At 41.1% G+C, this 57,671-nt stretch carries 53 protein-coding genes and 1 tRNA gene; 49 read left to right on the top strand and 5 right to left on the bottom strand.

All coding sequences use genetic code 11. The annotated features are described in order from the left end of the window. Positions 1-438 precede the first annotated feature (438 nt). Complete coding sequence (locus CSV64_RS12110; RefSeq protein WP_099634795.1) at positions 439-669, bottom strand: hypothetical protein; 231 nt, start codon at positions 667-669, stop codon at positions 439-441. 232 nt (positions 670-901) lie between these two features. Next, positions 902-1,285, bottom strand: coding sequence for a helix-turn-helix domain-containing protein (locus CSV64_RS12115; RefSeq protein ID WP_099634796.1), 384 nt, complete (start codon positions 1,283-1,285; stop codon positions 902-904). 821 nt (positions 1,286-2,106) lie between these two features. Between CSV64_RS12115 and CSV64_RS12120 the strand changes: the two genes are divergently transcribed. The 17 genes from CSV64_RS12120 to rsmI all read left to right on the top strand — a co-directional run bounded on the left by CSV64_RS12120 (position 2,107) and on the right by rsmI (position 22,155). Beyond that, positions 2,107-3,579 carry a polysaccharide deacetylase family protein gene (locus tag CSV64_RS12120; protein ID WP_099634797.1) on the top strand — a complete coding sequence of 491 codons (1,473 nt, stop codon included), beginning with the start codon at positions 2,107-2,109 and terminating at the stop codon, positions 3,577-3,579. An 18-nt stretch (positions 3,580-3,597) separates the two neighbouring features. Next, the gene (locus CSV64_RS12125) at positions 3,598-4,917 is read left to right on the top strand and encodes a nucleotide sugar dehydrogenase (RefSeq protein ID WP_099634798.1); all 1,320 of its coding nucleotides are present in this window, start codon (positions 3,598-3,600) and stop codon (positions 4,915-4,917) included. 15 nt (positions 4,918-4,932) lie between these two features. Beyond that, a complete protein-coding gene (locus CSV64_RS12130; protein ID WP_099634799.1) occupies positions 4,933-6,729 on the top strand; it encodes a glycosyltransferase family 2 protein in 1,797 nt (598 codons plus the stop codon). Positions 6,730-6,761: 32 nt separating this feature from the next. Further along, a complete protein-coding gene (locus tag CSV64_RS12135) occupies positions 6,762-8,483 on the top strand; it encodes a polysaccharide deacetylase family protein (RefSeq protein WP_099634800.1) in 1,722 nt (573 codons plus the stop codon). A gap of 114 nt (positions 8,484-8,597) precedes the next feature. After that, positions 8,598-9,791: a helix-turn-helix domain-containing protein gene (locus CSV64_RS12140; RefSeq protein ID WP_143565206.1), complete on the top strand. Its 1,194-nt coding sequence runs from the start codon at positions 8,598-8,600 to the stop codon at positions 9,789-9,791. 72 nt (positions 9,792-9,863) lie between these two features. Next, positions 9,864-12,425, top strand: a complete 2,562-nt coding sequence (locus CSV64_RS12145) for a winged helix-turn-helix domain-containing protein (protein WP_099634802.1) — start codon at positions 9,864-9,866, stop codon at positions 12,423-12,425. A gap of 37 nt (positions 12,426-12,462) precedes the next feature. Continuing rightward, the gene (locus CSV64_RS12150) at positions 12,463-14,928 is read left to right on the top strand and encodes a winged helix-turn-helix domain-containing protein (protein ID WP_099634803.1); all 2,466 of its coding nucleotides are present in this window, start codon (positions 12,463-12,465) and stop codon (positions 14,926-14,928) included. Between the two features lie 108 nt (positions 14,929-15,036). Next, on the top strand, positions 15,037-16,461 hold the full coding sequence (locus tag CSV64_RS12155; protein WP_099634804.1) for an aminotransferase class I/II-fold pyridoxal phosphate-dependent enzyme: 1,425 nt from the start codon (positions 15,037-15,039) through the stop codon (positions 16,459-16,461). Positions 16,462-16,476: 15 nt separating this feature from the next. Then, the gene (gene tmk, locus CSV64_RS12160; protein ID WP_099634805.1) at positions 16,477-17,118 is read left to right on the top strand and encodes a dTMP kinase; all 642 of its coding nucleotides are present in this window, start codon (positions 16,477-16,479) and stop codon (positions 17,116-17,118) included. Between the two features lie 53 nt (positions 17,119-17,171). Beyond that, a complete protein-coding gene (locus tag CSV64_RS12165; RefSeq protein WP_009499399.1) occupies positions 17,172-17,501 on the top strand; it encodes a cyclic-di-AMP receptor in 330 nt (109 codons plus the stop codon). Positions 17,502-17,518: 17 nt separating this feature from the next. Then, the gene (locus tag CSV64_RS12170) at positions 17,519-17,959 is read left to right on the top strand and encodes a YaaR family protein (RefSeq protein WP_099634806.1); all 441 of its coding nucleotides are present in this window, start codon (positions 17,519-17,521) and stop codon (positions 17,957-17,959) included. Between the two features lie 68 nt (positions 17,960-18,027). Further along, positions 18,028-19,038 carry a DNA polymerase III subunit delta' gene (gene holB, locus CSV64_RS12175; protein WP_099634807.1) on the top strand — a complete coding sequence of 337 codons (1,011 nt, stop codon included), beginning with the start codon at positions 18,028-18,030 and terminating at the stop codon, positions 19,036-19,038. Next, complete coding sequence (locus CSV64_RS12180; protein ID WP_099634808.1) at positions 19,031-19,858, top strand: PSP1 domain-containing protein; 828 nt, start codon at positions 19,031-19,033, stop codon at positions 19,856-19,858. The genes holB and CSV64_RS12180 overlap by 8 nt, the downstream gene beginning before the upstream one ends. Positions 19,859-19,871: 13 nt before the next feature. Further along, positions 19,872-20,231, top strand: a complete 360-nt coding sequence (gene yabA, locus CSV64_RS12185; protein ID WP_099632507.1) for a DNA replication initiation control protein YabA — start codon at positions 19,872-19,874, stop codon at positions 20,229-20,231. 55 nt (positions 20,232-20,286) lie between these two features. Then, a complete protein-coding gene (locus tag CSV64_RS12190; protein WP_099634809.1) occupies positions 20,287-21,030 on the top strand; it encodes a tRNA1(Val) (adenine(37)-N6)-methyltransferase in 744 nt (247 codons plus the stop codon). Further along, complete coding sequence (locus CSV64_RS12195; RefSeq protein WP_085132302.1) at positions 21,017-21,280, top strand: GIY-YIG nuclease family protein; 264 nt, start codon at positions 21,017-21,019, stop codon at positions 21,278-21,280. The genes CSV64_RS12190 and CSV64_RS12195 overlap by 14 nt, the downstream gene beginning before the upstream one ends. Further along, positions 21,280-22,155, top strand: a complete 876-nt coding sequence (rsmI, locus tag CSV64_RS12200; protein WP_099634849.1) for a 16S rRNA (cytidine(1402)-2'-O)-methyltransferase — start codon at positions 21,280-21,282, stop codon at positions 22,153-22,155. Before CSV64_RS12195 ends, rsmI begins: the two co-directional genes overlap by 1 nt. A gap of 45 nt (positions 22,156-22,200) precedes the next feature. On the opposite strand, the gene CSV64_RS12205 is transcribed toward rsmI, so the two are convergent. Then, the gene (locus CSV64_RS12205) at positions 22,201-22,476 is read right to left on the bottom strand and encodes a transition state genes transcriptional regulator AbrB (protein ID WP_029054857.1); all 276 of its coding nucleotides are present in this window, start codon (positions 22,474-22,476) and stop codon (positions 22,201-22,203) included. A gap of 267 nt (positions 22,477-22,743) precedes the next feature. Between CSV64_RS12205 and metG the strand changes: the two genes are divergently transcribed. The 7 genes from metG to CSV64_RS12240 all read left to right on the top strand — a co-directional run bounded on the left by metG (position 22,744) and on the right by CSV64_RS12240 (position 29,676). Then, positions 22,744-24,738 (top strand): methionine--tRNA ligase, encoded by a 1,995-nt coding sequence (gene metG, locus CSV64_RS12210; RefSeq protein WP_099634810.1) that lies wholly within the window; start codon positions 22,744-22,746, stop codon positions 24,736-24,738. Positions 24,739-25,181: 443 nt separating this feature from the next. Continuing rightward, a complete protein-coding gene (locus CSV64_RS12215) occupies positions 25,182-25,949 on the top strand; it encodes a TatD family hydrolase (protein ID WP_099634811.1) in 768 nt (255 codons plus the stop codon). Between the two features lie 132 nt (positions 25,950-26,081). Then, entirely contained in the window at positions 26,082-27,365 is a 1,284-nt protein-coding gene (locus CSV64_RS12220; RefSeq protein WP_233190460.1) for a G5 and 3D domain-containing protein, read from the top strand. A 134-nt stretch (positions 27,366-27,499) separates the two neighbouring features. Beyond that, positions 27,500-28,066, top strand: coding sequence for a ribonuclease M5 (gene rnmV, locus CSV64_RS12225; protein WP_099634813.1), 567 nt, complete (start codon positions 27,500-27,502; stop codon positions 28,064-28,066). Continuing rightward, entirely contained in the window at positions 28,059-28,952 is an 894-nt protein-coding gene (gene rsmA / locus CSV64_RS12230; RefSeq protein WP_099634814.1) for a 16S rRNA (adenine(1518)-N(6)/adenine(1519)-N(6))-dimethyltransferase RsmA, read from the top strand. Before rnmV ends, rsmA begins: the two co-directional genes overlap by 8 nt. Positions 28,953-29,095: 143 nt before the next feature. Beyond that, a complete protein-coding gene (gene veg / locus CSV64_RS12235) occupies positions 29,096-29,362 on the top strand; it encodes a biofilm formation stimulator Veg (protein ID WP_029054863.1) in 267 nt (88 codons plus the stop codon). 140 nt (positions 29,363-29,502) lie between these two features. Then, on the top strand, positions 29,503-29,676 hold the full coding sequence (locus CSV64_RS12240; RefSeq protein ID WP_085427746.1) for a small, acid-soluble spore protein, alpha/beta type: 174 nt from the start codon (positions 29,503-29,505) through the stop codon (positions 29,674-29,676). 102 nt (positions 29,677-29,778) lie between these two features. Here the strand turns inward: CSV64_RS12240 and CSV64_RS16885 are convergent, their stop codons facing one another. Next, on the bottom strand, positions 29,779-31,077 hold the full coding sequence (locus CSV64_RS16885; protein WP_233190461.1) for a lytic polysaccharide monooxygenase: 1,299 nt from the start codon (positions 31,075-31,077) through the stop codon (positions 29,779-29,781). A 509-nt stretch (positions 31,078-31,586) separates the two neighbouring features. Here CSV64_RS16885 and CSV64_RS12265 point away from each other — a divergent pair. The 24 genes from CSV64_RS12265 (at position 31,587) to CSV64_RS12380 (ending at position 54,298) form a co-directional block, all read left to right on the top strand. Next, a complete protein-coding gene (locus CSV64_RS12265; RefSeq protein WP_099634815.1) occupies positions 31,587-32,633 on the top strand; it encodes an S-layer homology domain-containing protein in 1,047 nt (348 codons plus the stop codon). A gap of 177 nt (positions 32,634-32,810) precedes the next feature. Continuing rightward, complete coding sequence (locus CSV64_RS12270; protein WP_099634816.1) at positions 32,811-33,014, top strand: hypothetical protein; 204 nt, start codon at positions 32,811-32,813, stop codon at positions 33,012-33,014. Between the two features lie 33 nt (positions 33,015-33,047). After that, positions 33,048-34,115 (top strand): NAD(P)H-dependent flavin oxidoreductase, encoded by a 1,068-nt coding sequence (locus CSV64_RS12275; protein ID WP_099634817.1) that lies wholly within the window; start codon positions 33,048-33,050, stop codon positions 34,113-34,115. 14 nt (positions 34,116-34,129) lie between these two features. Next, positions 34,130-34,480 carry a DUF2200 domain-containing protein gene (locus CSV64_RS12280; RefSeq protein ID WP_099634818.1) on the top strand — a complete coding sequence of 117 codons (351 nt, stop codon included), beginning with the start codon at positions 34,130-34,132 and terminating at the stop codon, positions 34,478-34,480. Between the two features lie 191 nt (positions 34,481-34,671). Beyond that, a complete protein-coding gene (gene ispE, locus CSV64_RS12285) occupies positions 34,672-35,538 on the top strand; it encodes a 4-(cytidine 5'-diphospho)-2-C-methyl-D-erythritol kinase (protein WP_099634819.1) in 867 nt (288 codons plus the stop codon). Positions 35,539-35,596: 58 nt separating this feature from the next. Then, positions 35,597-36,439 carry a pur operon repressor gene (purR, locus tag CSV64_RS12290; protein WP_099634820.1) on the top strand — a complete coding sequence of 281 codons (843 nt, stop codon included), beginning with the start codon at positions 35,597-35,599 and terminating at the stop codon, positions 36,437-36,439. Beyond that, the gene (locus CSV64_RS12295; RefSeq protein WP_099634821.1) at positions 36,427-36,801 is read left to right on the top strand and encodes a RidA family protein; all 375 of its coding nucleotides are present in this window, start codon (positions 36,427-36,429) and stop codon (positions 36,799-36,801) included. The genes purR and CSV64_RS12295 overlap by 13 nt, the downstream gene beginning before the upstream one ends. Positions 36,802-37,058: 257 nt before the next feature. Then, positions 37,059-37,346, top strand: a complete 288-nt coding sequence (gene spoVG / locus CSV64_RS12300; RefSeq protein WP_099632522.1) for a septation regulator SpoVG — start codon at positions 37,059-37,061, stop codon at positions 37,344-37,346. A 462-nt stretch (positions 37,347-37,808) separates the two neighbouring features. After that, the gene (gene glmU, locus CSV64_RS12305) at positions 37,809-39,167 is read left to right on the top strand and encodes a bifunctional UDP-N-acetylglucosamine diphosphorylase/glucosamine-1-phosphate N-acetyltransferase GlmU (RefSeq protein ID WP_099634822.1); all 1,359 of its coding nucleotides are present in this window, start codon (positions 37,809-37,811) and stop codon (positions 39,165-39,167) included. A 27-nt stretch (positions 39,168-39,194) separates the two neighbouring features. Next, positions 39,195-40,154, top strand: coding sequence for a ribose-phosphate diphosphokinase (locus CSV64_RS12310; protein WP_099634823.1), 960 nt, complete (start codon positions 39,195-39,197; stop codon positions 40,152-40,154). Between the two features lie 81 nt (positions 40,155-40,235). After that, positions 40,236-40,865 (top strand): 50S ribosomal protein L25/general stress protein Ctc, encoded by a 630-nt coding sequence (locus CSV64_RS12315; RefSeq protein ID WP_099634824.1) that lies wholly within the window; start codon positions 40,236-40,238, stop codon positions 40,863-40,865. An 80-nt stretch (positions 40,866-40,945) separates the two neighbouring features. Further along, complete coding sequence (gene pth, locus CSV64_RS12320) at positions 40,946-41,512, top strand: aminoacyl-tRNA hydrolase (protein ID WP_099634825.1); 567 nt, start codon at positions 40,946-40,948, stop codon at positions 41,510-41,512. A gap of 53 nt (positions 41,513-41,565) precedes the next feature. After that, positions 41,566-41,784 carry an anti-sigma-F factor Fin gene (locus tag CSV64_RS12325; RefSeq protein ID WP_099634826.1) on the top strand — a complete coding sequence of 73 codons (219 nt, stop codon included), beginning with the start codon at positions 41,566-41,568 and terminating at the stop codon, positions 41,782-41,784. 103 nt (positions 41,785-41,887) lie between these two features. Beyond that, positions 41,888-45,421: a transcription-repair coupling factor gene (gene mfd, locus CSV64_RS12330; protein ID WP_099634827.1), complete on the top strand. Its 3,534-nt coding sequence runs from the start codon at positions 41,888-41,890 to the stop codon at positions 45,419-45,421. A gap of 83 nt (positions 45,422-45,504) precedes the next feature. Beyond that, on the top strand, positions 45,505-46,041 hold the full coding sequence (gene spoVT, locus CSV64_RS12335; RefSeq protein WP_099634828.1) for a stage V sporulation protein T: 537 nt from the start codon (positions 45,505-45,507) through the stop codon (positions 46,039-46,041). A gap of 574 nt (positions 46,042-46,615) precedes the next feature. Further along, positions 46,616-47,821: an NAD(P)-dependent malic enzyme gene (locus CSV64_RS12340; protein ID WP_099634829.1), complete on the top strand. Its 1,206-nt coding sequence runs from the start codon at positions 46,616-46,618 to the stop codon at positions 47,819-47,821. Between the two features lie 472 nt (positions 47,822-48,293). Further along, a complete protein-coding gene (ytaF, locus tag CSV64_RS12345; RefSeq protein ID WP_099634830.1) occupies positions 48,294-48,887 on the top strand; it encodes a sporulation membrane protein YtaF in 594 nt (197 codons plus the stop codon). A 51-nt stretch (positions 48,888-48,938) separates the two neighbouring features. After that, positions 48,939-50,531 (top strand): putative polysaccharide biosynthesis protein, encoded by a 1,593-nt coding sequence (locus tag CSV64_RS12350; protein ID WP_099634831.1) that lies wholly within the window; start codon positions 48,939-48,941, stop codon positions 50,529-50,531. Positions 50,532-50,536: 5 nt separating this feature from the next. Beyond that, on the top strand, positions 50,537-51,997 hold the full coding sequence (gene yabN, locus CSV64_RS12355; protein ID WP_099634832.1) for a bifunctional methyltransferase/pyrophosphohydrolase YabN: 1,461 nt from the start codon (positions 50,537-50,539) through the stop codon (positions 51,995-51,997). Further along, positions 51,994-52,284 (top strand): RNA-binding S4 domain-containing protein, encoded by a 291-nt coding sequence (locus tag CSV64_RS12360; protein ID WP_099634833.1) that lies wholly within the window; start codon positions 51,994-51,996, stop codon positions 52,282-52,284. The genes yabN and CSV64_RS12360 overlap by 4 nt, the downstream gene beginning before the upstream one ends. Before the next feature lie 245 nt (positions 52,285-52,529). Continuing rightward, on the top strand, positions 52,530-52,826 hold the full coding sequence (gene yabP, locus CSV64_RS12365; protein WP_029054884.1) for a sporulation protein YabP: 297 nt from the start codon (positions 52,530-52,532) through the stop codon (positions 52,824-52,826). Next, positions 52,823-53,308 (top strand): spore cortex biosynthesis protein YabQ, encoded by a 486-nt coding sequence (gene yabQ / locus CSV64_RS12370; RefSeq protein WP_099634834.1) that lies wholly within the window; start codon positions 52,823-52,825, stop codon positions 53,306-53,308. Before yabP ends, yabQ begins: the two co-directional genes overlap by 4 nt. A gap of 29 nt (positions 53,309-53,337) precedes the next feature. Continuing rightward, complete coding sequence (locus CSV64_RS12375) at positions 53,338-53,751, top strand: FtsB family cell division protein (protein WP_099634835.1); 414 nt, start codon at positions 53,338-53,340, stop codon at positions 53,749-53,751. A gap of 121 nt (positions 53,752-53,872) precedes the next feature. Then, complete coding sequence (locus CSV64_RS12380; protein ID WP_029054887.1) at positions 53,873-54,298, top strand: S1 domain-containing RNA-binding protein; 426 nt, start codon at positions 53,873-53,875, stop codon at positions 54,296-54,298. Between the two features lie 682 nt (positions 54,299-54,980). Here CSV64_RS12380 and CSV64_RS12390 read toward each other — a convergent pair. Next, positions 54,981-55,054: transfer RNA gene (locus CSV64_RS12390), tRNA-Met, on the bottom strand. Between the two features lie 208 nt (positions 55,055-55,262). Between CSV64_RS12390 and CSV64_RS12395 the strand changes: the two genes are divergently transcribed. After that, positions 55,263-57,662: a SpoIIE family protein phosphatase gene (locus tag CSV64_RS12395; RefSeq protein ID WP_099634837.1), complete on the top strand. Its 2,400-nt coding sequence runs from the start codon at positions 55,263-55,265 to the stop codon at positions 57,660-57,662. The last annotated feature ends 9 nt before the right edge of the window (positions 57,663-57,671 follow it).

The following is a 57,671-nucleotide window of genomic DNA, read 5'->3' on the forward strand; positions in this document are numbered from 1 at the left end:
ATTTTATTAAACATACAGTATAAAGAAATTGGCGTTCATTTAGGTTGAGGGATGGATTTAAATTCACTCCACCCCAACATTTGATTTAGAACCATCATTGGTATTGATTTATTGGCTCAATAAGTAAGCTGATCACTTCTTTGGCTATGCATATCCGCTCAATGAAAACCGATAAGTGCTCTATCAGCCCACGTACCCGCTCAATAAACCACAGGATACGCTTCTATCACCTCGCGTCGCAACCCGCTCTCTTATTATATTACGCCAACCAATCTACCCCACAGGCAGCAGCCAATCATCTACTTTCACCATCTACTTCCTATAAAAAGCTAGAACATACTAAATCACCGCGACAATACACAAAAGAATCCATGTCGGAAAGCCCATGGATTAGATAGCAAATATTTCTATTCAATTTAATTGAAGCGGGCTAACTAATCATACGGAGTAGTAAATATCGTCTTCGCTTTCGTAGCGTACAGTAATGCAATGCCCATTGTCCGATTGGAACTTAAGTGCGGTAGTGTCTAGATCACCAGTAAGTATTGAAAACGAATGTCGGTCTTGTTGTGTGGGTAGACGAGAGTAGTGGATGATATCATGAATAAGAGAAGACATCTCTTCGTACGACGTAAAAACATAATACTCATTAACCATATAAGCCGGCATACTGCTCAACTCCTAAATAAATAGAATGAAGACTCGAGCGACAGGAGGGGTAGCAAACATCTATCTATTCAGCAAGTATTAAAATACTGTCTTCAAAAGATAAAGCGTGAAGTATACTATATGCATCAACAAGCATACTCGTGAATAGAAAAATCATTCTACAGTTATTATATAGTAGAATGACGTAAAATACTATTGAGTATTGTAAGAAAATTGAAATTGGGTGAAAAGATTATTTTTTCAAACTATACATTGTTTGCATGAAAGCTAACAATGCATTTTTATCTGCGTCCGATAGCTTTATGCCATTAAAGAATATTTGTTCTTGCAATAAATTCTCTAGTTCAAGTACTTTAGACGACATATTATTTTTTGATGAAGAGATAGCTTGATCTATTGTCTCATTAGGCAGGTAACCAGCCAATATTAGTAACTCATTTTTGTCTGCCTCTAATGCCGCTGCTAGTGCGCAAATCGTTTCACGAGAAGGGTTGTATCTACCTTTTTCCAATGAGGCGATGAAGGAGTAGCTTAGGTTAGCCAGGTCTGCTAAATAACGTAAAGTCATTTGTCTTTGTTCACGTAATTTCCGTAGGCGTATTCCAAATTCATTCAAATATATCCCCTCCTTAGCTATTGGTAAATTATTATTAAAGAGTATGTACTACTATCATAACCTATATATTGATAAATAACAGAAATATTACTGTTATTTTTTTTAGGTAAAAAGACTATTCCTAAAAAAATATAAAATAACACTATAAATAACTTTGAAAGGCTATATTCCTAGTGAATTGAAGTTAAAAGGACGGTTATATAATCTACTACTAACAATCCATGTTTTATGCTATATAGTCATTTTACACGTTTTTTATATTTACTACTATACTCCATATCCCTAAGTTTAATAATTGATTGTGTAGTGTCAAACATATTTAAAATAACTAAAGAATATAAAAATTTGCTTTGTATTTCATACTAAAACAGTTGGCGGAATTAATAAATAAATGTGTTGACAAAAAGAACAAAACATCATAATATGTGTTGTAAGGCTAAACAAAAAGTTTTTTTGCTCTATTTGTTTAGAAAAACAACACAAGCGTAAGTAATAGAAAGGAGATAGTAAATAACTTGGTTGTAATTGAAAACTACTTTGGAATATGTAAATGGCAGTTTTACAGTCGTCTGTATTTACTAGGTTCATATTCTGGTTCCAATGGAGTGCTAATCATGTTAGGCATGAATGATAAGCAGTGCATTGAAAAGATAGTTATAAGTTTTGTAACGTAAATCTAATGTACTTATAAATGAATATAAAAGCATTTCCTATTAGCGTGAGTCGATTAGAATGCTTCATACAAACTCTGCACCATGTAATTATTTATTATGTCCAACGGTATAAAAATTAGCATGATACGGAAAGTGTAGGTGTTGAGAATGCGTTATGAATATCAAGAATCTTATAGTCTTAGAAAATTTAAATCTACTTCACTTTTGTTACTTCTTAGTTCTTTATTGGTGATAGGTGGATGTTCACCATTATTTGGTGGAAAAAAGAGTAGCAATTCAGCCGCTGTTGCCTTAGCCAGTGAAAAGGTAGATCCATACATGGGGGAGAAAAGTGAAGTTCTTTCCTATGTGTGGACTACTAGAAAGGAAGTATCACTCACTTTTAACGGTATGGCGGATAAAAAAACGATGATTTTACTTTTGGATGCACTAGAAGAAAATAATATGCCAGCTACATTCTTTTTGCCGGGCATACGGGTAGCAGAAGAGCCGGAAATCGCCAAAATGATTTTGGAACATGGTCATGAAATTGAAAATAATACACTAAACCAAAAGGATCTTCGCAATATAAGTTATGAGCAACTGTATAAAGAAGTCAAACTCAGTAATGAAGTAATTCGAAATGAAACGGGTGTATCGCCTCGGTATGTCAGAACAAGATCAGGTGAATACAATGAGGATCTTCAAGCCATAACTGCACAGCTGGGTATGGATGCGGTTATTAATTACACGATCAACCCGCGTGAAGGGGATATGCAGGAAGCGAAATCAATCGGAGAATATATTGAAAGATATATAACACGCGGGTCAATAATTTCTATGCATACGGATATTAATCCTGAGATTGTTGGTGCTATTCCGTATATCGCAAAAGCCGTTGAAAAAACAGGTTATAAATTAATTCCACTAAAAGAACTAGTTGATAGAGGTACCAAGCGTAAACCACTAGAGCAAATTGCAGGTTATGATCGAATTAAAATCAATCCAAACTATAAAGGTATTAAACCAAATATCTTCTACGATGCCCCTACAGAAGATAAAGTGATTGCACTGACATTCGACGACTGGGCAAGCGATTACACAGTATCAAAGATTCTCGACATCTTGAAAGAGGAGAAAGTACCTTCCACTTTCTTTTTGATTGGTAAAGGTGTAGAGAAGAATCCAAACTTAGCACGCGCTATTTATGAGCAAGGCCATGAAGTTGCAAGCCACTCATACAGTCATCAAGTAGTAACTGGAATGACACCGGAAGAACTGCAAGAAGATTTAGTTAAAGCGCATCAAGTCATTACTGAAGCGATACAAGCCAAACCGACTATGCTGTTTCGACCTGCAACTGGTGAAATAGATGAAAACACAGCGAAAATTGCCATGGCTACAGGTTATAAAAGTATTGCATTGTACGATGTCACACCATTTGACTGGGATACAGCAAATGATGCAGATGAGATCGTTAAACGTATTCTCAATAAACGCGGAGAAGGAAGTGTCATAGTACTTCATATCTTGGATGGTACGCAGACGATTGAAGCACTTCCTAAAGTTATCCATACATTACGCGAACAAGGCTACACATTTAAACATATGACAGAATTGATGCGAATGAATAATAACTAAAAGATGGAGATGGTATGAATGACGAATTCATTATACGAGCGAATCATGTATAAACAAGAAAAGATTGCAGTGGTTGGTTTAGGTTACGTCGGACTACCGGTAGCTATCGCGTTTTCTGAAGTGGCTGATGTCATTGGTTTTGATGTTAGCGAAAAGAAGATTGATCAGTTATTTGCTGGAATTGACGTGACAGGTGATGTTGGAGATGAACGAGTCCGCGATACGAGCATGCTATTTACCTCTAATGAAAAGGACTTGCAAGACGCCAAGTTTTTCGTCGTGGCAGTTCCAACGCCAATTCAGTCTGGAAACCTTCCCGACTTAAAAGCTCTCCAGTTAGCCAGCCAAGTGGTAGGACGAAATATGAAGAAGGGTTCAGTCGTGGTTTATGAATCAACTGTATATCCCGGAGTTACAGAGGAAGTGTGCATTCTTGAACTCGAAGCCGCATCCAACTTGAAATTTGGCACGGATTTTACAGTAGGCTATTCGCCGGAGCGCATTAATCCAGGCGATCAAATCCATAGACTGGAAAACATTATTAAAATTGTTTCTGGCAGTGATGAGGAAACTCTAAATACTGTCGCAAGTGTCTATGAAATGATTATCGATGCTGGCGTATACCGGGCGGAATGTATCAAAGTAGCGGAAGCAGCAAAAGTTATCGAAAATGCACAGCGGGATATTAATATTGCTTTCATGAATGAACTCTCTATGTTGTTTAATCAAATGAAGATCGATACACAGGCGGTATTGCGTGCAGCAAAAACGAAGTGGAACTTCCTACCATTCTCTCCGGGATTAGTAGGCGGTCACTGTATAGGAATCGATCCCTATTATTTAACGTATAAAGCAGAGGACTGCGGATACCGATCTAAAATATTACTTGCAGGGCGTCATATTAATGATTCGATGGCAGCATATATTTCCCAGCAAATCCTCAAGATTCTTGTGCAGCAGAAGGTGAATATGAATACTATCAAAGTAGGTGTATTAGGTCTAACTTTTAAAGAAGATTGCCCTGACTTTCGGAACACAAAAGTACTCGATATCATCAATGAATTAAAAGAGTATGGAATTGAACCAATTGTCGCAGATCCACTGGCAGACCCTCATGCGGTAAAGGAACAATGCAATATTACACTTGCTTCCATAGATGAGTTCAAAGACTTGCACGCAGTGATTGTAGCTGTACCACATGAAGCATATAGAGGACTCACATTGGAAGACTTCCAAAGAATGTTTGAAACGGAAACTACTCAATTACTGGTAGATGTTAAGGGGATTTATAATAAAAAAGAATTTCAAGATCAGAATATACGGTATTGGAGTTTATAAGAAAGGTGTGGAATTATGGTGAAAGAAAAATCAAATGCCAAAACAATAACTAGACACACTAATGAATCGACCCTTCTTCCGAATATCCCAATAATGCAAAGAAATGAAGAAGGTCAAATGGTCGAGACCATTCGTCTGTTGAAAGATTCCTACTCATGTAATTTCAATGTAACAATGAGAAACAAAAAAAGCAGTAGCAAAATGAAAACGAAAGCTATCGAAATATCTAAAACAGAGCTAATTGTAGACTTCGATCCGTCCATGAATTCACTGAAGGCAGGAGATGTCGTCAACTTACGTTTCAAAATTCCTGAAGGGACGATGGAGGAAGGTTACGAGTCCACGGTGAGGATTCGAGGAACAGTTACTTGGCAAGAAGTGAAGACGTCGAATAACGAAATCACTTGGAAAATGGTCTTCGAATTCGTCGAATCGCTGGATTCTTACTTTCAACGAACGAAGTGGAGATTTATCACGACCTTCACACTTGCCAGTCTCTTACTTGTGGCATTTTTTATCGTATTAATGCGCTTTGAAAGTCTAGTTTATTTTAAATTTAATAAGTTCATTTATTTCTACAGTCTGATTGCAGCTACGTTTTTACTAACTCGGTATATATTTGGTGCATTCTATAGGAATGTACCAATCAATTCAAATTACCGCCCAGGTGTTTCCATTATTATTCCAGTATTTAATGAAGAAGAATGGATTCATAAAACGATATTCGGTTGTCTAAATCAAAACTATCCAATCGATCAGCTAGAGGTAATTGTCGTAGATGACCAGTCTACCGATCTCACGGTTGAAAATATCTGGAAAGCAGTCGAAAGGCTAGAACAAGAAGATGAGGTATACAAAATTAAAGAACGTTTACAAGTATACGTAATGCCGAAAAACGGCGGGAAACGGAAAGCTTTAGTGGATGGTGTAGCAATGGCCAAACACGATCTCGTCGTTTTTGTAGATTCGGACAGCTTCTTGGAGCCAAATGCTATTTTGAATTTAGTTCAGCCATTCCAAGATCCTAAAATGGGTGGCGTCTCAGGACGGACGGATGTTGAAAATAAATATACAAACAATATTACTAAATTACAAGTCGTGCGCTACTACATCGCATTCCGCGTCATGAAAGCCGCCGAATCATACTTTGACTGTGTCACTTGTTTATCGGGTCCACTGTCTTGCTATAGAAAGTCTTTGATTCTTAAGAATCAAGAGGATTGGCTTAATCAAACGTTCTTAGGGCAGCCAGCAACATTTGGAGATGATCGCAGTATGACCAATTATATTCTACAAACACACCGCACGGCATACCAAGATAAGGCAATCTGTTCGACAGTTGTACCAGACAAATTTGGTGTCTTTTTGAAACAGCAAATGCGCTGGAAACGCTCTTGGTTACGTGAATCACTACGAGCGGGAACATTTATTTGGAGGAAAGAGGTATTCATGGCTCTATTCTTTTACGTGGGACTGATTGTACCAATCGCAGCACCGGTTGTCGTACTGTACAACTTAGTCTATGTGCCGCTGTTTCACGGTATAATCCCAACAACCTTCTTGATGGGATTATTCCTTATGGCCTTTATGATGAGTGTCGCGTACTTGTTCTTTAGGAAAAGCAGTCTGTGGATTTTCGGATTTGTCTTCGTTTTGATGTATGAGGCTGTTCTTTTATGGCAGATGCCTGTTGCGTGGGTAACGTTCTGGAAATCTACTTGGGGAACGCGCGATACACCACAAGATATTGAAGCGCGTGAGAAGAAGTTGGGGAAGAAGCTGAAAAAAGATCCTCTAACTATCAAATCATAACTATATGAGTTTGTAGACAAGGAGAATGACATATGAAACGAAAAAGTAATGAAATATTAGATTATGAAAAGAAGAATCGACGGAAAGTCAGACGATCAATTTTTCAATTGGGTATTTTATTGGTTATTGTTTTCCTTGTGTTCCAAACGTTTGTCGAAATAAATCATTACGATGCATCGAATACTAAAGATTGGAAGAATAAGAGAGGATTTATTGCTCTTTCATATCCAGGTGTATCAAGGGATGGATCAGACTCACTGTTTGCAAAAAAACAATTGCAACGACAGCTAGAAGCGTTGACAAACCAAGGATACGAAACCATTTCTCAACAAGATATTCTCGATTTCTACAATGACAAGAAACCGTTACCTGAGAAAGCATTGTTCCTTGCCTTCGAAGATGGACGTACAGACACGAGCGTATTCGTCAATCCATTGTTGAAGAAGTATAACTACAAAGCGACATTACTTTCTTTTGCCAACAAATTAGACGAGAACGATAAGCGGTTTCTTCAACCTTCACATCTAAAACAGATGAAAAAGAGTGGCTTTTGGGAATTGGGTAGTAATGGTAACCGTTTAACGTACATCAACATCTTCAATAAAGAAGGTACATTCTTAAATATTCGTGATGATGAAGAAGTACTGAGTAAAGACGAAATTGATTCGTACAATCACTTTTCAATGGACTTCATCCGTGATCAGTACTTGATTCCAAGTGAGAACCGGGTAGAGATGGAAAAACGCATTACAAATGACTATCAAGAGATGCGCGATGTGTATCAACGGAAATTGGGTGCAATGCCTGGTGTCTACATGATTATGCATGCCAACGGTCTGTACAATTCAGCGAATAAATTGGTTACTGAAGTCAACGATAAAGAGATTAGAAAAACATTTAATATGCACTTCAATCAAGAAGGGGATGCATATAACACAAAAGAAAAAGAGTTATATAACCTCACCCGCGTCCAGCCAAAGACATCTTGGTCAACGAATCATTTACTCATGAAGATTCTAAGTGATACAAATCAAGAGGTGGCTTTTGTAAGAGGTAATGAAAACCAAGCTAAGCAGTGGAAGGAAATTGAGAGCGCGGCGGAGTTTCGTGATAATACGATTACTCTAACGTCGAAAGCAAGAAAGCATGGAAAGCTGGTACTGACAGAGAGTACTAACAAGGATATTCAGTTCACAGGAAAAGTGGGAGGTACTGCTGAAGGCCAACAATCCATATACTTACGACGAAGTAATAATGGCGATTCTTATATCAAAGTTTCATTTGAAAACGATCATCTTGTGATTGAAGAAAAGGTAGCGGGACAGTTGAAAGAGTTACTTGAAACAAAACCGATACCGAAAGCCACAATGGAGCAAACAACAGATCAAACAGCTTCACAAAAAGAAGACAAAGTGCAGCATGAAAAATTACTTAATGAAAAAAATATAAAAATTGTACTTCAGGATCATAAATTAAACATCAAGCTGAATGACAAAAATATTGTTAACAATCTGGTCGTCAATCAAGGGATCGGGGCTGGAAAGCTAGCACTAGGTTCTACATGGGTGCCAGGAGATTTCAATGATCCAATTCATGATGCGCAGTTTAGTGATGTTACAATCGCTTCCTTGCCGGACAGTGATGTTGTGCAGACGACATTGTTTACAAATGAAATACAAAAGCCACAGCAACTCATGTATACGTTTGTTGGATCAATCAAGTCGGCAATGAATTGGGTAGTTGATAATTTCTAATAACTGGCACGAACTGAAAAGGCGGAGATTTCATTGCTTACTAATAAAAGAATATTACTCATTGTAATTTCCTGCTTCCTTTTTAGTGGATGCCAGGAAAGGAAACAGCAAACTATGGATTTATCAGTTCTAGACGAATTAGAATTTTCAGCTTGGGTGACGGAATGGCAGTGGCAAAGTGGTGTGGATGACCTCCGACAAGTTAAAGGTCTGGATAGGGCGCAGGTTTTTGCAGCCTATTTTGATGAAGAGGATCACGTATATTTACGGAACAAAATGGACGATGCCATTGATGCTATGAAGAAACTATCAAAGGAACGTAATATACCTCTCGATTTAACGATTGTAAATGATCAGTTTCTACCTGATGGAACGGTCGTTCACAAAGATTCCGAGTTAATTAGCCGCTTGGTAGAAACGTCAGAAAGTCGCAAAAAGCATATTAATGATATTTTGGAGTACATCGGTGCCTATCAGTTTGAAGGCTTAGAAATAGACTATGAAAATATAGATGAAGAAGATCTGCCAAACTTGCTTCAATTTTATAAAGAACTATATGACGTTCTTCTAGCACAAGGCAAGTCATTGCGTATTATATTGGAACCTAATTTACCCGTCGAACAATACAATTTTCCAATAGGACCTGTCTATGTCATGATGGCCTATAACTTATTTGGTGGACATTCAGAGCCCGGCCCAAAGGCAGATGATGATTTCATCCGTAAAGTAGTGAATAAAATGGATTCTCTTCCTGGGCAACCGGTTATCGCACTATCGGCTGGCGGTTTTAGTTGGCAACACGGAAAAGGTGAGACAAAAACCCTTACTGAGACAGAGGCAGAAGATCTTTCCAGGAAAAGTAAAGATTTACCGAGACGAGATCCATCCAGTGGCGGTATGTACTTTGATTATCAAGATGAACACGGCGATGCGTTCACTGTTTGGTATGGAGACCAGCAGACTTTGTATCAATGGATGAAAGTTGCAGCTGAAGAGGGACAAATGAGGGTTTCCCTATGGCGTATGGGTGGAATGAAAACATCCACATTAGAATTTCTAAATAAGGCAGTCAACTATAAAGCGAGAGTGAGAGGAGAAAACGAGATGTTTGCCAATCATATAAAAGAACTTAGGAAACAAATGAACCTGACGCAGGCTGAACTGGCTGAGCGGGTGGGCATCGGACGTACAGCTTTATCCAAAATAGAGAATGGAGCTTACTATCCAAGCGCCAAGACAATGAAGAAAATCTCCGACGTACTCAATAAACCAATTGGTGAAATATTTTTCAACACAGATATTTCATAAAGGTGCGCAAGTCCAGTATATATATTTGAGCCTAGGTGTGAGTCATAAAGCAATCGAAGGGAGAGAAGATTTGTGAAAGTACATGGAGCGGATGTGAAAATCAAAATGCCTATTGCAAACGAAGGAATAATAATGAGAGAAGATATAGAAATTCCTATTCATGCGAAACGGGTGCGACTTACTATTGTTTGTGCGCCAAAGGGGTATGGAAAGACCATGTTGCTGTGTAAATCATTCTCTAAAACAACAAATTCGACGGCTTGGCTCACATTAGACGAACTAGATCATGATCCAGTTCGATTTTGGACTTACGTGATTATCTCAATAGAGAAAAGCGGGAGTGGGATCAATGTAGAAAGGCTATTATCTTTCATCGAAACAAGCCCACCTTATTCTACGTTCATCGATATGCTGTTAAATGAACTCAGTAACCAACCAAGAAGAACTACACTTATTCTAGATGATTATCATATGGTAACGAATCCTGTCGTTCATAAAATGATGAACCGATTCATTGAGTATTTACCACAACACGTAAAGATTTTCATGACAAGCCAAAGTGAGGTACCACTAGACGTTTCCAAGTGGCGGACAAAGGGCTGGATTTACGAAATCGGTATCGAACAACTACAGTTTCAATTGCACGAAGTCCGGGATTTTTATGGTAAGCGTTCACCACAATCGATACATTCAAGGTTTTTCTATCAGCAAGTATTGCGTATTACAGATGGTTGGCCTTTAGGTCTTCAATTAATAAGTCTAACTGGATCAGAAGAGATCCTTCAATGGGAAGCAAATGATTCCTCCATCTTATCGCCTGTAGTGGCAAATTACTTACTGTATGAGGTCGTATCCAGTCTCACCCCCTCTATGCAAGATTTTCTCATGCGTACATCGGTACTGAAACAAGTAACACCTGAAATTTGTAATCAAGTATTAAACCGTAATGATAGTGAAGACATGTTGAGAGAAGTTGAAAAGAGCGGTCTGTTTATTAATCGGTTGACGAACAGTCCACTGGCATACAGATACCATGGTCTTTGGTCAATTGCCTTACAAAATGAAATGCATCGGTACTTTTCAAAAAACAGTATAACAGAAATCTATGCTAAAGCAGCACATGCTCAATATGGACAGGGAGACTATGCAACAGGAATTGAGTTGGCAATTAAAGGAGAATTATTTGATGTAGCTGATCGTTGGATTGAAGAGAATTTGGTAAATATCATTTTATCTAAACAGACCGATATGTTTGCACGATGGGTCATAGTGCTACGTAGAAGCTCTTTCGATCTCCATGTGGAAACACTTGCAGTATATGCATTCAATCTAGCTTTACAGTCCGAAATAGAAAAAGCGGGATCGATTATCCGAGAGCTCGATCGTAGGCATGAAAAAACGTGTTGGAAGGAGGAAGCCTTATTAGAAGACGCCTCGTTGATTTTAGATATTGCAAAAGTGCTTATGTTGTTTACACAGTATAGACCAATAGAAAAAGAAGTCTTCTATTTAAAGAAAAGCATTCATAATCAATCATTTCCTGCTGATTCCAGATGGAATAACATTTCGATGACCTATAACCACTTTAAACCGCAATTGATAAGAACTTGTTTAGGTAACAGAGGTAAGCTGAACTCCATCAAACAACTGTCTACATTTAATGATGTTTTGCAAAGCAATAAATTCCATGCTCATAATCTTGCAGGATACAGTTATGGTCTACAAGCAGAAGTGTTCTACGAAATGAATCTATTATCCGAATCCGAGCAATATGCTAAAAAAGCCATGGAATATAGTTATCGTCAAAGTGATCCAGGTTTGTCTGTACCAATGTATATTTTGCAAGCTAAAATTTATTTGGCCAATAAGCAGTTTATTAAAGCTCAGGCCATATTGAACAAAGCAATAGAGTCAACAGTTACCACTAACTGGCAATGTATATTAATTACAATGAAAGCTTTAAGTTATATTCGAGAAGAATCCTTCGATCAAGCAGAGTTTGAGTTGAACAAATCATCTAATTTAATCAATTGGCAAACAGCATCTGGTTTGGTGTTTGGGATGCTTGTACAAGCAAGATTGCATATTGCAAAAGGTAATATACGAAAAGCACTTTATTATATTGATCGAGTTACGCAAGTAGCTGAGGAAGAATCTCATATGACAACTACTATTGAGGTAAAGATACTGCGTTCAATCTGTATGTGGAAAAACAACAAAAAAAGGCTAGCAATCGATGTACTTCATGAAGCGTTAGAATTGGCAGTGGAATCAGGCCATAAACGCGTGTTTTTGGATGAACAGGCTTTGAATCCATTGCTTATGAGGTATATAAAAGATCGAATGAAGTTTGAACAACCACAATGGAAAACAGTTCCGCTTGTCTTTGCCCAGTCGTTACGGACGGATCATATCGCCCGCCCATTAGCTACTCATCACAGTAGTAAACCGAATTTGACTCCACGCGAGGAAGAGTTGATTAAGGCACTTGCAACTGGCTTATCCAACAGAGAGATTGCGAAACAGCTATTTCTTTCAGAGGGAACCGTAAGAGTATACTTATCGAAAGTCTATAAGAAACTCAATGTTAGCTCGCGGATACAAGCAGTACTGCAGGCCAAAGATTGGCAGTAGAACAAAGTAAACTACTATCAATAAGGATGTGATGGTCATGGTTGTATTATTAGCCTCAAAAATAAAAAAACCCGTACTGCATGAAGAGTGGATTAACGGAGAGAATATGATCTCTGTTCAAAAGGAAGCGTTGCAATCAAAGGTACTGTTCATTACTGCTCCAACAGGTTATGGAAAGACGATGTTTTTAACTCATTGGTCGAATAAATTGGATGAAAACGTTGCATGGTTGACGGTCGATAAGACCGATAATGAGGCAGTTCACTTTTTTCGGTATATCGTCTACACAGTCTACTCGGCGTGTAATTTGCTACCACAGGAGAAACTACAGCAGAAACTGGCCAATGCAGACCGTAATGAACTGGACGTAATGTGGGATTTCTACAAAGCACTAGGCAGTGTAATGACCAAGCCGGTTCGATTAATTATCGATGATTTCCATCATATTACTGCTCCAGAACTCTTGGGAATGATCCAGTATTTTGTAATGGATCTTCCAGAATCATTGAAGATTTGCTTCGCAAGTCGCCATCTCCCTCCCTTTACACTAGCACTTTGGAAATCCTTATTCACTGTTACTGAAGTTAAGAAACAGCATTTACGATTTACAGTTGAAGATATGAAAATATATGTCAAACATCAACCCCAACAGCAACAATCAATGTGGAAGAAATATATTCAGACAGAAGGTTGGCCTGCAGGATTACGAAACGTTCTGCAGTCTCAAGATACGTGTGATCAGCTACAATCTGACCAGCATCAACAACACTCTATGAATGTTTTAATGAATGATTTATGGAGTGAATTTTCAAGTTCGGCACAGAATTTTCTCTTAGCAACATCGATTCTAGACATCATGGATCAAAAAGTATGCGATGCATTACTAGAAACTAAAGAAAGCCTAATTCATTTACAAAATCTAGAGGAAAAGGGATTCTTCATTGAAAAGATTACACAAAAAGACACATATTACCGTTATCATCCTCTTTTCGCAGTAGCATTAAGGCAAAGCTTGCAAAAAAACTATTCAAAGGACTTTGTATTAGAACTGCATAAAAAAGCATCCGGCATATATTTCCGGCAAGGTGATATTGTGCGAGCAATTACCCATGCATTGATAGGAAAGGCGTATCCACTGGCAAGCACTTGGATGATGAATCATGGTGAAGATATTATAAAGAATCGAGAAACTTCAGCTTTCATTTCTTGGTGCCATGAATTTGAAAAAGCTCATATTCCATTAGGCTTAGATCTTCAGCTACTATATGCTTTTTCTCTTCTAGCCGAGCATCAAGTGGATGCAGCGGATAATATCGCAAAACAAATGACATCGAAGGAAAATCGAAAAAAATGGGATGCTTTTACCTTAAGAAGTCAATCTGCGGCATACGATTATTTCTTAATTAAGTCCTACATCACAATCATTCAAATGGGTGGTGTAACAGAAGTAGGGCGGTGGCTGCAAAAAGGATATGATCTTCATGTAGAGAAGAGCTCCAAGCTATTTTTCATGCCAATTCAGTTTAATAAAAAGGAGCCTATATTATCACGAACACCATTAGGTTCTTATAAAAAGGTGGCAAACTGCGAATACCAGCTATTACGACTGGACCGACAACCTTGCCTAGGAAATAAACTTTCCATTATCGGTTATTATCACGGAATTCAAGCGGAAACATTGTATGTGAAAGGCTTAATGAAAGAAGCTAGAGAACACCAAGTAGAAGCACTTCTTTTAGCTCATCATTTCCAAGATCCAGGTCTGCTAATTCCTATGTACGTGCTAAGTTGTAAGCTGTATATGGCAGATGGCGAGATAGAAATAGCGCATGGAGCGTTGAAGAGTGCTTTGTCTTATACAGAAGATAGTTACTGGAAAAGGTTTTTATATGCTTCCGAAGCACTCCTCTACTTGAGGCAAGATTGTCTAGAAGAAGCAGATGCTGCCTTCTTGAAAGCGCGGGAGGCTAACCTGGAGGGACTTCCACAACATCCATTTATCACACTTATAGAAGCAAGACTATTGATTATGAAAGGGAAATGGGAAGAGGCATTGAAGAAAGTAATACAAGTGAAAATCGAAGCGTTACAGGAAGGGCAAACCGAGACTATCGTCGAAGCGATGATCTTGGAGAGCTCGTGTTACGCCCATCAAGAACACTGGCTAAAGATGACTCAGTCATTACATGATGCTATGACTTATAGTAAAGAATACGATTATACGCAATTATTCATGGAGGAAGAGAATATAGAATTAATGTTAAAGGGATATGTAAAAATTCGTGAGCAACAACAGTATATGAATTGGACCCAGGTCCCCTATTTCTATGTAGAACGCTTAGTACAGGCGACATTAGAACAGAATCCAATCCTAAATCTTCTGACACCACTTGAACGAGAAGTAATTTCATCTCATGTATTAGATAAACGCATAAAAAAAGACAGCCAGAAATTCTTCTTTAACGAAGGAGAGTGTACGTATCTACTTGACTTCGATATATGAGAAATCAAATGTAAGATCACGAACACAAGCTATTTTAAAAGCGATTCTCCTTTACTCAGGAGTGTCGCTTTTTGCTATACTAAATGAAAGTAAAGGAGTGCGTAATAGATGAAGTATCAAGATCGTCCACTTGTGCAAGCCTTGCAGAACTTTCATGACCGGAAACCTGTATCATTCCATGTGCCCGGACATAAAGGTGGCGCATTATCCAATTTGCCAGTTGCTGTGCGTCAAGCACTCGCCTACGACTTGACGGAGCTTACAGGACTTGATGACTTGCATGAACCGTCAGCAGCCATTAAAGAAGCAGAAGACAAGTTGGCATGTCTTTACGGTAGTGAACGGAGTTTCTTTCTAGTGAATGGTTCGACTGTTGGAAACCTGGCTATGCTGTATGCAACCGTTCGACCGGGTGACTTAGTAATGGTACAACGCAATGCACATAAATCGATATTCAATGCACTGGAACTGACAGGGGCCAACCCGGTGTTTCTATCCCCAGATTGGGATGAACTGACACAAACGGCTGGAACGGTATCTTTGAAGACCGTAAAAGAGGCCCTTACACAGTATCCAAATGTAAAAGCAGCCGTCTTCACGACGCCTACTTATTACGGAATACTAAATAAAGATTTAGAACAGATTATAGAAGTGTGTCATAGTTCTAGCATACCGGTTCTAGTTGATGAAGCGCATGGGGCACATTTTATAGTACATGATGCATTTCCAACGAGCGCACTCGAACTCGGAGCAGATCTGGTCGTTCATTCAGCGCATAAAACATTACCCGCGATGACTATGGCCTCTTTTTTACATATACATTCGCAATTTGTGAAGATGGAAAGAGTCGCACATTACCTCCAGATGTTACAGTCCAGCAGTCCATCTTATTTATTGATGGCATCTTTGGATGATGCAAGGTATTATGCAGAGACATATGATGAAAAAGACTTTGAAAGCTTTCAATTATATAGAAGGAATTTAATTCGAGATTTGTGCAACATGGCGGGCGTTGAAGTAGTGGAAACTGACGATCAACTGAAGTTACTCATACGCGCAACAGGTCATACGGGGTACGTCTTGCAAGAGGCCTTGGAGCATCAGGATATTTATCCGGAGTTGGCCGATCTATACCAAGTGTTGCTTGTCCTGCCTTTAGTGAAAGTAGGGGATGGAAAACGCTACATTGACGTGGTGGACAAATTTAAGGTAGCGATGAACTGCTTAGCGGAGAAAAAAACTACTTCAGTGCGGATCCACAACTATTTATCAAAGAGTTCTCCGTCAACGGTAGTATATACAGCAAGTCAGCTTCATACGATGGATATGGAATGGCTAAACATGCAGAGCGCCACTGGCAGAGTGGCGGCGGATGCGATTATTCCGTATCCGCCAGGCATTCCACTTTTATGTGCAGGAGAGCGTATTAGCCATGAACACATGGAACAAATAGATGATCTATTAATGGCGGGCTGTAGATTTCAAGGAGCAATTAATAAAGAGACGAAACAAATAAAAGTAGTTGTTGAATAGATAGGGGATAACAAGATGGCAGGATTATTCATTAGTTTTGAAGGACCAGAAGGGGCTGGCAAGACGACTGTATTGCAAGAAATTGCAGAGCGCCTAAAAGCACAAGGACAAGATGTAGTCATGACACGAGAACCAGGTGGCATTCCTATAGCAGAAAAAATCCGTGAAGTCATTTTGGACTCAAACCACAGTGCGATGGACGGTAAGACGGAAGCGTTGCTGTATGCAGCTGCGCGGAGACAACATTTAGTAGAGAAAATCATCCCTGCACTCAAGCAGAATAAAATCGTGCTATGCGATCGTTTCATTGATAGTTCATTGGCTTATCAAGGGGTTGCACGTAAACTTGGCATCAACGAAGTTCTGGCAATCAACTTGTTCGCGATTGAGGAATATATGCCGGATTGCACCATCTTCTTCGATGTGCCGCCCGAAGTGGGGCTAGCCCGTATATGGAAAGATCAAGAGCGTGAACAGAACCGTCTAGATTTGGAAAAACTGGAGTTTCATGAACAAGTGTATAAAGGCTATCAAGAAGTAATGCTTCGGGATGAAGGGCGAATCCAGGTGGTGGACGCACAACAATTACCAGCACAAGTAATTGAAAATGTTTGGCAAATTGTAAGTTCAGAAGTCAACTTACATAAGAATTCATGATATAATAAAAAAGAAACATGTTTTTATAAGAAATCGGAAAAGGGGAGAGTACATTGAAACTGATTGTAGCAGTGGTACAGGACCAAGATAGTAACCGATTATCTTCTGCATTGACTAAAAGTGATTTTCGGAATACAAAGTTAGCCAGTACAGGTGGATTTCTTCGCGCTGGTAACACAACGTTTCTAATGGGTGTGGAAGATGAGTTAGTCTCCAAAGCACTGGATTTAATTCGTGATAATTGCCGTTCCCGCGATCAAATGGTCGCACCGGTTTCACCAATGGGTGGTAATGCGGATTCATATATTCCGTATCCAATTGAAGTAGAAGTAGGCGGAGCTACTGTATTCGTCTTGCCAATTGAACAGTTCCACCATTTTTAATCTAGAGGTGAATGCTGATGAAAGTCAATGGTGAATACCGTACAGGGATGGATAAGTTACCGCCTGACCCTCTTCGGCATGCACAAGGTAATGCCAAGTTTGGACAAATGGTAGAAAAACAAGGATCTCGTCTGCAAGGAGAACAGATCGCACGGTTGTTTGGGGATATCTCAAGTGCGGGGGATCGACTCGCTAGGTCCCGGAATTTACGTGATATGGCGAAGTACAAGATGTTGATTAAACGTTTTTTGAAAGAAGCGGTAGATTCAGGTATTGAGCTAACACAATCTCATACATGGAACCAATTCGGTGAAGGCCGCCGATTAAAACTTGTCCAAACAATAGATGAAAAACTAATCGCGTTGACGGAAGCACTGTTGGATGAAGAAGCGTCATCCATTGATTTACTCGCCAAAATAGGTGAAATCAAAGGTCTTCTGATCAATTTATATACGTGATCCCGTGCCGCACTCACATGTAGCACGGGGTTTTTTGCAACATCTTTACTAACTAAGGAGGAGCTTGCATGTCACAGAAGTTGCACGACCATGCATTGCAGTCTCAGAAGCAGGTTATTGATAAATTAACTATGATTCACCGAAGACAGCGTATTGGACATGCCTATATTTTTGACGGTTCAAATGGGGCTGGCAAAGAAGCGATTGCACAATATTTCACAAAACTGCTATTATGCATGAATCCGAAAGAAAATGTTCCATGTGAAACATGTCATTCGTGTAAACGTATAGAATCGGGTAACCATCCGAACTTAGTATGGATTAGACCCGACGGACAGGATATCAAAAAGGATCAAATGTCCGAATTAATTATGAAGATGACGAAAAAAGGGTATGAAGAAGGACGAAAAGTATATGTGATTGTTAATGCGGAAAGAATGAATGCTTCGGCAGCCAATACATTGCTGAAATTCCTAGAAGAACCTGAAGGAAGCGTCACAGCTATTTTACTTACAGATTCTTATCCATCCATTTTGCCGACCATTCAATCACGTTGTCAGCGAATTTCACTACAGCCAATGAATCGCCAGAATAGTATTGAAAGTCTTGTGGAAAAAGGAGTTACAGCCTCTATGGCATCTACTGTAACGATGATGACAGCAAATGTCGAAGTAGCTTATGAAATGGCTCAAGAAGATTCCTTTGTACAGAGACGGAAATTAGTGTTAAAATTAGTAGAGGCAATCGAACAGAGAACTCCGGGTGAGGCATTGCTGTTCATTCAGACAGATTGGATGCCTTCCATGAAGGAAAAAAGTGATTGTGAACAAGGACTCGATTTGCTTCTCTTCGCATACCGTGATATTGTGGCGGTAAAAGCAGGGTTGCAGTCGACGATATCCTATCCCGATCAAGTAGAAGTCTTCACAGGACATTCTGTCAAAAATACTTATAGCAGTTTAACTGTTAAAATAGATGCCGTCTTGCAGGCGAAAAAACGATTGCATCAAAATATGAATCGTACGCTTTTACTAGAACAATTGGTGCTTACTATGCAGGAGGGGTTATTGTTTGTTTAAAGTCGTAGGCGTCCGCTTTAAAAAGGCGGGAAAATTATATTATTTCGACCCATTGGATATGCCGATTGAAATTGGTGACTATGTCATTGTGGAAACCGCGAGAGGCGTAGAGTACGGTAAAGTAGCCAGTCGAAGTAATGAAATAGATGATGAAGATGTCGTTTTGCCATTGAAAAAGATCATTCGTCTTGCAGATGAGGGTGATCGTGAACGCGTCAAAGAGAATGAGCAAGAAGCTAATGAAGCATTTGATGTCTGCGTAGAAAAAATTGCGGAACATCAATTAGATATGCGTTTAGTAGATGTAGAATATACATTTGATCGTAATAAAATTGTTTTTTACTTCACTGCTGAAGGTCGAGTAGACTTCCGCAACTTAGTGAAAGATCTCGCTGCGATTTTCCGGACGAGAATCGAATTGCGCCAAATCGGTGTGCGTGATGAAGCAAAAATGCTAGGCGGTATTGGTCCATGTGGTAGAATGCTTTGCTGTTCAACATTTTTGGGTGATTTTGAACCAGTGTCTATTAAGATGGCGAAAGATCAAAACCTTTCATTGAACCCATCGAAAATTTCTGGTCTGTGTGGTCGCTTGATGTGTTGCTTGAAGTATGAAAATGATGCATATGAAGAAGCGAAAGCACTCATGCCCGATCTTGGTAAACAAGTAGTTACACAGGATGGAGTAGGGAAGGTAGTCGGACTGAACTTATTGGAGCGTGTGCTTCAAGTGAATATGCCGGCATTTGAACGAGTAGTGGAATATGCGTGGAGTGAGATTGAGGATTTACAGAAAGAAACAGCTCAATTGACTAAATGATGAGGTGGAACAGTTGAAAGAAGTGAACTTCCTTGACAGGGTAATGGATTTTGAACAACAGTTGGATTCTATGCAAAAACAATTCAGGGAACTCATTGGATTTGTTGCAAAGATGACTGAAGAAAACCACTCGCTTCGTCTGGAAAACCATCATCTACGAACGCGACTCGATGAAATCGATAAGATTACACAAGAAATAGAAGAGGCCGCGCGTGATGAACGTCCAAAGAAGCTTGATGTGGGCGAAGGCGTAGACAATCTGGCTCGTTTGTACAATGAAGGTTTTCATGTGTGCAATGTCCACTATGGCAGCAGTCGTAAAGGCGAGGATTGTCTATTCTGCCTGTCATTCTTAAATAAACAGAACGGTTGAGAGGTCAATTCCTATTTTTAGGTATTGGCTTTTTCTTTTGATTGAAGGAGTGTAGATTGTGAACCTACAAAGTGACGAACGATTGGATTATTTATTAGCAGAGGACTTGCGGATTATTCAAAGTCCTTCCGTTTTTTCCTTTTCACTAGATGCGGTGCTGCTGGCGCGTTTTGCCTATATGCCGATCCGTGGAGGCAAGATTGTGGATTTGTGTACGGGGAATGGTGTAATCCCATTGTTCATGAGTGCTCGAACAAAAGGTGAAATCATCGGTATTGAGTTGCAAGAACGGCTAGCGGATATGGCACACAGAAGCGTAGCGCTTAACGGTCTCGAAGAACAGATAACAATTGAACATGAAAACGTCATAGGGATTGCAAAGAAAATTGGTTACGAAGTATATGACACCGTAACATGCAATCCGCCTTATTTCCCGGCAAATGAAGCAAGTGCTAGAAATAAAAGTGAGCACTATACGATCGCTAGGCATGAAGTGGAGCTAACATTAGATCAAGCAGTGAAATCTGCAAGTGAATTATTGAAGCAAGGTGGAAAAGCGGCTTTTGTCCACCGGCCTGGCAGACTTCTCGACATCATTACATCGATGAGACAGTACCGTCTGGAACCAAAGCGCATTCGTTTTGTCTATCCGAAAGAAGGAAAAGATGCGAATACACTGTTAATTGAAGCAATTAAGGATGGAAAACCTGATCTGAAAATCCTACCTCCTTTATATGTCTACCGCGAAAATGGGGAGTATACAGAAGAAGTGAGGCAGCTATTGTATGGAGAAGAATGAACACTTCTTCTATGTGCTGACATGTAATGATGGATCGTATTATGCTGGATATACGAATGATTTAGAACGTCGCTTGCGTGTACATAATGAAGGAAAAGGTGCTAAATATACGAGAGGGCGCTTACCTGTAAAGTACATTTATCAAGAATCGTTTGAAACGCAGCGACAGGCGATGCAAGCAGAGTATCAGTTTAAGCAATTGACCAGAAAACAAAAAGAACACTATATAAAAAAGGAGCGGTCCACATGATTACGTCACAAAAGAGTGCCGAAGCAACAGAGTTCGGGAAGCTGTTCATCGTAGGCACACCAATCGGCAACCTCGAGGACATGACATTCCGTGCAGTCCGAATCTTACAGGAAGCAGATTATATTGCGGCGGAGGACACGCGTAATACGATAAAATTATGTAATCATTTTGAGATTACTACACAAATGATCAGCTATCATGAACACAATACACGTGTGGCGGGAGAAAAGATTATAGAACTCCTTCAAGAAGGGAAGGATATTGCTATTGTCAGTGATGCAGGAATGCCGTGTATTTCAGATCCTGGTGCAGATCTAGTGGAATTGGCTATTGAACAGGGAATTGCTGTCGTTCCTGTTCCAGGACCGAACGCAGCCATTACAGCATTAGTAGCATCAGGTATTACACCACAACCGTTCTTGTTTTTTGGCTTTCTATCGCGTCAAAAGAAGGAGCTGAAAATCCAGCTCGAGAAATTACAGCGCTATGAGGAAACCTTATTGTTTTACGAAGCCCCTCATCGTTTAAAACAGACACTGCGTGGCTTAGCAGAACAGTTTGGGGATGAACGAAAGATTGTAATGGCCCGCGAATTGACGAAGCGATTTGAGGAATTCTTGAGAGGGACAATTGCAGAAGCAATTGAGTGGGCAGATTCCAATGAAATTAGAGGAGAGTTCTGTTTGGTCGTGGAAGGTAATCAGGACATCCAACAGGAAGTTGCGACTGCCTGGTGGACAGACTTGTCAATCAAGGAGCATGTTGAACATATAATAGAAGAAAAAGAAATTCGTTCGAAAGATGCGATAAAAGAGGTAGCCGATCTTCGCGAGGTAAGTAAACGAGATGTTTATCAGGCATATCACGTAGAATAAGACAAAAAAGTCCTGAACGTGTTAAACGTTCAGGACTTTTACAAATCAATTGATTTTATTTTGAATTTCATCCATCAATTGTTTTGCGCCTTCAGGACTCAAAATTAACTTGCCGTCGATCAAACGAAGGTTATCATCCGATACTTCCCCCGTAATAGAACATGTCATATTAGGCATGTACTTTTTCAAGATGATTTTGTCGTCGTCCACGTATATTTCTAATGCGTCTTTTTGCTCAATACCGAGCGTACGACGGAGTTCAATCGGTATCACAACACGGCCTAGCTCATCAACTTTTCTTACAATTCCAGTAGACTTCATGGAAAAAATTCCCCCTACACTCCAAATTTAACATTCGTCAAAATTCGACATGATTCTCTTGTCTGTTAAATATCATACCAACTCTTCCAATAACCGTCAATCATCATAACTCAAATAAACACTATTAATTTTTATTAATTTTTTGACAGGTAAAAAATGTGAGATGGTAAAGGTATGGGGATTACGGGCAGTGAGCAAGCTGAAGAAAGTTATAAAAATATAAGGGTTCGGAGGAGAACATGGCACTTTTGTGCAACATCCTATAAAATGAAAGTATACATTAATTATTTGGAGGAATTACGCGTGGAGAATCAATCAAAAACGTTTTATATCACTACACCTATTTATTATCCAAGTGGGAAATTTCATATAGGAACGGCATACACGACAATTGCATCGGATGCAATGGCGCGATATAAGCGTTTACGTGGCTATGATGTCAGATTTCTAACTGGAATGGACGAGCACGGTCAGAAGATCCAGGAAAAGGCAGAAGAGGAAGGTCAGTCTCCCATTAAATATGTCGATGGCATTGCAGACATCGCGAAAGACCTGTGGAAACTGATGGATATCTCTTATGACGACTTGATCCGTACGACGGAAGATCGTCATAAGTCAATTGTTGAAAAGATATTTAAGAAGTTTCTCGAAAATGGAGATATTTATAAAGGAAAGTATGAAGGATGGAAATGTGTTCCGTGTGAATCTTATTTTACCGAGTCGCAACTAGTTGATGGGAACTGTCCAGACTGTGGTCGTCCGGTTCATCGAGTGGAGGAAGAATCATACTTCTTCAATATGAAAAAGTATGCAGAACGTTTACTTACGTATTATGAAGAAAACCCAACGTTCATTGAGCCTGAATCACGTAAGAATGAAATGATCAATAACTTCATTAAGCCAGGACTTGAAGATTTATCTGTTTCCCGTATGTCGTTCGACTGGGGAATTAAAGTGCCTGGGGATCCAAAACATGTTATTTATGTCTGGGTTGATGCATTGACGAATTACATTACGGCTCTTGGTTATATGTCTGATGACGAGTCTTTATTCAATAAATACTGGCCAGCGGATGTTCACGTGGTTGGTAAAGATATCGTTCGTTTCCATACAATTTATTGGCCAATCTTCTTGATGGCACTCGATTTACCATTGCCGAAGAAAGTATTTGCACATGGATTCATCATGATGAAAGATGGCAAGATGTCCAAGTCTAAAGGGAATGTGGTCTACCCAGAAATGCTCGTTGAACGTTATGGGCTAGACGCTACACGTTACTTCTTGCTTCGTGAATTACCATTTGGTCAAGACGGTGTATTCTCACCGGAGGCATTTGTCGAGCGTATTAACTATGACTTGGCGAATGACTTAGGAAACTTATTAAACCGAACGATCTCTATGATCAATAAATACTTCAATGGTGAAGTTCTGACGGAAGGTCTTGTACCGACTGAATTTGATGCACCATTACGCGACATGATTCAGCATACAGTGAAGAAATATGAGGCTTCTATGGAAAAGATGCAGTTCAGCGTCGTACTTTCCGATGTATGGGCATTAATTTCTCGTACAAATAAGTATATTGATGAAACATCACCGTGGGTATTGGCGAAGTCAGAGGAAGATCGCATGAAATTAGCGTCAGTTATGTATCACTTAGCGCTATCGCTTCATCATACAGCGGTACTCTTGCAGCCGTTTATGACAAACGCGCCGAAACAGATGATAGAACAACTTGGTCTTTCTAAAGATTCATTAGGATGGGATACACTAGATGAGGGCTATGCGATTCCTGCAGGTACAACTGTCATCAACAAAGGCGTTCCTATCTTCCCGCGTCTGGAGGCAGAAGTAGAGGTTGAGTACATCCGTCAGCAAATGGCGATCACAGCACCTGCTGAAGTGGAAGAGAAGGTGGAAGAAGTGAAAGAGGAAACGAATGAGATCACGTTTGACGCATTCATGAATGTAGACATGCGTGTAGCTACTGTCACGGCATGTGAAAAAATGCCAAAAGCCGACAAGTTATTAAAGCTACAAGTTGATTTAGGCTACGAGCAACGTCAAGTAGTGTCGGGCATTGCGCAACATTACGATGCTGAGGATCTAGTAGGCATGAAAGTAATTGTCGTTGCGAATTTAAAGCCGGTCAAACTTCGTGGAGAATTATCACAAGGTATGATTTTAGCAGGCGAAAAAGATGGCGTGCTAAAACTTGCAACAGTTGATCCTGCATTAGAGAATGGTGCGCAAGTAAAATAATTCATCACGTAATAAAGCTGTCATGAGAGGTCGCATTCAACGACTTCTGGTGGCAGTTTTTTTGTGTATAGGCATTAAGTGAGGAATTGGATAGTAGGATGCGGAGTTATGTTGTTGCAGATGGTTTTCTAGTCGGCTATTTTTATAGGAGAATGGTTCTGCTTACGCAAAGAGTGGAATATTCATTATCCTTCCCTCGGTACTTACGGGCGGCTTCCGCGATATACCCACTTTGCTTAATTTTATGTCACAAATGTTACAACAAACCTATAAAAGCAAAAGGTTTGCCATATACTTCCTAAAGGTTGAGCATGTCTAGTAGTAAAGCGTTTCTGGTTTATTAAACAGAATAAACAATCTATTTGTAACACAACTGTAATACAACTGAGATGAAAGACACAATCAAAGACAATAGAATAGAAAACAGTGTTAGGAGAGATACTATGTTTATTGATACACATGTTCACTTAAATGCAGATCAATACGAAGAAGACGTGGAAGAAGTCATTCAACGTGCAATTGATGCAAACGTAGAAAAAATGGTCGTAGTTGGGTTTGATACAAAAACTATCAACAAAGCCATGGAGTTAGTAGAACAATATCCATTCATCTATGGTGTTATTGGTTGGCATCCTGTTGATGCAGTAGATTGCACAGAAAATGATCTACACTGGATCAAGGAGTTGTCGGCCCATCCGAAAGTTGTCGGCATTGGAGAAACCGGTCTCGATTACCACTGGGATAAATCACCGAAAGATATACAGCAAGAGTTATTCCGTAAACAGATACGACTGGCAAAGGAAGTAGAGTTGCCAATCATCATTCATAATCGCGACGCAACAGGCGACGTAGTTCGTATTCTTCAGGAAGAAAATGCGGCGGAAGTCGGTGGGATTATGCATTGTTACGGCGGTAGTGTTGAAACAGCCCAACAATGTATAGAAATGAATTTTCTTATCTCGCTAGGTGGGCCTGTAACATTTAAGAATGCTAGAATGCCAAAAGAAGTAGCGACAAAGATTTCACTAGACAAGCTGTTAATCGAAACGGATGCACCGTATTTAACACCGCATCCTTATCGAGGGAAGCGCAACGAACCTGCCTATGTCACGTTAGTGGCGGAGGAAATTGCGCGGTTGAAAGAAGTGTCGGTTGAGGAAGTAGCAAAGCAAACGACTGCAAATGCATTACAACTGTTTAAGATTCAGTGAACGACTTATGGCAATTATTTGTCTTACAGATCTGAAATGTCTCTAGTAAGGAACGGTTAGTAGTTTGGAAGTTTGACAGTGTAATTTAAACGCTATATACTCAGCCGAGTAATGAAAGGGGAATTTTTTAACATGTCTCAGAAGAATACTAAGTTTATGCGCATTGGGATTTTATTAATGGCAATGGCATTATTCGTAGCAACAACGTCACTCGTATTGATTGACGGAAAAAAGAAGAACATCTCAATGGACCTTAATGGTAAGCAAATAGAATTACGTACAGCAGCATCTACAGTTGGAGAAGTACTAGCGGCTAATGACGTAAACGTACAAAAGCATGACCTAGTAGAACCGACAGTTAACACGCCGCTTGAAAACGATACAGAGATCAAATGGCAAAAAGCAAACAAAGTAGTAATTGACGTAGATGGTAAGACACAAGAACTTTGGACAACGGAAGCTACCGTAAATGATGTACTTAAAACAGCAGAAATTGAAGTTGCTACACATGACGAAATTGAACCAGCTCTAGAAACGAAGATTACAGAAAATCAACCAATTGCGATTGCTAAAGCATTCCCGGTTACTGTTAAAGACGGTGGAAAAGAGCGTACTGTATGGTCAACGCAAACTACTGTTAGAAAGTTTTTGACAGATCAAAATATCCGTCTTTCAAACTTGGATAAAGTAGAAGGCGACACAAATGCAAAGTTGACGGCATCTAATGCTGTAGTTAACATTGCACGTGTAGAGAAAGTCACAGATGTAGTTGAAGAAACGGCAGACTTCAAAACAAAAAGAAAAACAGATATGACGATGCTTCAAGGTAAAGAGAAAGTTGTCACTAACGGAAAAAAGGGTAAACTACAAAAGAAATTCCAAATTACAAAAAAGAATGGAAAAGTGGTTTCTCGTGAATTAGTTGGTAAGACAATGGTGGAAGAGCCTACACATAAAGTAGTTCATGTAGGAGCTAAAGCGCCAAAAGTAGAAGTAGCAACTGCAGCTCCGGCTCCAGCAAAAGCGACTGCAAGTGCATCTACAAATGCAACGGCAAAATCTTCAAGTACACCAGCAAAAGCGCAAGTAGCAGTTTCACGCGGTAACAGTAGCGAGCCAAGCGGTGGAAAAGAATTTTACGCAAATGCGAGTGCATATACAGCTTATTGTAATGGATGTTCAGGAATCACAGCGACAGGTATTAACTTGCGCGCGAACCCCAATATGAAATTAATTGCAGTTGATCCACGAGTGATTCCACTAGGATCTAAGGTTTGGGTGGAAGGTTATGGTTATGCAATCGCAGGAGATACAGGTGGAGCAATCAAAGGAAACCGTATCGATTTACACATGCCTACAAAAGAAGCGGCTTATTCATTTGGTCGTCGTCAAGTAAAGATTAAAGTCATCAACTAATAGCGGTATACCGATAAGGAGAAGAAAAACTCTTCCCCTTATCGGTTTTTTCTGTTTCCTGCCGGTATGGTTGTACAGAATCGAAAAAACACAGTAAAATAGTAAGAATGATATCGTAAGAAAAGAGGAATAGTGTGAATATAGAAGAAGTAGTTGTGGTGGAAGGGAAATCCGACACGGTGGCTGTCAAACGTGCTACAGGAGCGGATACAATTGAAACGAACGGTTCGGCGATATCAGACAAGACGATCGAGCGGATACGCCACGCGCAGCAGACGCGAGGAGTCATTGTCTTTACCGATCCGGACTTTCCTGGTCGACGTATTCGGGCAATTATCGAAGAACAGATTCCCGATGTAAAGCATGCATTTTTACCGAAGAAAGAAACTATAGCGAAAAACGGACGTGGAGTAGGAATTGAACATGCGAATGACGAAGCGATTCGTCAAGCTTTGGCTTCTGTTTATACGGTGAGTGAGCATACAATAGAAGAGATCCCGATGTCGGCTTTACTAGAGGCTAGACTAATCGGTCACATGGACTCCAGAAAACGAAGAGAACGTCTGTCGGAGTTATTGCATATTGGACAGGTAAACGGCAAAGGATTGAAGAAACGGCTAGAGATGTTCCGGATTTCTGTCGCAAAGTTGAACGAAGCGATACAAATTCTCGATGAGGAGGAAATGAAAACAGATGTATAAAGACATAGCAACGCCAGTGAGAACGAAAGAAATTTTGCAAAAACACGGGTTTTCATTCAAGAAGAGTTTAGGTCAGAACTTCTTGGTAGATTCGAACGTATTGCATAACATCGTCTCTCATGCAGCGATCACGAAAGATACAGGAGTCATTGAAGTAGGACCTGGAATCGGTGCGTTAACAGAGCATCTCGCACGACAGGCGGGGAAGGTTGTAGCATTTGAAATAGACGGCCGACTGTTACCTGTACTTGAAGATACGATGTCACCTTATCCGAATGTCACGGTGATTCACCAAGATGTACTAAAAGCGGATATTCATCAAGTGATTGAAGAACAGTTTTCAGACTACGAAGACATCGTAGTCGTGGCCAATTTACCGTATTATATTACAACGCCGATTATTATGAAATTCTTAATGGAAAAAGCCCGCGTAAGTCAGCTTGTCATTATGATGCAGAAGGAAGTAGCAGATCGAATTACAGCAGTACCTAGCACGAAGGCATATGGTTCATTATCAATCGCTGTCCAGTACTATATGGATGCAGAAGTATCTATGATTGTCCCGAAGACAGTGTTCATTCCGCAACCGAACGTTGAGTCAGCCGTACTTAGTTTGACGCGCAGAGAAGAGGCACACGCCCCTGTAGCGGATGAAGACTTCTTGTTCACTGTGACACAAGGATCGTTCTTGCATCGCCGCAAGACGCTGTGGAACAACCTTCAGTCCTCACTCCCTGAAGGAAGAGAAAAAAAGCAGTTGATTCAACAAGCATTTGAACAATCAGGTATAGATCCGATAAGAAGAGGGGAAACATTATCGATTGCAGAGTTCATCAAACTGGCCAATGCACTATACCCTCACTTTGGCAAGCTAAAACCGGAATAAAATTAATGACAATTTCATATGAAAAATTAGTGAAATTCATCATAAAGTGATTGACAAAGACATAGGCAAACTGTTAAAATAAAAATTTTGTTGACAAACGCATGTAAAAATGTTATGCTTATATTTAGTGAGGTGTAAGTAACATGCCAAAAACATTAGCAGACATTAAAAAGTCACTGGACGCTCATTTAGGGAAACGTCTCCACTTGAAAGCAAATGGTGGTCGTAAGAAGACGATTGAACATGCTGGAGTCTTGCGCGATACGTATCGTGCCGTTTTCGTAGTAGAGTTGGATCAGGATGACAATGCGTTTGAAAGAGTTTCTTACAGCTATGCTGATATTTTAACCGAAGCGGTTGAAATAACAGTCCTTGATGGTTCGGACCAAACGGCCTTTATCATCAAATAATTCATCATGCTATTTTAATTTATTTCCTAGTGAATCCGCCGGAATGTTCTGGCGGATTTTTTATTTTGTTACATAACTGAAGTGTAGTTTTCCTTGGACAGCACACACTACAAGTGTCAGCCGCAAAGGAGGAAACTATAATGGCGAGAAAAGGCGTCATGTCAGATCAATTGAAAGTAGAAATCGCGAAAGAGCTTGGCTTCTATGATGTAGTACAGAAAGAAGGCTGGGGCGGTATTCGCTCACGTGATGCAGGAAACATGGTAAAACATGCAATTGAGATGGCGAGTAGACAAGTGGAGGAAAAGAAATAATCCAACCAATGTCCGTAGAATCCAAAACAGGCTGACAAAAGGAACTGCAAAGGGGAAATTGCTTTGCAGTTCTATTTTTTGATAAAAAAGAAGGCTATCGAATTACTTACGCTTCCACTGTTCACTATCACTCGGAACATTTGCACGGGTCCACCATTTGGCTTCGTATAGATTGCCGTTATATATCACTTGATCGCCGGCAACGTATACATTTGCAGTGCGCCACTGAGGCACACCTGTAGCAGCGGACTTCACAAGTTTCCATACAGCTGAATCCCCTGGGAGATCTCCGCGAGTCCACCATTGTGCTTCATATAAACTATTCTCATAGATTACTTGATTTCCTACTAAATAAACAAGCTTCTTTTCCCATTTCTTCACATTGGCATTAATGATCTTGATGAATTTCCAAACATCTTTTTTTCCTGGAGTATCACCGCTCGTCCACCACTGCGCTTCGTATACGATACCTTCGTGTACCACTTGATTACCAACTGTATAGACGTTTTTCATCTTCCAGTTGCGCAGGTCTGTGTTAGCCGGTTCTAATAGTTTCCATACAGCAGAATCACCAGGGAGATCACCACGTGTCCACCACTGTGCTTCATATAATGAGCTTTCGAATTGTGCCTGATCGCCTTCTACATAAACCTTGCCTTCGTCCCACTTGACTGCCGGTGGAGCAGGCCTATCTAAATCAGGTTTTGGCTGAACAGGCTTTTCCGGTTTTGTTTCAGGTAACGGCTTGCTCGGAATAATAGGTGTCATATCAATATTCTTATCGGGCTCAGTTGGTATTGCCTGTTTTCCACCAAAGTCCGCATCAATGACGTTATAGAATGCATTCTTTGTATCACCAATATTCCATACAGCGAGGATCACGTGATAACCCGTACGTTCAGGTACATTGCAAGTATGCGTTACTTCGGAAGGTGGTCTCTGTTTTTTGCCGTCTACTGTACAGAACTTTTGAAGATCTGCGCGTTTCAACGGTTGGTTCGTATCCCATCCTGTACGTGTAATGTAATATTCCCATGATCCTGTTACATGTGGTGCTGTGAATTTCCATTTGAATTGATTCATCCCGTTTTTCATTGCAACTTTCTGCCAACGAAGGCGGGTTTGTGCATCTAATTCGAAGAAAGTATTGGCGCTGGCAATTTTACCGTCAGCTGGACCACCAATCGGAAAATTCCCTGGTGCTTCCAAGCTCTGTGGTTCATAGATGATTCTCCCACAGTTCTTATTATCTCCTTGCTTGCATAATAGTGCTCGACTTTCTGGTTGGCTTACGTACCCGTGTGCAGATGCCTGACTTGAAAACGAAAAAGTCATTAGCATGATAAAAAGTGCACTGATAAGTACAGACCAGGGAGTCATGTGGTGCATATGTAACTTCATTTCTCTTATCCTCCTGATAGTTTGTATTAACTATGTTTGCTATATTTGTATCATAGCTCTTTGTTTACAGGAATCAATGTTTGAAAAACAGCACTGTATTAGTAAAATAATTTAGAAGCCAATATAAATATGTAGTAAAGGAAATATTTCACAGTAATTATGGATAAATTATAATTCTTTATACCTGTTAAAGATAGTCTATATGTACAGGGATTTACCAAATAAGAAAAGTAGAAATAAGGTATTATACTCATGTGTTTTTATTGTCTTGTGTTGCACAACACAAGGTGTTGATTTATTCTGACTACCTACTACTCAATCAGCGATAGTCTACAGTTAAAGTAACTAGAAAATTAGACAGTATGATTGTATACAAATAAATTCTAAGTATTTCTTTAGCAAATTTAGTCCGTTTGTGTAGTAAAACAACATGTTTTAACGTATTCAACTTTTTATCTATTTAACATGATATAGTCGTTACATCTTATGGAAAAAGGGGATAAATACGTATGAAAAAGGTTTTAGCAATATTTTTAATACTCCTATTGACGTTTTCAGTAGCTCCTAAAACACAAGCTTCTTCTAAAGTTTTTACAGACGTCCCGAAAAATCATCCGAACTACACGGCTATTATGTATTTATTAGAGAATAATGTGATTGAGCCTAGTGCTCGCTTTGGGTTAAATGATAAAGTGACGCGAGAAGAAGTCGCTGTCATGGTGGCTAAAGCTACGGGATTGGATGGAAAGAAAGCAAAGACGAAATTTAAAGATGTTCCCGCGAGCAGGTATTCCTCTGGTTATATCAATTCTGCCGTGAAAGCAAAAATCATCAATGGCTATCCTGATGGTACATTTAAGCCTACGCAAAAAGTGACACGTGGTCATATGGCTGCCTTCATTGCGAATGCGTTTAAGCTTAGCAAGGAAAAAGATATTCGATTTAAAGACGTATCCAAGAGTTCTACTGCTTATAGTGCCGTGCGTAAACTAGCATTTGAAAATATCACCTCGGGCTATCCTGACGGTACATTTAAACCAAATGAAACATTAACACGTTCGCATATTGCTGCATTCGTGGCGAGAGCTATGGATCCGGCTTTCCGACCTGCACCACCTGTCATGGTGACGAGAGGCATTCACTTTGGAATGGATCCAGCTCAAGTGATGAGTGTTGAATCAAAGTCACCGGCGATACTGCTTTCAAATTTACGTGAGGGAAATAAACGATTATTGATCTACCGAACTACAAAGTATAGTTACTATACAGATTTAATTTATTACTTTGAAAATAACAAGTTGCAGTTCATAACCTATGACTTTATGGGCGGAGAAGATTACTATCATACTTCAGATGAGATGTTTGCGATGTACAATGAATTAAACGAGCATGCCCAACGTGAATTTGGGGCGGACTATTATTCTGACACTGACTATGAAACTACGTTTAATTCAGGATGGGAAAAGACCGGATACGTGGTCATACTGACAGTGAATGACGACGATGTCAGTACAACGGCAAATTTAGTTTATTTACCGAATTCAATGATAAAATAGTGTGTAGATTATCGGAGTTGCAAAGTGAATCCCATTTGCAGCTCTTTTTCTATTACTTAGAACGAACAAGGGAGCACCAATTTTTTGTGGTTTACGTTATGATGGAGAGAATATTCATTATACGTAAGAAGACTCTTTGGAAGGTTTTGGTAGTTGCGGAAAGTAGGAGGAGAGAGTGTGAAGAAAGGAAATCTAGGCAGAGCATTATTTGTGGGAGTGTTTGTCGGTATGGTCAGCTTTATCAAAGAGTTACTTTATCCTGACATGCACTCACTTTTGTCGATTTTACTTATGGTGGTGGCCGCCATAATGGGTTATTGGCTGGGAAATAAAGTGTTGCTAAAGCGTCAGGGAGAGAAAGGTAGCAAAACGACTATGTAAAATACATAATCATGCTAGAGGGGGTCCAACAAGATGTGGAATGAAAATGACGTAACAAAAATGCTTGGAATTACATACCCCATCATTCAAGCGGGAATGGCTGGCGGTACGACCACGCCTGAATTGATAGCTGCAGTATCCAATGCGGGGGGCCTGGGTACGCTCGGGGCGGGCTATATGAATGCAGAAGATATGAGAGAAGCGATAAAGAAGATTAAGGAATTAACGGATCGGCCTTTTGGGGTCAATTTGTTTATTCCTGAAGCATCAGAGATATCCAAAGATAAGGTTAAAAAAACCAATGAATTATTACGACCTTATCGTGAAGAGTTACGTGTAGCTGAGCCTGAAATAAAGGAAGTGTCTACAGCAAATTTTGATAAGCAAGTGGATGTTATTATTCAAGAACATATAGCGGTTTGTAGTTTCACATTCGGCGTGCCATCTAAAGAGACTATCCAACAATTACAGGGAGTGAACATCATCGTGATGGGGACTGCTACAACTGTGAAAGAGGCTGCTATCAATGAAGAGTACGGAGTTGATATGGTCGTACTGCAAGGAAGCGAAGCCGGAGGCCATCGTGGTACGTTTTCAGGAAGTTTCACTGACTCCATGATTGGAACAATGTCGCTTGTTCCTCAAGCTGCAGACCATGTCAAGATTCCTGTTATTGCTGCGGGAGGAATTATGGATGGAAGAGGTGTTTTGGCAGCTCTTACACTTGGAGCGCAAGCGGTTCAAATGGGAACAGCTTTCGTGACGGCTATTGAAAGCGGTGCGAAAACGCAACATATCGAAGCTATTCTTAAAAGTACGGAAGATCAAACCGTCATTACATCCGTATTTAGTGGTAAGCCTGCAAGAGGGATTCAGAATGACTTTATTCGTGAACTAAAACCATACGAAGAACATCTGCCGGATTATCCTATAATGAACACACTAACGACAGCGATTCGTAGTGAAGCTGCCAAGCAAAATCGGCCTGAATGGATCCATCTTTGGAGCGGGCAGTCGCCTCGCTTAAGTACTAGACAACATGTCGCGGATTTGCTGACGGACATCGTTTTTCAAGTGGAAAATATAATAAGTACTAGATAATTGGAGGGTGAATGATGACTACACATAAGATTTATACTATGAGTTTTGCCAAAGTCTATCCGCTCTATATTAACAAGGTAGAAAAAAAGGGACGCACAAAATCAGAAGTCGATGAAATCATTCGTTGGTTGACAGGATACAGCCAAGAAGAACTGGAAATCCAGTTGGAAAACCAGACAGACTTCGAGAATTTCTTTGCGGAAGCACCTGAGCTGAATTCATCACGGACACTAATTACAGGTGTTATATGTGGGGTTAGAGTGGAAGAAATAGAAGAATCAACGATGCAGGAAATACGTTATTTGGATAAACTGATTGATGAGTTGGCAAAAGGAAAAGCAATGGAAAAAATCTTGCGCAAATAACAAATGGAATTCTAAGTGTTCAAAAATAGCTGTAGGAAATCATCTACTTCTGAACTCTGGAATGAAAATTAACGTGACAAAAAGAACTGCGAAGCCTTTGCGGTTCTTTTTTTTATTTAATCCCCTTATGTTCTATTGATTCTGTGGTAATATATGAGCAAGAACAATGCAGTGGGGAGGGAGCTTTTATCATGATTTACGAAAAGGCGCCTGCGAAAATCAACTTAACATTAGATGTGTTAAGCAAACGGTCGGATGGCTATCATGATGTCGAGATGATTATGACGACGGTTGATTTGGCTGACCGTATTTGGCTTCGTCCTACGACGGATCATGCCATTACAATTCAGTCATCTCATCGATTTGTGCCGAATGATCGCAAAAACTTGGCGTACCAAGCAGCGGATTTATTGCGCAAACGCTATCACTTGAATTACGGAGTTGAAATTACTCTGGATAAGAATATTCCGATTGCTGCAGGACTAGCCGGTGGTAGTTCAGATGCTGCCGCCACGCTCCGTGGATTAAACCGACTTTGGGAACTCGGATTATCTTTGGATGAGCTGGCAGTCCTGGGTGCGGAAATCGGATCAGATGTATCATTCTGCGTTTATGGCGGCACAGCTATTGCAAGAGGGCGAGGAGAAGACATCACGCATCTACCTGCTCCACCTAACTGCTGGGTCGTGCTAGCGAAGCCGACAATCGGTGTATCGACCGGCAATATCTACGGACAGTTGAACTTGTCTTCTATTACGCATCCGCAAACGGAGCGTATGATGGAAGCATTGCAAGAAAGTGATTATGACAAGATGTGTGCATCACTTGGGAATGTGTTGGAGCCTGTCACGATGGGACTTCATGAGGAAGTTGTTATACTCAAGGAACAAATGGAGCGTTTTGGGGCAGATGCCGTTTTAATGAGCGGTAGCGGTCCAACGGTATTCGGACTGGTGAAACATGAATCGCGTGTACCGAAAATTGTCAATGCCTTGAAGGGATTTTGCCAAGACGTACATGCCGTGCGCATGCTTGGGGAACCTATTGTAGTTGATTAATACCGGACGATTATGATAATCTACTTATAAATCATTCGGATTTAGGAGTCGGTATTATATGAAATGGAAAAGAAGTGAAAGGCTTGTCGATATGACACGTCATTTGCTGGAAAATCCACACACACTCATTTCTTTGACGTTTTTTTCGAACCGGTATTCAGCCGCCAAGTCCTCAATTAGTGAAGATCTTGGTATTTTGAAAGAGACATTTGAAGAGAGCGGCACGGGTCGTCTAGTGACGATTTCAGGTGCTGCTGGCGGTATTAAATATATTCCGTTAGTCGGTCGTGAGGAGATAAAAGAAGTCATTCATTCATTGATGAATGAACTAAGAAAATCGGATCGATTGCTTCCTGGCGGTTATTTGTATATGACTGACTTGTTAGGAAATCCTCGGTTTCTCGATCGAATTGGCAAAGTGATTGCAACTGCTTTCTTTGATAAAGAAATCGATGCGATTATGACAGTTGCAACAAAAGGAATTCCCATTGCTCATGCTATTGCCCGTCATTTGAACGTACCTGTTATCGTCGTTCGACGGGACAGCAAAGTGACGGAAGGTCCTACTGTTAGTATTAATTACGTTTCTGGTTCAGCGCGCAGAATCCAGACAATGGTGTTATCGAAGAGAAGTATGCAAAGCGGTCAAAAAGTCTTGTTGACAGATGACTTTATGAAAGTGGGCGGCACAATGCAAGGTATGAAAAGTCTACTTGAAGAATTCAACTGTGAACTGGCTGGCGTGGCAGTCTTAGTAGAAGCTGAACACCTTGAAGAAGTTCTGGTAGATGATTATCTTTCATTAGTGAAATTGCATGCTGTGGATGAGAAACGCCGTAAGATTGAGTTGGAAGAAGGGAACTATTTCACGAGAGGCGGTAATGAGTTATGGAATATGTAAAAACAGAACAAGCACCACAGGCAATTGGACCTTATTCACAAGCAGTAAAAGTGAACGGCGTAGTGTACACTTCAGGACAGATTCCTTTGACGCTCGCCGGTGAAGTAATAAGTGGCGGCATAGAAGAACAGACAAACCAAGTTCTCCAAAACTTGAGTAAAGTACTGGAAGAGGCAGGTTCAAGTTTACAACAAGTCATTAAAACGACAGTATTTATTCAGGATATGGATGAATTTGGAGCATTGAATGCCATTTATGAAGAGCATTTCGGGGAGCATAAGCCGGCTCGTTCGACAGTGGAAGTGGCTCGACTACCAAAAGACGTACGAGTCGAAATCGAAGCAATTGCGCTTTGTGAATAATTAGATATAAAACCCGCCCCGATCTAGTGAAGATCAGGTCGGGTTTTCTTATTGCCTGTTTGAAAATGATTAGGTTGAAAGTAGCTATAGATTTGAAATAATATACAAATATTAAAAAATTCACAAAAGATTCTATTTTCATTTGCGGTAAAAACTAGTATTATAGAATCAGCACCAGTATTATGGTTAAAAAAGTAATCGTACCAACTAACCTAGAATACGTTCAGTGTGAAAACGACAACAAGGGAGTGGGGAAAATGGAAATCACAGATGTGAGATTACGCAAGGTAGACACGGAAGGTAGAATGAGAGCAATTGCTTCCATTACGCTTAACGATCAGTTTGTCATCCATGATATCCGAGTCATTGAGGGGAATGACGGGTTATTCGTGGCAATGCCGAGTAAGCGCACACCAGATGGGGAGTTTCGTGACGTGGCGCATCCAATCAATTCAGATGCACGGACAAAGGTACAGGAGTCCATCCTGGCAGCTTATCATCAAGTAGACGAACAGCAAGGGGAATTGCAAGAGGCTGTTCTATAATTTTATAATGTAAGAGAAAGCGTTACCATATGTCGTATCCATAAAAAGGCCATCTATTCGAGTAGATGGCCTTTTTGTCGTGTTGAAGTGGAGGAGTTGGCAAAGGGTTAGGGTGGGATTTGCACTTCGGAGAGGGGACACTTTCCTAGAGGGCTCACCGCGGACCTATGGGAAAGCATCCGCCAACTGGAGCTTCCATCCCCTCGCACTCACAAATTCATTTACTATTACTGAGAAAGTGCTTTTGAACTTAAATAAGTTCACCCACACCCACAACCAAACTTACTTTGAACACTTCATCTATATTTACTTACAACTTTTATTCCTATACCAATATAATCGCAAAAAGATTAACAATCATAAAATAAAGTTATGTAATTGTCAAGGGGAAATGCTTGAAAAAATCAGTCATTTCCGATATAGTCAATTATGAATTTATCAAACAAGGATGGAGGCTGGCAGATGACAAATACATATGCGATCGTCCTAGCAGCAGGACAGGGCACGCGAATGAAGTCGGATCTTTATAAAGTACTTCATCCAGTCTGTGGAAAGCCGATGGTAGAGCACGTAATCGATCACATTCGTGACCTCCACTCAGATCGGATCGTCACGATTGTCGGTCATGGTGCCGAAATGGTAGAGCAGACATTGGGCAACAAAAGTGAATACGCGCTACAAGCACAACAACTGGGCACAGCACATGCCGTGCAACAAGCTGAGGCGGTACTTGCGGATCTTGAAGGCACAACACTAGTTGTCTGCGGTGATACACCATTGATCAGCACGAAGACGATGGCAGCGCTCCTCGCACACCATCATGAAACGGAAGCAAAAGCGACAATACTTACTGCAATAGCAGATGATCCAACAGGTTACGGCCGCATCATCCGTGCAGAGAATGGTGACGTAATGCGAAACGTCGAGCATAAAGACACAAACGACGGTGAGCGTCTCGTTAAGGAAATAAATACAGGCACATACTGTTTTGACAATCGCGTGTTATTTGAAACACTGAAAAAAGTGAACAACGATAACGCACAAGGCGAATATTATCTCCCAGACGTATTAGGAATTTTAAAATCTGAAGGACAGCGAATTTCGGCTTATACAACGCCAGATTTCCATGAAACATTAGGCGTCAACGACCGTGTGGCACTAGCACAAGCAGAAAAAAGCATGCGCCAATTAATTGCGGAGAAGCATATGCGCAACGGTGTCACAATCATCAGCCCTGAGCAGACAGTGATCAGTGCAGAAGCTGAAATTGGACGTGACACTGTCATCCAACCTGGCGTAATCATTGAAGGCGCTACAAAAATTGGGGCACAATGTATCATTGGTCCGAACAGTCATATCCAAAACAGTACAGTGGGTGACGACACGACGATTCACTCATCCGTCGTTCGTGATAGTATGATTGGGAATCAGACGGCAGTTGGTCCATTTGCACACTTGCGTCCCGACACACAGCTTGGTGATCATGTCAAAGTAGGTAACTTTGTTGAGGTGAAAAAGTCTCAGCTTGGTGACGATAGTAAAGTTTCTCACCTCAGTTACATAGGGGATACAGAAATAGGCAAGAATGTTAACGTTGGCTGTGGTACGATTACAGTGAATTACGATGGTAAAAACAAGTACAAAACAGAGATAGAAGATAATGCATTTATTGGTTGCAATGCCAATTTGGTTGCACCGGTCACGATAGGAAAGAATGCGATTGTGGCAGCGGGATCCACAGTCACAAAAAATGTTCCGGAAAATTCACTTGCAATTGGACGCGTTCGGCAAGAGAATAAAGAAGGATACGTAAAAAACTAATCTTACCCAACCAACAGGAGGGCCATCATGGCAAATCAATATCCAAACGACAAACTGAAAATCTTTTCTTTAACTGCGAACGAACCACTTGCAAAAGAAGTAGCAGATCAAGTCGGGCTTCCGCTCGGCAAGCTCTCAGTCAAACGTTTTAGTGACGGAGAAATCCAAATTAATATCGATGAAAGCATCCGTGGCTGTGAAGTGTTTGTTATTCAATCAACTTCTAATCCGGTCAACGATAACTTGATGGAGCTTCTCATTATGCTAGATGCCTTAATGCGTGCATCCGCGCGTACGATTAACGTAGTCATGCCCTATTACGGGTATGCACGCCAAGACCGTAAAGCGAGTTCACGTGAACCTATAACGGCTAAATTAGTTGCAAACTTACTTGAAAAAGCAGGCGCTGATCGCGTCATTGCAGTAGACTTGCATGCACCGCAAATTCAAGGGTTCTTCGATATTCCAATCGATCACTTGATTGCAGAACCAATCCTAACGGAGTACTTCCAGAGTCAAGGATTAGCAAGCGATGATCTTGTTATCGTTTCACCTGACCATGGTGGTGTGACGCGCGCACGTAAAATGGCCGATCGTATGAAAGCGCCCATTGCAATAATCGATAAGCGTCGTCCGCGCCCGAACGTAGCGGAAGTGATGAATATCGTTGGCAATGTAGAAGGAAAAACAGCCATTCTGATTGATGATATTATCGATACAGCTGGTACTATCACGATTGCTGCGAGCGCCCTAATTGAAAGTGGAGCAAAAGAAGTGTATGCTTGTTGTTCACACCCAGTTTTATCCGGGCCAGCGATTGAGCGCATTAATAATTCTCAAATCAAGCAATTAGTGATTACGAATTCTATTAAATTGCCGGAAAGTAAACAATCTCCAAAAATCAAACAGCTATCGATTGCGCCTTTGTTGGCAGCTGCAATCATTCGTGTGTTTGAGAACAAGTCTGTAAGCACATTATTTGAGTGATAATGAGTTAACTGATATCTTCTGATATTGAAAATCCAAAGATTTATAAAAAACTTTTTGATAGGATAGGTGACTATACAAATGAGCACAATTAAGTCGAATTTAAGAGAAACTGACAAGAAGACAGTAAGCGAATTAAGAAAAAGCGGTTGGATTCCTTCCGTAGTATACGGTTATAAAACAGAAAGTACGCCAATCGCAGTAAAAGAGCGTGATCTTCTAGACACACTTCGTGAAACAGGAAGAAACGGTGTAATCAAATTGACTGTTGACGGCAACGACGTAAACGTCGTATTAAACGATTATCAGTCAGACGTTTTGACTGGTTTCCTTACACACGCTGACTTCTTGGCGATCAACATGACAGAAGAGCTTGAAGTAGACGTAGCAATCAACCTTGTTGGAGACGCACCAGGTGAAAAAGCAGGCGGAACAATTCAACAACCAGTATGGGAAGTTACAATTCGCGTAAAGCCATCTGACATTCCTGATCATATCGATGTAGATGTTTCAGAACTTGAAATTGGTGAAACAATTCTTGTTGGCGATATCCGTGACAAAGTGAAGTTTGAAATCTTAACTGAAGACGAAGTAGGATTAGTAACTATTTCTGCACCACGTACTGAAGAAGAGATGGAAGCATTAGATGAAGCGACTGAAAGCACTGAAGCTGAGCCGGAAGTAATCGGTGAAGATAAAGAAGAGAAATAAGTTACAAAATGGGCGCACGAGTTTGAACCGTGCGCTCCTTTTCTATGTATATATATCGTTTAGAAAAGGAAGAGAAGAACATGAAATTATTAATTGGTCTCGGAAATCCCGGGAAAAACTACGAAAACACGCGTCATAATATTGGTTTTCAAGTCATTGATGAATTGGCTAAGCGCTGGCAAGCTCCAGCATTTCAGCAAAAATTCAATGGCCAATTTACGACTGTCCATACAGCCGGAGGTAAAGTGATATTATTAAAGCCGATGACCTATATGAACTTGTCCGGCGAGTGCGTCCGTCCTTTAGCGGACTACTTTGAAGTGAATGATGAAGAAATCGTCGTGCTATACGATGACTTGGATTTACCTGCAGGGAAAATCCGACTTCGTCAAAAGGGAAGTGCTGGCGGTCATAATGGCATGAAGTCCCTTATTGCACATCTAGGCACTTCTGAATTCAACCGAATTCGTATTGGTGTTGATCGTCCTACTGGTGGTATGAAGGTTGCTGACTATGTATTATCTCCGTTTAGCAAGGACGAGCAACCATTGATCCAAGACGCGATACAAAAGAGTGCAGAGGCCTGTGAAGAATGGGCAACAAAAAAGAAGCCATTCCTTGAAGTGATGAATAAATTTAACGGATAAGCATAATACATCAACTCTTTGCCTATACTTTGAAAAAGGAAGGTGAAGAGAATATGATCCGTTATTCTTGTAATCACTGTCATACGGAAATCGGCTCCATTCCATTTGAATCGGCCAAAGATACCCTCAGTCAAATAGACGGTGATGATAAAAGTACATTTTTGTCCGTAGATTCAGATGGTGGCCTGCATATACGATGTATTTGTGAACACTGCGAGCAATCATTGCAGGCGTTCCCGGATTATTACACCTTAAAAAAATGGTTACAATAAGTAACGGATGCTTTGGCGCTGATAGCCAAAGCTTTTTGTGCATAAAGCATTCTGTTCAATATATAGAGAGAGACTAAGTTAATAGATAAGGAGGGGTAGTCAAGTGGGAGTAATAGAACAGCTTTTTCTAGAAGAGAAAGAGATTCAAGGTTTGCTGAACGACTTGGAAGACGGGCAGGATCAGCAGTTGATCACAGGTCTATCGGGCGGTTCCAAAGCGGTTTTCTTTAAATTGATTCAGCAGTCATTGACACGTCCTGTCTTGATTGTTTCACCCAATATGCTTCAAGCACAGCGAACATATGAAGACTTGAGCAAGTTGGTGGGGGATGAACATATTCACTTATACACTGCAGAAGAACTTGTTGCAGCAGACTTTTCATTCGCAAGCTATGAATTACGTGCGGGTAGGATTGATACATTGGATCACATGGCACGTACAGGCAGTGGTATTTATATTACACCGGTTGCAGGGTTGCGGAAGCTGTTGCCATCAAAGGAACGATGGTTGGCTCATTACGTAACGGCTTCAACAGACGAAGAGATTGATATAGGTGTCTGGCTGGAAAACTTAGTATCCATGGGCTATATACGAAAAGACCTGGTGAGCGCGCCGGGTGAATTTGCGTTACGCGGTGGAATACTGGATATTTATCCGCTTACGATGGCAGAACCAGTTCGTATTGAATTATTCGATACGACAATAGATTCCATTCGAACGTTTTCGGCGGAAGACCAGCGTTCAACAGGTAAATTGGAATCAATCACATTGTTGCCGGCGAACGAATTCATCTGGACACCTGAAGAATTGCAGCAAGTATCACAAAAGGTGGAGCAAGCGCTTGGCGAAAGCTTGACTAAAATCAAAAGTGAAGAATTACAGCAGCAATTATTGATGACGATCATGCAGGATATCAGCATGATGAAAGACGGGATTGTGCCGGACACGATGAAGAAGTATGCTTCGTTTTCCACTGAAGCGAGCGCTATGCTGACTGACTATTTCCCCGAAAATGGCGTCATTTTATTTGACGAGCTGGGGCGAATACAAGAATCCGTGGCTACTTTGGAGTCGGAGGAGCAGGAATACCAGCTTTCAATGCTCGAAGATGGAAAAATGTTGCATGACACGAAACTTGCATGGAAATACGAGCAAGTACTATCGGATATTCATCAACAACGACTCTATTTGTCTTTGTTTACGCGAACAGTGCCTGGTTTCACTATTAAGAAGTCCATTTCGATTTCGTGTAAGCCGATGCAACAGTTCCATAGTCAGATGCCCCTATTGAAAAGTGAAATAGAGCGTTGGAAACAAGGGAATTATAATGTTTTTCTCTTGGCTTCTTCAACTGAGAGAATGAAGACTATTCAAGAGATTTTACGTGAATATGATATTGAAGCAGCGATAGATGGCAAGCCTAGTAAAGAGGGCGTGTTGTCTATTATAGAAGGCGATTTATCGGCAGGTTTTGAATTGCCGTTCCAGAAGCTTGCTGTCATTACAGATGCAGAATTGTTTACTGGTAAGCCGAAACGTAAAGCGCGTCCCTCTAAATTAACGAATGCCGAACGGATCAAAAGTTATTCAGAGATCAAGCCAGGGGATCATATCGTCCACGTTCATCACGGGATAGGGAAATACTATGGCGTCGTAACATTGGACGTTAAAGGTATCCAGAAAGACTACTTGGATATTCGTTACCGCGGTGAGGATAAGCTCTTTGTGCCGGCTGACCAGATCGATTTAATTCAAAAGTATGTAGCTACAGGAGAGAAAGAGCCAAAGCTACATAAACTTGGCGGGACGGATTGGGTAAAAACCAAACGTAAAGTAACGGCGGCCATTCAGGATATTGCGGATGACTTGATCAAATTATATGCCAGACGAGAAGCGGAAAAAGGCTTTGCTTTTGGTGAGGATGACGATTTGCAACGTTCATTTGAAAATGCTTTCCCTTACGAAGAGACACAGGATCAGTTACAATCTATCGAGGAAATTAAGAGAGACATGGAACGTATACGACCTATGGATCGATTGTTATGCGGTGACGTAGGATACGGAAAAACTGAAGTTGCGATCCGTGCTGCATTTAAAGCAGTAACGAATGGTAAACAGGTGGCATTCTTGGTGCCCACTACGATACTTGCACAGCAACATTTCGAGACGATGAAAGAACGTTTCGCAGATTATCCTGTAACGGTTTCATTACTCAATCGTTTTCGTTCTAAGAAAGAGCAAGATGAAACGATTAAAGGTTTGAAAGCGGGTACTGTTGACATTGTCATCGGTACACATCGCTTATTGTCGAAAGACGTTGTTTATCAGGATCTTGGGCTTCTCGTTGTCGATGAAGAGCAACGTTTTGGTGTAACGCATAAAGAAAAATTGAAGCAGTTGAAAAACAATGTAGACGTACTGACGTTGACAGCAACGCCGATACCAAGGACTTTGCATATGTCGATGGTAGGAGTACGCGATTTATCCGTAATTGAAACACCGCCAGCCAATCGGTTCCCTGTTCAAACATATGTTATGGAACATAATGGTGGACTCGTTCGTGAAGCGATTGAGCGGGAGATGGGACGTGGCGGACAGGTCTTCTATTTATATAATCGCGTAGAAGATATGGATCGTAAAGTTCAGGAAATTCGTGACTTGGTGCCAGAAGCGCGTATCGCGTCTGCACATGGCCGGATGGGTGAGGCGGCTCTCGAAGCAGTCATATTAAGTTTTCTAGAAGGAGAATTTGATGTACTGGTGACAACTACCATTATTGAAACTGGAATCGATATTCCAAACGTCAATACGTTGATTGTCCATGATGCAGATCGCATGGGGCTATCACAGCTTTATCAATTACGTGGGCGTGTCGGCCGTTCCAATCGCGTAGCATACAGCTATATGCTTTATCAGCGTGACAAAGTGCTAACGGAAGTTGCAGAAAATCGCTTACAGGCAATCAAAGAGTTTACGGAGCTAGGCTCAGGTTTTAAAATTGCCATGCGTGATTTATCCATTCGAGGAGCGGGGAATTTACTTGGTTCGCAACAACATGGATTCATTGATTCTGTTGGTTTCGATCTGTATTCCCAATTACTACAAGAGGCGATAGAAGAGAGACAGACAGGTGTCGTCAAAGAAGACAAAGCAGATGTCGAAATCTCCTTGCCTATTAATGCTTACTTACCGGAATCATACATTCATGACGGTTATCAAAAGATTCAAATGTACAAACGCGTAAAAGCGATTACGGGCGATGAGGATTATCTGGAGCTTGTCGATGAAATGATCGATCGATTCGGTGATATGCCATTTGAAGCCGATTTACTACTCCGCGTTGGACGTATGAAAGCGTGGGGACGTGACGCTGGCGTAGTTTCTATCAAGAATGTACAGGGAATAGTAGAAATCCGCTTGTCAGCAGAAGGAACAGCTCGCGCTGACGGTGCAAAGCTTATGGAAAGTTCATTGAAGTTTGGCCACGCGGTTGGACTGACGATTGACAACGGACAAATTACTGTAACTGTGAATGAAAAGAAGTCCAATCAATTTACAGAATTCGATATGGTAGAAGATATGGTACACACGATGCAGGAAACGGCAAAGGAAATAGAATCTACGGATGCCTTGTAACACCTTGATTGCATAAAATGACCAATGTTGATGCATACTATTCTCAGAAATACATTTAATTTCGAGAAAGTGAGGCATTATACATGAAAGCAACGGGTATTGTCCGCAGAATTGATGACTTAGGAAGAGTAGTTATACCAAAAGAAATAAGAAGGACACTTCGCATCCGTGAGGGGGACCCTTTGGAGATATTCACTGATCGAGAAGGGGAAGTCATTTTAAAGAAGTATTCACCTATTTCAGAGCTTGGTGAGTTTGCGGTGGAATATGCAGAATCACTTTATGAAACAATTGGTACACCTGCGCTAATCAGTGATCGCGACGAGATGCTCGCGGTAGCGGGACTTGCCAAGAAGGATTATATGAACCGGCAGTTAGCCCCCGTATGCGAAGAAATCCTAAATGGTCGAGCTACAGTCATGGAGAAACATGAGAAGACGGTAGAATGGGTGCCGGGCCAGGTAGAGCAGATTAAATCTTATTGTATAGCGCCAATCATTACAAATGGCGACGCAATCGGTGCCGTCTATTTGCTGTCCAAAGTACATTTTGTTGGAGAAGTCGAGCAAAAAGCAGCAGAAACAGCTGCCAACTTCCTAGCAAAACAGATGGAAAGCTAAACAATTTTAATAAAAAAGTTAAATTTTCAGCCAAAACTCACAGTAGAAAAATCTACTGTGAGTTTTTTGGTGTGAAATATACTAAAAATTTATTTCAGCATATTATTTTTAGAACAATAACAAATGATAAATTTTCATTTAACCTATAAATTGGGGTATACACAGCTAATTAATTTACATAAAAAACCATTTCCGTCTTTGTGACAATCAATATATTTCAATATTTTTCATCAATTAAAAAGTGAAGATTATCACATACTATATACATAAGTCGTTTTTTAGGACCATATTTCTTTACGTGAAGCTTTTCACAAAAGCCTTTAGTGAAGGGCTTCACAAGGCATAAATTGAAAAGTGAAAGGTTTCACATACTACGAAAAAGCATAAAAGTCAAAACTTTTTTCAGAAAATTTTAAGGGCACAAAAAACCCGAGATGGAGGCGATGTAACCGCTTACTAATTCTTAATTTTGGGAGTTAATAGAATATTGCCACTTGTATTTACTTCTCGTTTGCGCTTATAATCACTACCAACACGAATGAACAATAAAAAACCAGACAGGGAGAGCGATATTATGAACAGGAAATACAAATCTTCTTTACACATGCATCAAATTCACAATGGAAAAATGGAAGTTATTTCGAAAGTGCCATTAGAAAATAAAGAGGATTTGAGTTTAGCGTACTCACCAGGAGTTGCTGAACCTTGTGTAGAAATCGCTCAAGATCCATCTCTTGCGTATGAATATACAATTAAAGGGAACTTAGTTGCAGTTGTGACAGATGGAACGGCTGTACTTGGACTCGGAGATATCGGCCCTGAAGCAGCTTTGCCGGTAATGGAAGGGAAAGCTCTATTGTTGAAGCAATTCGCAGGGATTGACGCATTCCCGATTTGTCTGGATACAAAAGACGTAGATGAAATTGTTAACATTGTAAAAGCGATCAGCCCCACATTCGGTGCTGTAAACCTAGAAGACATTTCGGCTCCACGTTGTTTCGAAATCGAACGTAGATTACGTGAAGAATGTAGTATCCCAATCTTCCATGATGATCAGCATGGTACAGCAATTGTAGTAGGTGCGGGATTGCTAAACGCATTAAAAGTAGTCGGAAAAGAGAAAGAAGACGTGAAAATCGTTTTGAATGGCGCGGGTGCGGCTGGAGTTGCGATTACGAAACTATTGTTGAGTATGGGCTTCGAAAACATTATTATGTGTGATTCAAAAGGTATTATTTTTGAAGGCCGCGAGAATGCGATGAATGACATCAAACATGAAATGTCACGCGTCACGAACCTCGAGAAAATTGAAGGTTCATTAGCAGCTGCAATGAAGGGTGCTGATGTATTCGTTGGTGTATCCGTTGCGAACTTGCTGACGAAGGAATTAATTGCACTAATGAATACAGATCCTATCGTATTCGGACTGGCGAATCCAATGCCTGAGTTGAAGCCTGAATTGGCAGAGGAGTATGGTGTGCGTATTATTGCGACAGGCCGTTCTGATTATCCTAACCAAGTCAATAACGTCTTGGCGTTCCCTGGTATCTTCCGTGGAGCTCTGGACGTTAGAGCGACAGAAATTAATGAAGAGATGAAGCTTGCCGCGACATATGCAATTGCAGATTTAATCAAGGATGAAGATCTACGTGATGATTACATCATTCCGGATCCATTTGATGATCGTATCCCAACAATTGTCGCACATGCAGTAGGAAAAGCTGCAATGCGCACAGGCGTATCCGTTTTAAAGGAACTGATCTTGCCTACTCCCAGATGAAGATGAATAATAACCCGTCTTTCCTATAAAGTATAGGGAAGACGTTTTTTATTTTATGAAGCGAGTGGATGATAAAGGCGGAGCGTTGTTCGGCGTTCCAGGAAGACGCTTTGTCATAGGTTCGCTGATTATTGATGAGAGCGTGGTAACTGGTGCTCATATATTCTTACAAGCGCTCATAGTTCATAGCTAACCGCTCTATGGCACCCGGCTTCCGCTCTATCCACATACACAGGCGCTCTATCATACCCCGCAAGCGATCATACTTACACTGCAACCGCTCAATGCGTTTGCGATTATGTCTGGTCTTGACTTTGAAAAAGTAAAAACGTATCACGAATTCAGCCAATACCTACAATGAAGTCTCCCCCGCTCATTGGAAAGGTTGGATCTATTATGCGCCTAGCACACACACGCCTGCTCTGTTGCGCACGTATAGTATGATAAAACCAAATAGGCTGGGGGGAGCGGAATGACTTGGCTATTGATCGCAGGCTTTGCAATTTCATCTAGCATTGACAACTTTGGAGTCGGACTTTCTTACGGGGTACAGCGAGTCCGCATTCCATTCACGTCGAATGCACTTATTGCGGTAATTTGTTTTGTCTTCAGTTTGATTGGTATCGTTTCGGGTGCGTGGCTAGCTGAAATGTTACCAGGCATACTACCTGATCTTATAGCGTTTGCTGTACTAAGTATCATTGGAATACGCATTATGATTATCGCGTTTCGTCAACAAAGAAAACACCAAGCGAATGTGTTCAGTGAACCGGAAAAGATGGATTTTGATGGATCCTCGCACATTAGTCTGGGGGAAGCTTTACTGCTCGGTATTGCGCTTTCTGCGAATGCATTAACGAATGGTGTCGGAGCAGGTCTTTTAGCATTATCACCAGTTGCAATCGCATTATCAGCAGCGGTTGGTAGCTATATTACATTGTCTATTGGTGTGGGACTGGGCGCAAAACTGGCAGGAGTGCAGATTGGTAAGATGTCGGTTGGTCAGTTCGGAACATTCATGAGTGGTGTTATTATTTTATTGATTGCAATCACACGCCTACTCTGATGTGATGTGATGGTATACTAGAAATCATCATCAAATGAAAGAGGCGCGTATATGGCGTTGACTAAATGGAATATGAAGTCGTTTATGAAAGGTGCATCGATTTTAACTATTGCCGCTATCATTGTAAAAGTGTTGAGCGCGGTCTATCGTGTGCCATTTCAAAACTTAGTTGGAGATAAAGGGTTCTATATTTATCAGCAAGTGTATCCGTTCATCGGAATATTTATCGTTTGGACATCTTCGGGTTTTGCCGTTGCGGTGTCTAAGATGCTTGCGGAAAGCAAAGGTCCTGGAGAATCGCGTGGGATTTTACGCGTGTCACTCGCATATCTTCTCGTTTTATCTGTGGGAATCTTTCTATTATTGCGTTCAGGTTCATCTTTTTTTGCTGAATTGATGGGAGACATAGCACTGGCACCCGTTTTGCAGACCGGTGCATATATTGTTCTCGTACTACCGTTCCTAGCTGTACTGAAGGGCGTCTTTCAATCGGAAGGCCAAATGATACCTGTAGCGATCTCAAACGTCTCAGAGCAGTTATTCAGGGTGATCATCGTACTAGCGGGTACGTGGATTGCGATACGTGCCGGAACATCGCTTTATAAAATAGGGGAAATTACGATGTGGGCAGCGGTCGCAGGTGAAGCAGCAGGTGTCTTGATTCTGACAGGGTTTTTCCTACGACGGGAAAGTTTGGCGGTAGCTATTATAAAACCGTGGCAAGTAATCAAAAATCTGACTAAGATTAGCATCGGTGTCAGTGCGAGTTCACTAATTTTATTAGTCTTTCAATTGGTGGACTCTTTCACGATCTATAACGCATTAGTCGAAGCGGGTACAGTGAGTGAGATTGCTATGGAAATGAAAGGTGTCTATGACAGGGGACAGCCGCTTGCGCAAATGGGTATTTTGCTTGCGTCTACTTTGGCGTTGGCGCTCGTGCCGTTAATCGCACACCATGCCTCCAAAACCAATGGACGAGGCGCGTTACCGTTCATTAGCCTAACGTTCCGTACATCTATTTTATTCGGCTGGGCTGCGACGATTGGATTGGTTCTCATCCTCCCTTTTGTCAATGAAATGCTGTTCCAAACACGAACAGGATCGGTTGCGCTAATCATCTTCTGTATTCAGATTTTTTGGTTGTCTATTATTTTACCATTGACGGCTATTCTTCAAGGAAGTGGAAAAGTGCGTGGACCACTACTACTCATGCTACTTGGCGTCGTAATAAAACTATCGACTACACCATGGATGGTTCGCCAGTATGGAATTGAAGGTGCCGCGGCATCGGGCACTATTGCGTTCGCGGTCGTTGCTGTGTTATTAATTATTTACTTTAAGAGATTTTGGAAGTTCCCACTGGCCTCGCGACGTTTTTATTGCGTGCTGATTAGCGCAGGCGTTGCAATGGCAGTGGTATTGATTCCCTGGATGCTTATAGCGGACTATTGGCTTTTTGACGGATTATCCTCACGAATAAGCTCAACGTTAACGGCACTATCTGCTGTCGTAATTGGAGCAATCATATTCCTTTTTGTCATCTTGAAATCACGTATAATGAAAGAAAAAGAGTGGTATTTACTGCCTTTTGGAAAACGATTGGCGACTATGCAACTATGGCTAACTAAAAATAGAAGGTGAATTATGTGAATAAAATAACTGTTATCGGACTTGGCGCAAGTGATTTGGAACAGCTATCACTAGGCACGTACCGATTATTGAAACAAGCGGACCATCTTTATATTCGGACGGAAGAACATCCCGTCGTGGCAGAGTTGCGTTCAGAAGGATTAAATATGGAAAGCTTTGATTCGATTTATGAAGAAAATGATGCATTTGAAGACGTCTATCAAAAAATCGTCAATAAACTTCTTGAACTCAGTACGCAACAGCCGATTACATACGCGGTGCCTGGACACCCACTTGTAGCGGAACGTACAGTCCAATTATTGATTGAAAAAGAACGTCTGGGTGAGATTGAACTTTATATCGCGGGCGGCAGTAGCTTTTTGGATCCGATTTTCACAGCGTTGCGTATCGACCCGATTGAAGGATTCCAGTTGCTTGACGGTACGGATTTGAAACGCGACGACGTACGCATGGATCAGCACGTATTAATTGGACAAGTCTATGATGCTTTCGTCGCTTCAGACGTGAAATTGTCTTTGATGGAGAAATATCCCGATCATCATGTTGTCACAATTGTTACGTCAGCGGGTTCCCGCGATGAAAAGTTGACTGAAATCCCGTTGTTTGAGCTTGATCGTACAGTGACATTAAATAACTTAACGACTGTCTACGTGCCACCTTTACTTGATCACGAACAACGACTGAAAGAGTGGAGTTCATTTAGGGACATCATTGCAACGTTGCGAGGCCCAGACGGCTGTCCTTGGGATCGCGAGCAAACCCATGAATCATTGAAGCGCTATTTAATCGAAGAATCCTTTGAGCTGATCCAAGCCATCGATGAAGAAGATGACGACGCAATCATCGAAGAACTAGGAGATGTTTTACTGCAAGTCTTCCTTCATGCTCAAATCGGTGAAGACAATGGGTACTTCTCTATGGAAGATGTACTCGAAACTATCGGTTCTAAAATGATCCGTCGTCACCCGCACGTATTTGAACAAACACAAGTGGACACAACGGAAGAAGTGTTGGCGAACTGGCAAGCCATCAAGGATCAAGAAAAACCGAAACCAACTACGTTGCTAGAAGGACAAGAACGTTTGGCATCTTCCTTGCTGACATCTTATAATTATCAAAAGACCGCGGCCAAAGTGGGATTTGACTGGCCTTCCATCGAAGGAGCTTTCGACAAGTTCCAGGAAGAGTGGCAAGAGTTTCGTGACGAAGTGAAAGATGGCGGCCCGGAGCAACAGCTAGATGAGCTCGGAGACGTACTGTTCACTATTGTCAACATTGCAAGATTCTTGAAAATATCACCAGAAGAGGCCATGTGGCACACAAACGAAAAGTTCAAATCCCGTTTTCAATTCGTAGAGCAATCTGTGAAACAAGGAAGTGGGAAATTTGAAGATTATACATTAGATGAACTAGAAGAGTTCTGGCAACAGGCCAAACGAAAGGAAGAATCCAAATGAGACTCGATAAGTTTCTGAAAGTATCACGCTTTATCAAACGCCGGACGCTTGCGAAACAAGTGGCTGACCAAGGTAGAATTACGATTAATGGGAAAGTAGCCAAAGCATCGTCGGTCGTTAAGCCGGGCGATGAGCTTTCAATTCGCTTTGGACAGAAGATCGTCAATGCTACGGTAAATGAACTGAAGGCATCGACTAAAAAGGAAGATGCGGCAGGTATGTACACGATCACCAGCGAAGAGCGCTTAGAGAAAGTGGAACCTGAGTTTGTGGATGACGAAGAGTAATACTTATTTAAGGAAGACGGTCTGACGTCAGGTTAACTTTTCTCATATAGAAGTAAAAAGGGTTAAGGGTGTAGGGTTTGCTCTCCTAAGGAAGCGTCCTCAGCTGGCGCATCTATTCCCTCGCACTCCCTAATTTACTCACTAAAGATATTGAACTCAAAACCTCTCATTTTCAAAACAGCTTGTCATGTTTGGCCAAGCCTCTGCATATGATAAGGGGAACGTACTAGAGAAGGGGGACGCATATGCAGATTCAAACAGACAGCTCGATGTATACTATTCCATCAGGAGACCACGTAGTGACGATGCGCAATCGTAAAAGAATGGACCTCACATCCGTGAAAACGATCGACCGCTTTGACCAGGAGGAATTTCTTGTTAGAACCTCGCTTGGCGTACTGCAAATCCGTGGGGAGGAACTGCGTATTGTACATTTAGATGTGGACAAGGGCCTGCTCACGCTTGAAGGTACCGTCCAAACACTTCAATACGATGATGAAGAAGCAGGCTCACGCAATTTCCTCCATAAACTATTCGGATGAGCCTAACCGTCCAGTTCTTCAGTCTATTGGCGATGATCGGGACAGGGGTTACTGCTGGAATTGTAATGGATTTATTCGGAACGATTATCGCTGGGTGCGATAAACGTTCGTTTATAAGAAGATGGGCATTCTGGTTGGAATGCCTGATCTGGATTATGTTAGGTATCGGGTCGTTTTGGGTATTAATCATGGTACGCGACGGGGCATGGAGAATGTATGACCCTGTTGCACAGGTTAGTGGCTTGTTATTGTACGCAGCCATCTTCCATTATCCTGTGAGATTCGTAGGTAGACTACTGTTACTTGTGGTGCTTAGGCCGATTTGGCTCATCATTCGTCTTGTCTACTTAACGATTCAACGTATTCTCTATTTAATTGCCTCTATTCTGACACTAATCACGTCGCCGTTTATAAGATTAGTAAAGAACATAGGGAAATACCTTCAAAATAAATGCAGAGTACTATATAATAGAGTGCAATAGTAGAATTACGCTAGAAAGGTGTGTGCGCCATGAAAAAAACACAGAAGCCCTCAACGAAGAATGTAACATCAATCGATACAGACTATGTGCGCTCCATGCAAAAAAAAGAAAATTTTAAAAAAGCACAACAAAAACGTCTGCGAAATAGGTTGGCTGTATTTTTTGTCATCGTCTGTGTGGTTGCTGGAAGTTTATTCAATATGAATGCCGGACAGAAAGAAATCCTGGCTGCCAAACATAAGGAAAAAGCCGAAGCAACAGCTACACTAGAGGATTTGAAAGAGCAGCAAGAACAACTAAATACGCAGTTGATTCGATTGGATGATGACGAGTATATTGCTAAACTTGCACGGAAAGAATACTTTCTTTCTGAGTCCAATGAGATCATTTTTTCCATTCCCGATAAGAAAAAAGAGTCAGAAAAAGACATAAGAAAAGAGTAGTCATGTTGACACTCTTTTTTTGTTGGCTATAATATAGGTAGGAGCCTGTAAAATACAGGCACTGCCAATATGGTTGATAGGCTTACGAGCCGCTTAAAACTTAAGGAGGAGCATTTTTTTTATGTCAATTGAAGTAGGCAGCAAGTTAGAAGGTAAAGTAACCGGGATCACAAATTTTGGGGCATTTGTTGAATTGCCAAGCGGATCCACAGGATTAGTCCATATTAGTGAAGTAGCTGACAATTATGTCAAAGATATTAATGATCATTTAAAAGTCGGCGATATGGTTGAAGTCAAAGTAATGAATGTGGGATCTGACGGTAAAATCGGTCTTTCCATCCGTAAGGCTAAACCTGAGTCAGAACAACGTCCACAGCGTCCACAACGTCCAACTAGACCTCGTCAAGGAAGCAAACCGAGCTTTGAACGACCAGAGAATTTTGAGCAGAAGATGGCAAAATTCATGAAGGACAGCGAAGAACGTCTAACTACCTTAAAGAGAGCGACAGAGTCCAAGCGTGGCGGTCGTGGAGCCAGAAGAGGATAACTTGCTGACTGATTCAACTGTAAACTAAAATCAGATGACATCCTATACGTATGTTCCGCACTATGGAGCATGCGTTTTTTTGTGTCTAAAAATGTATTTGGATGTATTAACTGGTGTGGGGTCGTTGCTCGAATTTGGCTTGGTCATTGAATGTAGTGAGGCTCATGCTTTGGACCCGCGTAGGCACGTGGGGGATTGCCTCCAGCCATGAGCCAACTAGCGGTGGGGCTTGCTAGTTGGCTTATGGCCACGGCCTACCCCGCAGTTGTGCCTGCGCTACTAAGTACTTACCAATTTTGTTTGTGGTTTATAGTAGATAAAACCAGTAACTGGGTAGTACTAGTTTCTATTTTTGCAAAAGAAGAATCAGAACTGCTTTACACACCATCCACCACCGCTGAAGTGAGGCCAATGATCGCTCCACTTACACTGCCAGTCAAACTATTACCTCTGCATAAAACAAGGAAGAGTAAGGGGCCGCAAAAACAACTACCTAACATCGTATCCTACTTACTTGTGCGAACATTTTATCCAAGTCCTCAAAAAAGTACCTGAACTGCCCAACGCACTATCTAACTAAGCCATGTCCTACTTACCTATACCAACTACCTTGTCCATGTAATCACCAACACATAGAAAAACTCCCCTTGCCTAAGCAAGAGGAGTCTTCGTGTTTCTATTATAGCGGCGGAGGGATTCGAACCCACGACCTTTCGGGTATGAACCGAATGCTCTAGCCAACTGAGCTACACCGCCAAGACATTTGCTCGTTGAGATTATACAATTCCCAACGCAACGTCTCTTATCATACTAGGCATTTGAACAACTGTCAACATCTCTTTTACTAAAAAATAAACATACGGAATACGTCGAAATGTTTTGCGAATATGCCGCCACAAACAGACAAAATTTCTCGGGAATCCAATGTATAGTTTTATGTAAGAGAACATAGGGGGTATGAGAAATGAAGATGATTGACAATATGGAGCGACCGATTGTGCAGATGTTCAGGGCGTACTGGCAAGAACTTATGAATCGAAAAGTATACTTGTTAACGGCTCTTCTTTTCTTAGTAGGATCATTCTTTTTATCGCAAGCAGTAGTGTTCGATATGGCAGTACCATTCTTCTTGCCGATCTGGGCGTTAGCCAGTATGCGCTACCGTCAACACATGATCTTTGTATTTATAGGAGGGATGGCGGGCAGTGCGTTTCTTGGGGTGGGACAAGCTGTCATTCATTTGGCACAATTGTTATTGTTCCATTCAATCATAAAGGTTCCAGTCGTGAAAAGGTCAATTCCGATCGCTGTCGCCGGAGCAATGATTATTCCACAATTAATCTGGCAACTCGTAAAATATGGCGACGGGATGTTGCCTTTAGCGATTCAGTTGTCGATAGGGTTAGAAGCATTGCTTGCGTTGTTCATGACCATTTTCATGTTACTGGCTTTTCCTTCTATAGAAAGAATGCTATATGGACCGTGGAATCCTGAGCAGATCAGTGCGATGTGTATTGTGGGAGCGCTGGCGGCTACCGGAATGGGAGGATTCCAGATCGGTACGGTGTCGGTTGCCGGGGTATTCTTGTTTTTAGCGATATTTGTAGCCGCCGTGGTTGGGGGGGTGCCTTTCGCTACAACGGTCGGAATGATTATCGCGTTGATTATAGGTGTATCAGAGTTGTCCTTCACGGGCATGATGGCTTTATATGGTATGACCGGTTTGCTGGCAGGTTCATTAAAACGTTTCGGAAAGCTCGGTGTCATCACTGGCAGTGTCTTTGTTTCGCTCTTTTTCCTTCTATATGATGCGACACTGCCTTTAGATACCGTTCATTTTTCCACGGTGGGTGCCGCGGCCTTACTGTTTATATTGATTCCTTCGCGCAAATTAAGTCAAATACGACAAGTGTTATTGCCCAAACAAGAAGGAATATCCGAAAAGCGACAGCAATGGCTGGCGGATAAACTGGATGGTCAGTTAGAGGAGTTTCAGCAGTTCGCTCATTTCATGTCAACACTCGTAAATGATCGTCTGTCTCCTGAAGAGGAAGTAGCAGCGACAAGTCAAGTACCTTCTATTTGTCAATCCTGTTTTCGTTACCGCAAGTGCTGGGAAAATGAAGAGGACGGTATAGAACCGTTGATTGACGAATGGGAAACGACCTATTCCGCAACGAAAAAGGCGGCCCGTGTACGTGTTGAACAGAAGATAAAGTATAAATGTCTACGATTTAAGGGATTAATGAATGAATTGGAGGAAAGAGGGGCCAATAAGTTATTGATGGGGCAGTTGCAGCATGGTCGAAAGATGTTAGCTCTGCAGTTGCGCGATATGAGTACTCATATCGAAAAAGTCATGAGAGAGGTAAAGGAAGATCTGACTACGTATAAGTTGGCTGAAGAAGAGCTTGCGAATCGGTTACAATCACAAGCAATAGAGTTTTTCCAAATAGATATATTATCGGAAGAACGAGGTGCCTGCAGAATTGTAATTTCTGTGCCGGAAAAAAAGGCGGACTTTGAAGCGGAAACAACGGTTGGAGAGTATTTATTACTGCCTATCTTGGAGCAAATGTATGATGAACCAATGCATATTTCAAAATCAACTTATCAGCCGTTCCCGTTCCCACATGTGCAATTGACCTTTAGTTCTGCCGTTCGGTTTTCTCTTGATTACGATATCGTCACGACGGCAGGAAAGGGATCGTTCAATGGCGGTGATGCGTATGAGTTATTCAAGATTCACGATGGATTGTCAGCCGTACTGTTATCGGACGGGATGGGACAAGATATCAATGCATACCACGAAAGTAGAAAAGTAATCCGGCTAATGCGTGAATGTTTAGGACAAAAAATGGATCCTGAAACAGCTATTCACACATTGCATTATATGATGGCGTTGAATGGATTGGATGACATGTATGCAACTCTCGACTTGGCATTAATTGATTTACAGGAAGGGCGACTGTGGTCGTGGAAAGCTGGTTCAATGAGTACTTACATTAAAAGAAGTGACGACTGTATCCGATTAGACAGCAAAACAGTACCCTTTGGCTTCTTGCCGTCATTTTCTATAGAAGCGAAAAACGAAAAGCTTAAGTCTGGTGATATTGTCGTTATGATGACGGACGGCATATTTAATGGAGATATACCGCTTGATATCCAGGAAGACGTGATGAATCAAACAATAGAACGCTTTAAGGATATGGATTGCCGAACGATTGCCGATCAAGTGATGATGGAGATGGAACGAGTATTTGAATCAGTGGAAGATGACCGGACGATTCTCGTGATGAAAGTTGGTCATATTGTGCCAAAGTGGTCAAAAGCTAATAAGCAACCTCGAATCATTTCTAGCTAAACAATGTTA

This window comes from Sporosarcina sp. P32b (assembly GCF_002743335.1).
Lineage (GTDB): Bacteria > Bacillota > Bacilli > Bacillales_A > Planococcaceae > Sporosarcina.

Coding starts and splice junctions, on each gene's coding strand:
- CSV64_RS12275 (WP_099634817.1), top strand. CDS start 33,048: ATGTGGAATGAAAATGACGTAACAAAAATGCTTGGAATTACATACCCC.
- CSV64_RS12195 (WP_085132302.1), top strand. CDS start 21,017: ATGGAGAAGAATGAACACTTCTTCTATGTGCTGACATGTAATGATGGA.
- spoVT (WP_099634828.1), top strand. CDS start 45,505: ATGAAAGCAACGGGTATTGTCCGCAGAATTGATGACTTAGGAAGAGTA.
- CSV64_RS12325 (WP_099634826.1), top strand. CDS start 41,566: ATGATCCGTTATTCTTGTAATCACTGTCATACGGAAATCGGCTCCATT.
- CSV64_RS12350 (WP_099634831.1), top strand. CDS start 48,939: ATGGCGTTGACTAAATGGAATATGAAGTCGTTTATGAAAGGTGCATCG.
- yabP (WP_029054884.1), top strand. CDS start 52,530: ATGCAGATTCAAACAGACAGCTCGATGTATACTATTCCATCAGGAGAC.
- CSV64_RS12215 (WP_099634811.1), top strand. CDS start 25,182: ATGTTTATTGATACACATGTTCACTTAAATGCAGATCAATACGAAGAA.
- CSV64_RS12220 (WP_233190460.1), top strand. CDS start 26,082: ATGTCTCAGAAGAATACTAAGTTTATGCGCATTGGGATTTTATTAATG.
- CSV64_RS12120 (WP_099634797.1), top strand. CDS start 2,107: ATGCGTTATGAATATCAAGAATCTTATAGTCTTAGAAAATTTAAATCT.
- CSV64_RS12205 (WP_029054857.1), bottom strand. CDS start 22,476: ATGAAGTCTACTGGAATTGTAAGAAAAGTTGATGAGCTAGGCCGTGTT.
- CSV64_RS12130 (WP_099634799.1), top strand. CDS start 4,933: ATGGTGAAAGAAAAATCAAATGCCAAAACAATAACTAGACACACTAAT.
- spoVG (WP_099632522.1), top strand. CDS start 37,059: ATGGAAATCACAGATGTGAGATTACGCAAGGTAGACACGGAAGGTAGA.
- yabQ (WP_099634834.1), top strand. CDS start 52,823: ATGAGCCTAACCGTCCAGTTCTTCAGTCTATTGGCGATGATCGGGACA.
- CSV64_RS12395 (WP_099634837.1), top strand. CDS start 55,263: ATGAAGATGATTGACAATATGGAGCGACCGATTGTGCAGATGTTCAGG.
- purR (WP_099634820.1), top strand. CDS start 35,597: ATGAAATGGAAAAGAAGTGAAAGGCTTGTCGATATGACACGTCATTTG.
- CSV64_RS12380 (WP_029054887.1), top strand. CDS start 53,873: ATGTCAATTGAAGTAGGCAGCAAGTTAGAAGGTAAAGTAACCGGGATC.
- CSV64_RS12110 (WP_099634795.1), bottom strand. CDS start 669: ATGCCGGCTTATATGGTTAATGAGTATTATGTTTTTACGTCGTACGAA.
- CSV64_RS12150 (WP_099634803.1), top strand. CDS start 12,463: ATGGTTGTATTATTAGCCTCAAAAATAAAAAAACCCGTACTGCATGAA.
- CSV64_RS12125 (WP_099634798.1), top strand. CDS start 3,598: ATGACGAATTCATTATACGAGCGAATCATGTATAAACAAGAAAAGATT.
- holB (WP_099634807.1), top strand. CDS start 18,028: ATGTCACAGAAGTTGCACGACCATGCATTGCAGTCTCAGAAGCAGGTT.
- CSV64_RS16885 (WP_233190461.1), bottom strand. CDS start 31,077: ATGAAGTTACATATGCACCACATGACTCCCTGGTCTGTACTTATCAGT.
- CSV64_RS12360 (WP_099634833.1), top strand. CDS start 51,994: ATGAGACTCGATAAGTTTCTGAAAGTATCACGCTTTATCAAACGCCGG.
- rsmA (WP_099634814.1), top strand. CDS start 28,059: ATGTATAAAGACATAGCAACGCCAGTGAGAACGAAAGAAATTTTGCAA.
- metG (WP_099634810.1), top strand. CDS start 22,744: ATGAAAGTATACATTAATTATTTGGAGGAATTACGCGTGGAGAATCAA.
- ytaF (WP_099634830.1), top strand. CDS start 48,294: ATGACTTGGCTATTGATCGCAGGCTTTGCAATTTCATCTAGCATTGAC.
- CSV64_RS12170 (WP_099634806.1), top strand. CDS start 17,519: ATGAAAGTCAATGGTGAATACCGTACAGGGATGGATAAGTTACCGCCT.
- CSV64_RS12295 (WP_099634821.1), top strand. CDS start 36,427: ATGGAATATGTAAAAACAGAACAAGCACCACAGGCAATTGGACCTTAT.
- CSV64_RS12280 (WP_099634818.1), top strand. CDS start 34,130: ATGACTACACATAAGATTTATACTATGAGTTTTGCCAAAGTCTATCCG.
- CSV64_RS12315 (WP_099634824.1), top strand. CDS start 40,236: ATGAGCACAATTAAGTCGAATTTAAGAGAAACTGACAAGAAGACAGTA.
- CSV64_RS12310 (WP_099634823.1), top strand. CDS start 39,195: ATGGCAAATCAATATCCAAACGACAAACTGAAAATCTTTTCTTTAACT.
- CSV64_RS12340 (WP_099634829.1), top strand. CDS start 46,616: ATGAACAGGAAATACAAATCTTCTTTACACATGCATCAAATTCACAAT.
- CSV64_RS12135 (WP_099634800.1), top strand. CDS start 6,762: ATGAAACGAAAAAGTAATGAAATATTAGATTATGAAAAGAAGAATCGA.
- ispE (WP_099634819.1), top strand. CDS start 34,672: ATGATTTACGAAAAGGCGCCTGCGAAAATCAACTTAACATTAGATGTG.
- CSV64_RS12140 (WP_143565206.1), top strand. CDS start 8,598: ATGGATTTATCAGTTCTAGACGAATTAGAATTTTCAGCTTGGGTGACG.
- pth (WP_099634825.1), top strand. CDS start 40,946: ATGAAATTATTAATTGGTCTCGGAAATCCCGGGAAAAACTACGAAAAC.
- CSV64_RS12240 (WP_085427746.1), top strand. CDS start 29,503: ATGGCGAGAAAAGGCGTCATGTCAGATCAATTGAAAGTAGAAATCGCG.
- tmk (WP_099634805.1), top strand. CDS start 16,477: ATGGCAGGATTATTCATTAGTTTTGAAGGACCAGAAGGGGCTGGCAAG.
- CSV64_RS12265 (WP_099634815.1), top strand. CDS start 31,587: ATGAAAAAGGTTTTAGCAATATTTTTAATACTCCTATTGACGTTTTCA.
- CSV64_RS12375 (WP_099634835.1), top strand. CDS start 53,338: ATGAAAAAAACACAGAAGCCCTCAACGAAGAATGTAACATCAATCGAT.
- CSV64_RS12155 (WP_099634804.1), top strand. CDS start 15,037: ATGAAGTATCAAGATCGTCCACTTGTGCAAGCCTTGCAGAACTTTCAT.
- glmU (WP_099634822.1), top strand. CDS start 37,809: ATGACAAATACATATGCGATCGTCCTAGCAGCAGGACAGGGCACGCGA.
- veg (WP_029054863.1), top strand. CDS start 29,096: ATGCCAAAAACATTAGCAGACATTAAAAAGTCACTGGACGCTCATTTA.